Raw genomic sequence first — 57671 nt, forward strand, 5'->3', positions numbered from 1 at the left:
GCCGAGGCCGCGACGAAGAGCGAGTCGGTGGCGGTGACGACGGCCGGATCGTCGAGTCGCTTCACGAGCGCAGGCCAGCGGCGGACCGACTCGACCGACAGGGCGAGCGATGCCTCCTCGCCGGGGATCCCCTCGCCGAGCGAACCGAGCATGCCGCCCGCGACCCACGAGGCGCGCTCCTCGGTGCCGGCGTCGAGTACGCGAACCCGCCACCCGGCGTCGGCCGCGGCGAGCGCGCACGTCAACCCGATGACGCCGCCGCCCACGACCGTGAGCAGGCGGTGCGCAGGCTTCTGCTGAGGGGAATTCACGCTGGAATCACCTTCCTTCGCCGGAATGACCCGGATCAGGTTCGACGGTCAGCGGATGGGTCCGCACTCTCAGCCCGGCCGATCCGGACTCCCGTGTGTTCGTGCGGTCCACCCTACGCCCGGGCCTCGGGCGTCCGGTTAGCCTGGTCGGCGTGACGACCCCGAACCCCACCACGTCAGCGTCCGCGGACTCCGGCCGCGCGGCGGACCGTCGTCGTCGGCTCTCCGCGGCCCGCCTCTACCTGTGCACCGACGCCCGGCGCGAACGCGGCGACCTCCTCGACTTCGTCGATGCCGCGCTCGCGGGCGGCGTCGACATCGTGCAGCTCCGTGACAAGAACTCACCGGGCGAACGCGAGTTCGGGACCCTCGAGGCGCGGGAGGAACTCGAGATCCTCGCCGGCTTGCGGGCCGTCGCCGATGCGCACGGCGCATTGCTGGCGGTCAACGACCGCGCCGACATCGCGGCGCTCTCCGGCGCCGATGTCCTGCACGTGGGACAGGGCGACCTCGCGCCGTCGGCGGCCCGCCGGATCGTCGGCCCGGAGGTGATCATCGGCGCCTCGACCCACGACCCCGACCAAGCCGCCGCCGCGATCGCCGACGAGGACGTCGACTACTTCTGCGTCGGCCCGTGCTGGACCACGCCCACCAAACCCGGCCGCGCCGCCGCCGGCCTCGACCTCGTCTCCGCAACTTCGGAAATGCTGTCGGGGACAACACAATCGCCGAAGCCGTGGTTCGCCATCGGCGGGATCGACGCCGGCCGCGTCGGCGAGGTGACCGCGCTCGGGGCCCGGCGGATCGTCGTCGTCCGAGCCATCACCGCGGCCGCCGACCCGGCCGCCGCGGCCCGCGACCTCGCCGGGATGCTGTAGCGGCTCACCGCCGGCCGCGGGCAAACACGTTTGCCCGGTCGATACCTCGGGTCTATGGTGGACCGATCATGTTGTGCATCACGAGCGTTCTCGTAACCCGCCGCAGCGGGGTCTGACTCTGACCGACCCCCCGCTGCGGGTCGGTTGCGCTCTCCAGTCGGTCATCCGTTCTTCGACCGAAATCGGTTAATGAGATGCACCCTCTTCATCTGTCCCATCCATCCTGTTCGTGGCATGAGTGCGGCGACCGCCGCGGTGACGATCTGTTCACCGAGCGGTACGGACGTCCGCTTCCCCCTGGAATGCACGAGGAGGCGACCGGGATGACCTGGCAGGAATTCACCGACGAATACTCCCGCGGCGGCGCGATCCGGCTCGGATCATGGTCGGTCGTGTCGTGTCCGGGCGACCTGGTCGAGTGCCGGGCGACACTCGCGATCGCCGACCGCATCAGGTCGTGCAGCGCGGTCGCCGCCGGTCCGGTCGGCGCGATGACCTCGATCCTCCACGACGTCGGCGCCCCGGTTCAGATCGTCCGCCTGCATCAGCGGGTGGTCGACGGCGTGGTCACGACGTTCCTGCTGTGCGAGAACGACGGCCGCCAGGCGTGGGCCGCCGGCGAGGGTGCGAGCGGCGACGAGGCGAACGTCCACGCCCTGATCGCGGGCGCGAACCGTCTGCTGGACGCCGATCGTGTCGGGGTCTGACGGGTAGGGAGCGGGACTCAGCTCTGGGGGTCGAGCATCGCGATGCGCTCGCGAAGCGTGGGCCAGGCGAGCCCGAACGCCGGGTGCAGCGGCAGCTGGTCGACGCGCTTCTCGTCGACCCACCGCAGCTCGGTGGATTCGAAGTTGGCGACCGTGCGGACCGGCGAATCGGTCTCGGCGATCACGGTCGTGTAGGTCCATCCGCCGGGTGACTCGTGGGTGACGACGGCCGCGACGACGCGCAGATCGTCGCCGGTGATGCCGGCTTCTTCCTCGGCTTCGCGAATCGCCGTGTCGACGGCGCCTTCGTGCGAGTCGCGCGCGCCGCCGGGCAGCGCCCATGTCCCGCCCTGGTGCGACCAGGCGGCGCGATGCTGGAGGAGCACACCGGTCGATCCCTCCGGCAACGGCGCCCGCAGCAGCAGACCTGCCGCGCCGTGGACACCCCAATATCGTGAACCGTCGGGATCGATCACCCAGCCGTCGCCGTCGCCGCGCACCACGCCTCCTCGCAACCCGATCGCGTCGACCGGGTGCCTCCACCGTAAGTGAGACGCGCGCCACCTGCCAGGGAGTCCGCGCAGCGCTTGCGGATCCCGGGTGGCGAACCCTGAGGCGACCCGGTTGCACGCACTGCGAGCCGAACGGTCGAGGTCGGCGACGCGGGGCCGGTCGAGCCCGGAGGAACCCCGCCCGATGGCATAGGGTGAAACACGCACGACCCGGTGAACGATGACCCAGATGACACAACACCTGGCGTTGATCGCCCGGCCACGCGAATCCGGAACGGGGAACCGGTGACCGTACGACCGCACCGGAGACGATCCAGCGTTCGAGAAGGGATCAGGTAGGTGACCGGCGACGCGTCCTCCGTGCGGACGGCGCTGACGCGTGGCGGTCGCACGATCCGACCGGCGCAATCCTCACCCCCGATCCGACAGGTGCTCGCCGACCGGCGCGAACTCGTCGCCACGGCCCGGGAACGCGCCCAGTCGCCCTTCCAGACCCTCCGGCACTTCGCGGTCACCACCCCCGGCAAACTCATCATCATCTGCGGCATCCTGGCGCTCGGCTGTCTGAGCACCGGGCTGTACGCGTCGACGGTTCTCGAGGACCGCACCCAGACCCTGCAGCGCCTCATCGATCGGACCGAACCGCTCGCCGAGGCCGCACAGGTCCTCTACAGCTCGCTGTCGATCGCCGACGCCTCCGCGAACGCCGCCTTCATCTCGGGCGGTCTCGAGACCCCCGAGTTGCGGCAGCGCTACTCCGACGCGCTGGCGACGGCGTCGTCGTCGTTGATCCTGGCGACCGGTACGTCCAGCGAACCCGGTTCCGGCATGGCGTCGGACCGGGCGGAGCAGGCCGTCAGCGCCGACCTCGAGACCCTCTCCACCTCGATCCCGGTGTACAGCGGTCTCATCGAGACGGCGCGAACCAACAACCGACTCGGCAACCCGGTCGGCTCGGCGTACCTCGGCCAGGCGTCGTCGATGATGCAGGACGAGATCCTCCCGGCCGCACAGCGCCTGTACGAGCGGCGTTCGATGGCCATCGCCGATCCCCAACACACGCTCACCCGCCCGCCGTGGACCGTGTACGCGCCACTGTTGTTCCTGCTCGCCGCGCTGGTGCTGACCTCGCGCTACCTCGCACGCCGAACCCGCCGCCGGTTCAACCTCGGGATCGTCGCGGCCGTCTTCGCCCTCAGCATCGGGACGCTGTGGCTGCTCGCCTCCGGCCTGATGTCGGTGGCGGCGACCAGCGACGCCCGCACCGAGGGCGCCGACCCGCTCCGCGACCTGACCGCTGCCCGCATCCTCACCCAACAGGCCCGGTCGGCGGAGACGCTGTCGCTGATCCGCCGCGGCGACCAGGGCGGACTCGAACGCAGCTTCTCCGCGGCGACCAGCGAGATCGGCAACATCGTCGACGACGTGCGCGGCGGAACCGAGGACGGCGACAGTGCGGTCACCGCCGAGCAGCTGGACACGGTGACCGCGGCGCTGACGGAGTGGAAGCGCACCGACGCCGCCGTCCGCCGCTACATCCAGACCGGGAACTTCGGTCTCGCCCGCCTGCACACCGTCGGTGACGGACCGGACAGCTCCGCGCGCGCCTACACCGCGGTCGACACCGCGCTGGTCGATGCGATCACCACCGCCCGGAACTCGTTCCGCGACGACATCAACACCGCGCAGCGCGTCCTCGGGTTCACCGGCACCGGCATCCTGCTGCTCACCGTCTTCGCCGGTGTCGCGATCGTGGGCGGTCTCATCCCCCGGATCCGGGAGTACCGATGACGACCATGCCCGCACCTCATACCCCGTCACGTCATCGCCTGCTGACCTTCGTGGTCCTGCTCGCGCTCACCGGCCTCGTCGCCACGGGGTGCGTGCGGTTTCCCGCACCCGAATCGCCCCCGCCCACCGCCACCGCCGGACCACCGGTGCTGCCCGGCGTCCAGGTCGACGTGCCGGTCGAACCACTGCCGAGTTCCGAGGCCTGCAATGCGACCCTGACCCTTCGGCCGCCCGCCCAGATGCCGCTCCCGCGCCAGATGCCGCCGAACTCGACGATGGCCGGGATCCTGGAACGCGGCCGGCTCATCGTCGGCCTCGACATCGGCTCCAACCTGTTCAGCTTCCGCGACCCGATCACCGGCGACATCCAGGGCTTCGACGTCGACATCGCGCACGAGATCGCCGGCGCCATCTTCGGCGACGACCGTCGCGTCGAGTTCCAGGTCCTGAGCTCCGCCCAGCGGATCGACGCCCTGCGGGACATGACGGTCGACGTGGTGATCAAGACGATGAGCATCACGTGCGACCGGTTGCGCGACATCAGCTTCTCGGCTCCCTATTACGTTGCCTCGCAGCGCATTCTGTCGTTCCGGAATTCGAATGTCACCGGCCCGGCGCAACTGGCCGACAAGCGTGTCTGCGCGGCGCGCGGGACGACCTCGATCGGCCGCATCCAGGCCATCCAGCCCCGCGCCACCATCGTCAGCACGACGACCTGGGCCGACTGCCTGGTGCTGATGCAACAGGGGCAGATCGACGCGGCGACCACCGACGACGCCATCCTCGCGGGTCTGGCCGCACAGGACCCGTGGTTGCGGGTCGTCGGCCCCAGCCTCGGGGAGGAGTTCTACGGCGTCGGAATCCCGAAGGGCCAGGACGACATGATCCGGTTCGTCAACGGGGTCCTGGAGCGCATCCGCGTGACCGGTCGCTGGCAGGAGATCCGCGACCGGTGGTTGTCCATCCTCGACAGCGGGTACGGCGCGCCCCAGCCGTACTACCGGGACTGATGCCCATGGACGGCGCAGCGCGCAACGATCACGACACCGACGATGTCCGCCACGATCCGGCGGGCGACGATCGGGGCGGCGACGATCGAGGCGGCGACGATCAGGCGGGCGACGATCGGGGCGGGGACCTCGGCACCCAGCGCGTCTCGCTCGACGCGCTTCTCGGCGAGGACGAGGTCGGGCAGGACGAGGCCGGCGAAGTGGGGCAGGACGAGGTCGGGCAGGACGAGGTCGGCGAGGTCGGCACCCAGAAGGCCGACCTCGCGGCGCTGACCGCCGGCTCCGACGACACCACCGACCCGCGGCCCGGTCGGCGCACCGACCCCGATGTCGGAACACAGGCTGTCGCACCGGTGTTCACCGTCGGGGTGGACCCCGACGATCGGACCGACCGCGTCGTGCGGTCCCGTCCGGCCGTACCCCATCCGGAGCCCGACTCGGGTCCGCTCGGCCGGCGACTCGTGCCGCGCCGCCGTCCTCCGGTGCACGAACGCCGGCTCGGCAGCGGCCTGGTCGAGATGCCGAAGATCACCGACATCGAACCCGAGGACGCCGTCATCGACGACCCGGTGATCGCCGACAACAAGCGGTTCTGCTGGCGCTGCGGCAAACCGGTCGGCCGCGTCGAGGGCGAGGGCGCCGGACCGCCGACCGGTGATTGCGGGAACTGCGGCGCCCGATACTCGTTCGTTCCCGGTCTCGCTCCCGGCACACTGGTCGCCGACCAGTACGAGATCGCCGGTGCGATCGCCCACGGCGGCCTGGGCTGGATCTACCTGGCCATCGACCGCAATGTGAGCGATCGGCCCGTCGTCCTCAAAGGCCTGCTGAACTCCTCGGATTCGGAGGCACAACGCGTCGCGGTCGCCGAGCGACAGTTCCTGGCCTCGGTGAACCATCCCGGGATCGTCAAGATCTACAACTTCGTCGAGCACGTCGACGACGATGACCGCTTCGGCTACATCGTGATGGAGTACATCGGCGGTCAGACGCTCAAGCAGATCACCGCAGGCGACCCGGACAACTCGTTGCTCTCGGTCGAACAGGGTCTGGCCTACATCCTGGAAGTGCTTCTCGCCGTGGGCTACCTACACTCGGTCGGCCTGGTCTACAACGACGTCAAGCCCGAGAACATCATGGTCGGCAGTGACGAGGTGAAGCTGATCGATCTCGGTGCCGTCTCCCCGATCAACGGTTACGGGCACCTCTACGGCACGCCCGGGTTCCAGGCGCCGGAGATCGTCAAGACCGGACCGCAGATCGCGACCGACATCTACAGCATCGGACGTACCCTCGCTGTCCTCACCGTGCCGATGGAGATGCGTCACGGGCGCTACGTCGATGGCCTGCCCACCGCGTCGAAAACGCCGCTGTTCCGGAACAATCCGTCGTATTACCGCCTCTTGCAGCGCGCCACGGCGCCCGATCCGGCCGACCGCTTCGTCTCCGCGGAGGAGATGAGCACGCAGGTGCTGAACGTGTTGCGCGAGACCGTCGCCGTGCACACCGGCGTTCCGCGTCCAGCGCTGTCCACGGTGTTCACCCCGCAACGTTCGACCTTCGGCACCGACCTCATGCTCGCGCCCGTCGACGGCTTCTTCGACCCCGATCAGGCGGCGTTCTACGACCCGGTGGACATCGCCAACGCGCTGCCCGTCCCACTGGTCAACCCGCTCGACCCGGCCGCGAGCCTGCTCACCTCGGCGGCGCTGTCGGATCCGCGCCAGACCCTCGACTCCATCAACACCGCCCGCGCAGAGGGTTTCGCGTCGCTCTTCGGCGGCCGACCGGTCAAGAACGCCCACCCCTCTCGGGAGATCGATCTCGCCGAGGCACGCGCTCACCTGCAACTCGATGACGTCGACACCGCGCTCGCCCTTCTGCAGGAAGTCCGGGCCCACCACGGCGATTCGTGGCGGGTCGAGTGGTACATGGGCATCTGCGCGCTGATGAACGACGAGCCCGAACTCGCCTACGAGCGCTTCGACGAGGTCCTCGGCGCGATGCCCGGCGAGGTGGCACCCAAGCTCGCCGTCGCCGGAACGGCCGAGCTCATCGGCCGCTGGCTGGCCGACGAGAAGGGCCCCGCGAAGTCCGCGGACAAGATAGCCAAGCTGTATGACGTTGCGCAGCACCACTATCACGATCTGTGGCTCACGGACCACAGCATCGTCACCGCCGCCTTCGGACTGGCCCGGCTCGCGGTGGCCGCCGGTGACATCGACGCCGCCATCCAACCGCTCGACGAGGTGCCGGCCACCAGTCGCCACTTCAACACCGCACGCGCGACGGCGATCATCGCGCTCGTCCACGGCCGGCCCACCTCGCAGGTGACCCGTGAGCAGATCGTCGAGGCGGCCCGACGTCTCGAGCAGATCCCGGACACCGAACCACGCAAGGCCCGGATGCTGCTGATCGTGTTGGGTACCGCGCTGGGCTGGATCCACGACAACCCCGAGGATGCCGCACAGGACAAAGAACCCTCCACGTTGCTCGGATTCCCGTTCACCGAGTACGGGATTCGCACCGGCACCGAGCGCTCGCTACGTCAGCTGGCCCGTCTGACCCGCACCAACCGAGCACACCGGTTCATGCTGGTCGACCTCGCCAACTATGTCCGACCGAACACGTTGTTCTAGGGCGTTTCGAAAGGCGTCCCGGTTGCGTTGCACACGAGCGGTTCTTGCCTGAGGAGATCCTCGAGGTGCGCCTCGACCGACGTTGGACGTCGGCGACGCACGCGCCGTGGTGGTCGGACGTCGATGACGTGGCTGATCGTCAACCATGAGCGGCGCGCGTCTTGGCGGTGTGGCGTCTCCGGGCGTGCTTGATCGCCGGGCCGGGTGGTCGGTCCGTGGATCTCGGCGCGTATGTCGCGTAGAAGTTCTGCGAACCGCCGGGGTATGTCGGGTCGGCGGTTGAGGCGGTCGGGATTGGGTGGTGCGCCGGGTTCGGCGTTGAGTCGCCAGACGCAGCGGCCTTCGTCGGGTCCGGACCGTTCGATGTGGGTGGTGTACTGGCCGGGCTGGTCGCCGACCATCCGGTTGTGCCGCGGGCAGGCCGGGGCGAGGTCGTCGATGTCGGTGAGACCACCCTTGGCCCAATCCTTGTGGGCGTGATGGAGTTCGACCTGGGTGGCGGGTTGATCGCATCCGGGTGCCGAGCACACTTCACCGTCGGGGCGGGCGAAGGAAACGAGGCGTTGTTCGCGGGTGGCCAGACGCTTGCCCCTACCGAAGTACAGCGGCACCGCGGTGGCGTCTTTGAAGATCGCCAACCACGGTTGCACGTCGCCGGCCATCGCGAGCAGGTCGGGGATGGGCAGCAGGGTGCCGGTGGCGGTGGTCGCGAGCCCGGCTTCGCGGATCAGGTCGCCCAGATCGGCTTTGATGATCAGATGGGCGGGCAGGCCGCGGTGCGACGTTCCGAGAATCCCGTCTGAAAAGCCAGCGGTGAGTGCGGCGTCGAGCGCGTCGTGATTCGTCTGGGCGAGGGTGCGGCCGTCACGATCGGCTGCGAGCGCGAGGGCGTCGGGGTCGGCGGTGTCGGCGGGTCCGCTGGGTGAGGCGGGGTCGTCGGGGTTGTTGAGTCCGGGCTTGCCCCATACCGCGAACATCATCGTCAACCGGGCGGCGAGTGTGGGAGTCAGCGTGCCCGAGATCTTCGCGGTGCCATCGGCGCGTTGCCGACCGATCCACAGGCCTCGTCGTCGTTGCTGATCGGTGTCGTCCGTGAGGGTGCCGTCCGGATCGAGGTGGGCGATTAGGCGTGCGCCGAGTTGGGTGATGTCGGCCGGTGTGTGGTCGATGGCGATCTCGGCCATCTGCCGCTCGGCGGCGACTCTGATGTCGTGGTCGATAGTGCCTGGGATGCGGTCGAGGACGTCGAGTGCGGCGTGTACGTGTGCGGTGCCGACCGTTCCTTGGGCGAAAGCCTCGGCGAGGCACGGGTGTTCGGGCGGTAGGACCTCGCCGCTGAGGCTGGTGCGGGTGGCGGTGGCGTCCATCTGCTTACGACGCCGCACCGGGTTGGAGACCCGCAGCCGGTGGGTCATGAACTGCATGAGCGTGCGGCAGCCCGTCTTGCGGGGGAGGTCGCGGGCCTCGGCCTGATCGATTTGCCGGTCACCGGCAAAGGTCAGTCGCGCGATGGCGCGTTCGGTCGCCGATGCGACGTCGATCAGCTCGTCGTCGGTGCACGGAGACAGGTCGACCGTCTGCAGTTCGTCGAGGATCGCATGCAGCTCGGCCACCAACTCGACGGCACGCGGTTGCAGTGAAGCGGATTCGTCGGACATGGTCACCCTCCCCCCGGGGACGATTGCGCGAATGCATGTTCGAGTGTAGCGGCTATTTTGCTGGTGCGCAATGCTTTTGAGTGTCGTACCGCAGGAAGGAACCTGTCGGTGGTGCGTGGTAGGAGTGGGTCGGTGGCAAACCATCCTGCTCCGCGGTCGTTGACTGATCCTGCGCTCCCATCACAGAACCGTCGCCTGGGTGTCTATCGATGCGGGCGGCTGAAGCCAATGCCGTGGTGGACCGCACTGGCGGCGGCAGGGTAATTCCCGCCCTGAGCTTCACCCTTTGGCCTGCGTTCTCAACACAGCCGAGCGGCCTACTAAATCTCCAATCCACTTTTCGAAGGCGACGGGAGCGATGACGCCAAGTTGCCGGGATGGTTACACTACTCACATGACCAGCGAAGACGTGGCGGCCTTTGGGTATCTGCGACTCGCTGGCGGACGCTTTGACGTCGCGGAAGGGCTGCCGGTGGTCTCTGCTGCCGAGCTGGAGCGGTACGCCTTGCTCGTCAGCGCAGTAGCCCGTGAGCTCTACCTACGGGCACACCCCAAGCGCCAACGGGTTCCCCGAGGATTCGACGGCGCTTTCGATCTGCGGTTGACCCGCGTCGGCAGAGGCAGCCAAATTCCCGTGCTCGTGCGACCGACGATCAACGACGGCGCGCTGTTCCAGAACACGGACTGGCACGAGAACGCACGGCGCCTGATAAACAGTGCGCTGGGCGACATAGGCACTCGCGACCGAGTTCCCACATCCTTTCCGCCTGCGGCCATTAAGCCTTTGGCCCAGTTCGGCCGTAGCTTGCGTGCAAACGAGCGGATTGAACTGGCAGACAACGAGGATGATCCGATACGCGCTGTCCTCACAGTCGACACTCGTAGGCGTATCCAGCAACTCGCGAAGTTGGATGAGCTGGAGATTGAGACGGTTGTCGTCGGCCAGGTGACCGGGTTGTCCTCTACCCCACCGCATGTCGATGTAGCTGTTCCCGAGGAACTCTCACAACGGAAGATCGGCGCAACATTCTCCGATCCGTCCGTGTTCGATTCACTACACAGCTACCTAGGCTTCGGTGAAACCGCACCGCCGGTTGCGCTTAGCGTCATTGCGGTGCAGAACCGCGAGGGCCTCATTGTGAAGATCACCGATGTATTGCATGTCGAACCGGCCCTGCCACCCGCATGGTCCGAACGCTTGCGAGAGCTCGCCGGACTCTCAGACGACTGGCTACATCCGGGGTCGAAACCTCCGTCGATCGACACAATTGAGAGAGTTGAACGAATCCTCCTTGCAACACTCGACGCCGAGGTGGCAGCGCCGGCGATCTACCCGTCTGGCGACGGTGGTATCCAACTCGAATGGCGAACATCTTCTCGCGCGGTAGAGGTAGAGGTCGCCAATTCTGGTGGGATTGAGGCCTCTTGGTATGGGCGGGCCAATGATGACGACGGCGAGGACGTTACCTTCCTAGTCGACGATCCAGACGGTGTTGCCGACTTCGTGAAGGATGCGATCAGTGAGTGACGAAGACAAACTCGGCGCAGGCGAAGACATCCTCGGCGAGCAGGAAGAACTGTTGTGGCGCAACGCCCACCCGGCATGGATAGTGGACGGCGCGTTGACCTCGCAAGCTTTCCGACCTACGCCGAAGGACCAGCAAAAGCTGTCGACAGCACGCGAGGTGAAGGTTTCAGCAGAGGCGAACTTTAAAGAGTACACCCTAGAGTTCGAGTTCGACTCAGGCGGCGTGTGGGCGGTCTCAGTCGGTGAGGTGCACGAGCAGGGGATCCGAGCCATCTACGACGAGAACTCTCCGTCGACACCCAAGCCGTGCCTTAAAGGACACACGTCCATCGACTTCACAAGCATCTCGAATAATCAGGCGAAGCGGATAGGCGGAAGATTGCGTGATCGTGCTGAAGCGCGCGGAAGGCAGCACCCTCCGCTAGACAAGGATTGAGTCCGCGACGTGGCACAGAGACCTGAGTAAAACACTGGCCACATGCGTTCCGCCTGAGGAGATCTGAGGTAGATCTGACCTAGCGCTGGACTGAGCGACCAGGGTCAGACCCCAACCACCGCCGCCGATTGCCGCGCGATGGCGAGCTCTTCGTTGGTCGGCACGACGAGCACCTCCACAGCACTGTCATCCGCCGAGATCCGACGAGCAGCCCTGCCGCGCACGGCGTTCCGCTCCTCGTCGACGACGATCCCGAACCCTTCCAAGCCCGCCAGCGCACGAGAGCGAACGACTGCCGAGTTCTCCCCCACCCCCGCCGTGAAGGTGATGGCATCGACGCGGCCGAGGGCGAAGGCGTAGGCGCCGACATAGCGGCGCAGGCGGTGGATGTAGACGTCGAAGGCGCGTCGGGCGGCGTCGTCGCCGGAATCCATCAGCTCCGTGATGGCGCGGAAGTCGTTCTCCCCGCACAGGCCTCGAAGTCCCGACCGTTTGTTGAGCAGCGTGTCGATCTCGCCGACGGACAGGTTCGCCACCCGGTTCAGGTGCAGCACGAGCCCGGGATCGAGATCGCCGCTGCGGGTTCCCATCACCAGCCCCTCGAGCGGCGTCATACCCATGGAGGTGTCGATGGGCTGCCCGCCCGCGATGGCCGACGCCGACGCGCCGTTGCCGAGATGCAGCACGATCTGGTTCAGCGACGCCGGGTCGCGGTCCAGGAACTCGGCCACCCGCCCGGACACGTACTCATGGCTGGTGCCGTGAAACCCGTAGCGGCGGATCGCATGCTCGTCGGCGACCGCACGGTCGATCGCGTACGTCGCGGACGCATCCGGGAGTCCATGGAAGAAGGCGGTGTCGAAGACCGCGACCGACGGGACGTCCGGCAGCAACTCCTGCGCGGCCAGGATTCCGACCAGATTCGCGGGATTGTGCAACGGTGCCAGCGGAGAGATGCGCTCGATCTCCGAGATCACCTCGGGGGTGACGACAGTCGGCTCGTAGAACGACCTGCCGCCGTGGACAACCCGATGCCCGACCGCGCTCAGTCCCGCGTCCGCCAGATCGGTTCCGTTGTCGGCGAAGAACCGCTCCGCACGCCGGACCGCGGCGAGATGGTCGTCGAGTTCCAGCGTCTCGGTGACCGTCTCGCCGTTCTGTTCATGCGTCATCGACGAGCCGGTGTCGCCGATCCGCTCCGCGATGCCCTCCGCGAGCACCGTGCCGTCAGCCGGTTGCACCAGTTGATATTTCAACGACGACGAGCCGGCGTTGAACACCAGCACCGCACCGGACGCCGCGCTCATCGACGATCCTCCTCGTCGGCGGCGCCGGCGTTCTCGGCGATCGGGTCCACACCCTCCTGCTGGGCTTGGATCGCGGTGATCGCCACGGTGTTCACGATGTCGGAGACGAGAGCTCCGCGACTCAGATCGTTGATCGGCTTGTTCAGACCCTGCAGCACCGGTCCGATGGCGATCGCCCCCGCGCTGCGCTGGACCGCCTTGTACGTGTTGTTGCCGGTGTTCAGGTCGGGGAAGATCAGCACGGTCGCGCGACCGGCGACCGGCGAGTCGGGCATCTTGGTCTTCGCCACCGAGGGTTCCACCGCGGCGTCGTACTGGATCGGCCCCTCGACCAGCAGCTCGGGTTCCCGCTCCCGCACGAGTTCGGTTGCGGTCTTCACCTTCTCGACGTCGGCGCCCGATCCGGACGTTCCCGTGGAGTAGGACAGCATCGCGACCCGGGGGTCGATACCGAAGGCCGCCGAGGTCTGCGCAGACGAGATGGCGATGTCGGCGAGCTGCTCGTCGGACGGGTCGGGGACGATGGCGCAGTCCCCGTACGCGAGGACCTTGTCGGCCAGACACATGAAGAACACACTCGAGACGGTGGACACCCCGGGTTTGGTCTTGATGATCTCGAAGGCCGGTCGAATGGTGTGCGCGGTGGTGTGCGACGCCCCCGACACCATCCCGTCGGCGCGCCCGGTGTGCACCATCATCGTGCCGAAGTAGGACACGTCCCGCATCTTCTCCTGCGCCCGTTCGAAATCCATGCCCTTGTGCTTGCGCAGATCGGTGTAGATCCGGGCGAACTCGTCGAGGTACTCCGACTCGGCCGGGTCGATGACCGTCACGTCGGTCAGGTCGAGTCCGAGTTCGATGGAGCGCTCGCGCACCGCGTCGGGATCACCGAGCAGGGTGAGGTCGGCGACCCCGCGCCGGGCAAGCCGGTTGGCCGCGCGCAGGATCCGATCGTCATCCCCCTCCGGCAGCACGATGTGCTTCCGGTCGGCACGCGCGCGCGAGATCAGGCGGTACTCGAACATCTGCGGCGTCACCACGGTCGGCGTCGACACGTTGAGGTTGAGCATGACCTTCTCGGGGTCGACGTGGGTCTCCATGAGCGACAGCGCAGCCTCGATCTTGCGCGCCGAGCCCACCCCGAGCCGGCCGCGCGTGTGGGCGGCGGTGCGCGCGGTGTCGTAGGTGCCCTGTGGACAGCTGATGATCGGGAGGGTCGGCTTCAAGCCGCTCACCAGCGCCTCGATCATCGGATGCGGCTTGAGGCCGCCGTTGAGGATGATGCCCGCCAGGCGCGGAAACCCCTGTGCGGTGTTGGCGTTCACCAGGGCGAGAAGGACATCCGACCGATCGGCGGGCGTGATGACCACCGTGCCGTCGGTGAGTCGCTCGAGGATGTGCTCGACGGTCATGCCCCCGACCATCACCCGCAGCGCCTCACGATCGAGCAACTCCTCGTCGCCGCTGTACATGGTCGCGCCGAGCGCTTCTTTCAGCTCGCCCATCGTGGGAGCGAACAGCACCGGCTCCTCGGGCAGACACAGTGCGGGAACACCGGTGCTGCGCAACTGGTCCCGGATCTCGTCCAGACGGTCGGGATCGCACCGGTTCGCAACCAGCGCGATCGGGGTCGCATGTGCGGCCGTCACCTCGGCGATCAGACCCTCGGCCAGACCATGCAGTTCTGCCGGCGACCGGTCGATCGCCCTGATCGCCAACACCATCGGAGCAGCGAGGTTGGCGGCGATCCGGGCGTTGTAGCTCAGCTCCGACGGGGTTCCGACGTCGGTGTAGTCCGAGCCCACGATGACGACGCGGTCGCACCGGGACTGGATGGCGTGAAAGCGGGCGACGATCTCCGCGATCGCGCCCTCGGGATCGTCGTGGACCTGTTCGTAGGTGACGCCGAGACAGTCCTCATACGGGATGTCGGCCGAGTCGTAGTCCAGGAGAAGGTCGAGGATCGGATCACGGTCATCGGTGGCCGTCCGCGAGATCGGTCGGAACACGCCGACGCGTCCGCCGGTGGCCGACAGCAACGCCAGCAGTCCCAGCGCGACGATGGACTTGCCGGTCTCGCCCTCGGCCGAGGCGATGTAGATACTCGTCGTGGTGTCGGTGACGACCTGTTCCGCACTCGCGGGTCCGTCGGCGTTCGCGGTCTGGACTGCATCCGTGGCCATGCGCCCCAGCATAGTGGCGGTCGCGCCGGGCGCCGGGCCGCCGGATGGAGCGTCAGATCAGAATCCCGGGATTGCACACCCCGGTCGGGTCGAGCGACGCCTTCACCGCCCGCAACGCGTCGAGGGCCAGCGGTCCGATCTCGTCATGGTAGGCGTCCCGGTGATCCCGCCCGACCGCGTGATGGTGGGTGATACTCGCGCCGGACGCCCGGATCGCGGTATTGGCCGCGGATTTCGCCGCCGCCCATTGCGCCAGCGGGTCCTCGCCGAACGGCGCGACGACCGTGAAGTACAGCGACGCCCCCGACTCGTAGACGTGGCTGATGTGACACATCACCAGCGGTGGCGTGCCCGACGCCGTGAGCGAGTCCGTCACGGCGGCCGTCACCGCGGCGCGCACCTCGTGCAGCCGCGACCAGAAGGCGACGGTCTCGAGCGTCTCGACGAGCACCCCGGCGTCGAGCAATGGATCGCGCAGATACGGCCCCGCGAAACGGCCTGTACGCCAGGCCTCCCCGGGACCGTCACCCAGAGCGTTGCCCCCGACATCGGTCAGCACCGCCGACGCCGCGTCCCGCCGCCGCGCCACCTCGTCGGCCGCACCCTCGTACCCGGCGACGACCAGACACCCGGACCCGCCATCCGCTTCGCTCTCGGCGCCGGAATCATTCGGCCCGCTCGCTTCGCTCCCGGCGCCGGCGCCGGAATCATTCGGCCCGCTCGCTTCGCTCCCGGCGCCGGCCGGATCGGCGAGATTCAGCGCCGTCTCCACCTCATCCGACAGCCGGAGCACGGTGGGTAGCGGACCGTCCTGGGCGAGCCGACGGAGCGCGGTGGCGCCGTCGGCGAACGACGCGAACCGCCAGGCGTCGAAGACGCGGGTCGTCGGGACGGGCCGGATGCGCAGCTGGACGCTGGTGATGACGCCGAACACGCCCTCCGAGCCGAGGACCAGCTGACGTAGATCGGGTCCGGCCGCCGAGCGGGGCGCGGTACCGAGTTCGATCGTGCCGCGCGGAGTGGCCAGCACCAGCCCTTCAACCATCTCGTCGAACCGCCCGTAGCCCGCCGACGACTGACCGGCCGACCGGGTGGCCGCATACCCACCGATCCCCGCGCCCTCGTAGGACTGCGGGAAATGTCCGATGGTCCAGCCCTTCTCGCGGAGGAGCGCTTCGGCCGCCGGCCCCCGCAGGCCTGCCTCCAGCGTCGCCATGCGGGAGATCTCGTCGATCTCGACCACGCGGTCGAGGCGTCGCAGGTCGAGGCTGATCACACCGGCGACCCCGGCGCGGTCCGGCGTCAGACCGCCCACCACCGACGTCCCGCCGGTGAACGGCACCACCGCGATCCGCCGCTCCGAACACAGTCGCAGGATCGCGACCACCTCGTCGTGGTCGCCCGGGTACACCACCAGATCGGGTGCGTCGTCGGCGTCGCCCGCACGCAACCGCAGGATGTCCGGGGTGGAGTAACCGCGCGTGTGCTGAACCCGGGCGGCATCCGCATCGGAGACGTTGTCGGCACCGACGATCTCCGAGATCTGATCTCGCACAGCGGCATCGACGACCGGTCGGGCGAGCGTGATCGTCGCCGGGTCGACACCGGCATCGGCCGGGCGGTCGCCGGCGAGAGCAGCCGCCGCACCGGGCAGTTCGGCGGTGCGCGCCGGGTCTCCCCATCGCGGCCGGTGCATCTCGACGACGGGGATCGCGGTTTCGTCGGACATCGGATCGCCGCCGCTCATCGCGCCGTGCCCGGCCCGGTACCGCCGGTCGGCGCCGCGCCCCCGGCGTCGTCTCGGACGACCGCCCGGACGACCAGTTCGGCGATCTGCTCGTCGCTCAGGAAGCTGTCGGGGATGAGCATGAGGGAGTAGATGGTCCGCACGAGGAATTCCGCGGCCCCCCGCGGATTCGGGAACAACTGGTCCCCGATCTCGGGTTCGAGGTCGGGAAGGGTCTCCGCCACGATCTGGTGGATGAGCGTCGGCCCGGCCGGATCGCTGGTGGCGACCAGCGCGCGGACGACCTCCTCGGGCTCCTTGCGCAGCACGTACTGCAGCGCGTCGTGGTTGCGGATGTACGGCAGGACGTTCACCACCTGCGCGTGGATCTTGCCCGCCGCGTCGGGCGCACTGGCCGACCACTCGACCAGCTTCACCCGCAGCAGCGAGACCTCGCGCTCCACGATCGCCGTGACCAGCGCTTCGCGCCCGCCGAACATCCGGTAGGCGGTGGCGCGCGCGACCCCGGCGTGCCGTGCCACCGACGTCAGACTCAGCGTCTTGGCCCCGAATCGGGAGACGAGCCCGACTCCGACATCCACCATGCGGTCACGATCCATGCGAAAACCGTAGCGAATCAGCCTGAGGCGGGAACCGTCGTGGTGGTCGTCGTGACGGTCGGCGCCGTGGTCGTGGTCTCGTCCGGGACGGCATCTCGGGTGCTCGTCTGCGGTGCCGGGTCGTCGGCGGGCCGATCGGACTCCCGTGACTGCGACGGCGCGGACGGGGCCGGCGGAGGTGACGGTCGTCGGAACGACGGCGTCGTCCGCTCGGGCACCGGTGCCTCGGCCCGCGCGCTGATCGTGGTCTGACGCTCCACGCGGTCGGTACCCGAACCGCCGCCCCGGCACTCGACGACGAAGGTTCTCGACACGTTCGGGAACACCGTGGCCCCGAGAGAACCACGCGAACCGGGCCCCATCGCCGTCGAGTCGGTGGGCCGCAGCGCACCGCTCGGCGTGAGGGTGCACACCACGGCCGGGTTGCGCGTCGCGTTGTTGTACAGATCGATCTGGATGCGAGCCCCGTCGACGTGTACCGAACACCCGGGGACGGGCCCCGACCCGGCGAACGGCGGACAGCTCACATTCGGCGGCGCCGCAGGCGATTCCGAGTCGACGGTCAGAAGCGTCACCGCCGCGCCCAGGGTCAACGATCCGCCGATCGCGAGACCGGCGACGAGCTTGCGCATGACGGTGTCCCCTCGGTTGCGGTCGTGCCGGGACCCCGTTGTAGGTGTGGAGGCGCCATCGCCGGCGACGATGCGTCCAGGCTACGCGCAGGGCGGGCCATGCGCGGCCTTCTCGGCAGCAATCGGCGCGCGATGGCGACCCCGGCGAGGCAGAGCAGTCCACCGACGATGCCGACGCCGGTCGGCAACTCGTCGAGCAGCACCCACGACAGGACGATGACGATCGCGGGGACCACGAGCGTCGTGGCCGCCATCGCGCTCGCATCGGTGCGCGCCAACGCATACGCCCACGTGGAGAAGGCAATCGCGGTCGGCCCCACACCGAGGTAGATGACCGCCCAGATCGCCCCCGGCTCGGCGCCGGCCAACTCGCCGACGGCGACCGGGGCGAACGGCGCGGTCGCCACGAGACCCGCGACCGCACCCAGCCAGGTGGCGGTCAGCGCGTCGACGGTGCGCAGTGCGGACTTCTGGATCAACACGCCGGTCGCGTACAGGACTGCCGCGGCGACCCCGAGGACGATGCCCAGCCAGTCGGCGTGCGCGTCCGCGGTCGCGGATCCGCCGAGCGCTATCAGCACCACGCCGGCGAAGGCGATCGTCATGCCGATCACCAGATGGCGCGGAAATCCCTCTCCCAGAAACAGTCCCGCGGCAACGGCGACGAGGATCGGCGCCAGATTCACCAGCAGCGCCGCGGTCCCGGCGTCGAGGTGACGCTCGGCCCAGTTCAGCAGGATCGTGTAGCCCGCGAACCACGCGACGCCGTAGGCGATGACCATTCCCAGTGCGCGACCCCGCGGGAACAGCGGACGTGTCGGCGTTCCGGTGGTCCGCGCGCGCAGACGCACCACCGCCATGAGGACCGTCAGCGGGATGACCGCGGCGAGCAACCGCAGAAAAGCCATGGCGCCCGGCGAGAACGTGTCTCCCAGCGCACGGATCCCGACGAAGGCCGACGCCCACAACACGACGGTGACGATCGCTGCCAGCGCGGGCAGCGATGCGGAGGCGGACGCAGCAGATGCCGGCAGGCGCGGGGACATACGGTCCAGAGTCGCCCATCCGGCACTTCAGGACAAGTGGATACTTGAATCCAACACTTCAGTGACACTGAAATGACCGCGTTATACTCGCCGCATGGTCGACATCCACCGACTCCGCGTCCTGCGTTCGGTCATCGGCGAGCAGTCCATCGGCGGGGCCGCGGCCGCGCTCGGGTACACACCGTCGGCGGTCAGTCAGCACATCGCCACGCTCCAGCGCGAGACCGGACTGTCGCTGGTGGAGCGTGACGGTCGTGGCATCGTGCCGACCGAGGCCGGCACCATCCTGGCGCGCGAGTCCGACACGGTCTTCGAGCAGATCGCCCGCGTCGACGGCCTGATCTCGGAGCTGCGCGACGGACGACTCGGCCAGTTGCGGATCAACTATTTCGCCTCCGCCGGCGCCACCTGGATCCCGCCCATCGTCGCGGCGATCTCCCGCGAATTCCCCGGACTGCGACTCGATCTGCGCCTCATCGAACTGATGGGCCCCTCGTCGACGTCACCCGACATCGAGATCTACGTGGCGGACAGTCGACGCCCCTCTGCCGAGGTCGGCGGCTTCGACGATCGCCGACTGGCCACCGACCCCTATCACGCTGTCGTACCGGAGGATTCACCGTGGGCGGCGCTCGAGTCGGTGACCCTCCGTGAGCTGTCCCAGGTCCCGTGGGTCGACAACGACGTGGCGCGCGGCCCGTGCCGACAGGCACTGCTGGACGCGTGCACGTCGGTCGGATTCGTACCCGATTTCAGCGTGGAGACACAGGACTACCCGACCGCGATCCGGTTCGTCGCGGCCGGGGTCGGACTCACCGTCGTCCCCAGACTGGCCCTGACCGACCTGCCGCCGGGCGTCGTGGCGATCCCGATCGTCGATCCCACGCCCGCGCGCGAGGTGCGGGTCCGGGTGCGCCAGGCCGGACTCGACCTACCGCCGGTGCGAAAAGTCCTCGACATGCTCGACTCCGCTGTGGCGCACAGCTTTTCGTAGGAGCTTCGACAAGCTCAGCCTCACCGCTGGTTGGGCAGGGCCGGAGCGAAGCGACGCCCCGAGTCGAAGCCACTCCCGCGTCAGCCCAGCGGAACAAGCCTCACCGCTGGTTGAGCCGGGCCGGAGCGAAGCGACGCCCCGAGTCGAAGCCACTCCCGCGTCAGCCGAGCTTGCGCAACCGCGGGGCGAGGTCGCGTTCGAAGTTGTCGAGGAACCGCTGCTGGTCGTGTCCGGGGGCGTGGAAGACCAGGTGATTGAGCCCGGCGTCGGTGTAGAACTTGACCTTCTCGACGGCCTCGTCGGGGTCGGAGGACACGATCCACCGCTTGGCGACCTGCTCGATCGGCAGCTCGTCGGCCAGGCGCTCCATCTCGGTGGAGCTGTTGACGCTGTGCTTCTGTTCCGGGGTCAGCGACAGCGGGGCCCAGAACCGGGTGTTCTCCAGCGCCAGTTCGGGATCGGGATCGTAGGAGATCTTGATCTCGATCATCTTGTCGATGTCGTCGACGTTGCGTTCGGCCTTCTGCGCACCTTCGGCGACCGCGGGCAGCAGCTTCTCGGTGTAGAGCTCGGGCCCCTTGCCCGAGGTACAGATGAAACCGTCACCGGCGCGACCGGCATACCGGGCCACGACCGGGCCGCCGGCGGCGACATACACCGGGATCGGTTGCTCGGGAATGTCGTACATGTACGCGCCCTGCGTGTGGTAGTACTCGCCGTCGAAGTTGATCTCCTCGCCGGTCCACAGCTCGCGCATGAGCGCGATGGACTCGCGCAGTCGTGCGAAGCGTTCCTTGAACTCCGGCCACTCCCCCTGGAATCCGGTCGCGTACTCGTTGAGCGCTTCGCCGGTTCCGACGCCGAGCATGATGCGTCCGGGGTACAGGCAGCCCATCGTGGCGAAGGCCTGCGCGATGACCGCGGGGTTGTAGCGGAAGGTCGGGGTCATCACCGAGGTGCCGATCTGCACCCGCTTGGTGCGCTCACCGACCGCCGCCATCCAGGCCAACGAGAAGGGCGCGTGACCGCCGTTGTGCCGCCAGGGCTGGAAGTGATCGCTCACCGCAACCGAATCCATGCCGTGCTCTTCGGCCGCGACCGCGATCTCCACCAGCTCGCGCGGATCGAACTGCTCCGCCGATGCCTTGAAACCGAGCTTGAGTTCTGCCATGTCCATCGCTCCTCTGCCACCGGCCTCACCGCCGGCGCGGGCCGGTCTGCGGAGTCGGCCGAATCGTGTTGTGACCTCGCATACCAACGTAGAGCATGTGCGCAGACAGCGGCGTCGCCAGCCTGTCGCCCCGTCAGCCGGCCCTGCTGCCGGCCGCAGACGCCTCGCCGGACTCGCCAACGGTCAACGTCCGTGACGCTCCGGCCCGTGTGTCGGCGATGTGCCGCTCCAGCAGGTCGGCCGCACGCTCGGAGTCGCGGTCGCGCACGGCGTCGAGGATCGCCCGATGCTCGGCCACCGACACGTCGTGCCGCCGGCCCGCGGTCGGCAGATAGTAGAAACGCACCCGCTTGTTCACGTCGGCGACCATCGACTCGAGGACTCGGTTGTGCGCACAACTCGCCAGTCCGACGTGGAAGTCGCAATTGATCGCGGACAGCGCCGCGTCATCTGTCGTCGCATCCTGACGTTCGACGACCTGCACCAACTCGTCGAGTTGCGCGGCGGTGCGTCGTTGCGCCGCCAGCCACGCCGCTTTCCGCTCGACGATGAGCCGTGCCTCGAACAGGTCCGACAGTTCGGCGGCATCCCGGTCCCGGACGTAGGTGCCGCGATTGTGACGACGGACGACCCACCCCTCGGCTTCCAGGGAACGGAGGGCCTCGCGCACAGGGATGTGACTGACCCCCGACTCCCGGGCGAGCTCGTCGGCGTTGATGCGCGTACCGGGCGCGAGTCGTCCGGACAGGATGCCCTCCTCCACCTCGGCGCGAATCCGGTCCGCCGGGGCCGGGGTGACGCCCACGGCGCTCTCACTCATGGCGAGATCCTATATGAATTCTCGATTCTCGTTCTACGCGCTCGACGCCGGCCACCATCGTGACGAGAGTTCGCCGCGAATGACCTCCTGTCGTGGTTAATCGGTTGTTAACGACGCGGCAACGAGAGCGCGACGACTCGAGCGTTTCCTATAGGAACTTGCATCGAGGTTCGGGAGGAACCCATGAGCTCTACCTCAGACATACCCGTCGCCGGGACGGGACCCGGCAACACCGCCCCCGACGCGGCGGCGACCTTCGACGAGTACGAGGACCGGCCCGTCCCGGCGTCGGCGCGCAAGTCACTCTTCGCGGTGTCATCGGTGTGGCTCGGGTTCCCGATGATCCTCACCTGCGCGGTCTTCGGCGGCATGATCGTCTACTCGCTCGGCTTCTGGCCGGGCATGGCCGCGATTGCGGTCGGCAACCTGATCCTGATGGCCTACGTCGGCCTGCTCAGCTATCAGGCGGGACGCACCGGCGAGAACTTCGCGCTGATGGCGGCCCGGACGTTCGGCGCGACGGGTTATCGCATCCCCGCGGCCTTCCTCACCACTGTCGTGATCGGCTGGTTCGCCTTCCAGACCGGCCTCACCGGCTCGACGCTCGAGGCGAGCATGGGGTGGAACGCCACAGTGATCGCGCTGATCGCCGGCGTCGGGTACGTGGCGGCGACGCTGCTGGGTATCCGGGCGCTGACCGTGATCGGCGTCATCGCGGCACCGCTCTATCTCGTCCTCGGTGTCCTCGCCATCGTCGACGCCTCGTCCGCGCCCGGCGCCGGCGAATTCACCTCGTACGCCGGTGGCGCCGGCGCCACCGCGCTCACCTTTGGTGCCGCGGTCACACTCGTGGTCGCCCTGTTCGCCGATTCCGGAACCATGACAGCCGATTTCACCCGCTGGTCGGTCAACGGCAAGCAGGCGTTCCTCGCCGCCTTCAGCGCCTTCCCGGTCGGCAACACGATCGCGCTGACCATCGGCGGCATCATCGTCGCGATGGGCGCCGGCGACGATCCGGCGACCAACGGTGGCGGATTCCTCGGCATCCTGATCGACAACGGCGGCGTGCTGGTCCCGATCGCGATCGCCTTCGTGTTCATCAACCTCGGATCGGTGTGCACGCATTGCCTCTACAACGGCGCCGTCGGCTGGAGCGAACTGACCGGCATCAAGATGCGCGTCCTGACCGTCGCTCTCGGGGCCGTCGGTGTCGCGCTCGCCGTCGCCGGAATCTGGCAGCACTTCGAGGATTGGCTCAACCTGCTCGGCGTCGTCGTCCCGCCGCTCGGTGCGGTCCTCATCGTCGACCAGGTGCTCCCACGGACGAAGCGGGCCGCACCGGCCGATTCCCCGGTCGCCTGGCGCGCGACGTCGTTCGTCGCGTGGGGCGGCGGCGCGGTCGCAGCCCTCGTCACGCACTACATCGCCCCCGTTCTGTGCGTCGATCGCGGTGGGGATCCTCGTGTCGGGAGTCCTTGCCGCGCTCCTGAGTCGGCGGTCATCCGTTCCGGCGGCGACGGCACCCGCAGCCACCGAGGGTGTCGAATCGGCGACGGTCTGACGCCGGCCCTTCGAGGCTCGTCGCTAACGCTCCTCACACCTCAGGGAGCAGAAACGGCATCTCGTCGCTAACGCTCCTCACACCTCAGGGAGCAGAAACGGCATCTCGTTGCCAACGCTCCTCGCACCTCAGGGAGCATCCTGTGGCTCTCGGATCACGGAGCAGCAGCCCCCACCCACCGAAGCAGGAACCATCCATGACATCCTCTGCATCACATCGCTTTTCGACGATCGGTGAGGCCCGGCCGTACGCCTGGCCCTACGACGGCGGTTTCGACCCCACCGCCACCGCACTCCTCTGCATCGACTGGCAGACCGACTTCTGCGGCCCGGGCGGGTACGTCGACTCGATGGGCTACGACCTGTCGTTGACGCGGGCGCCACTCGGACCGACCGCCCGGGTCCTGGCCGCGGCGCGCGACGCCGGCCTCACGATCATCCACACCCGAGAGGGCCACCGCGCCGATCTGTCCGATCTCCCGGCCAACAAACGCTGGCGGTCGGGACGGATCGGAGCCGAGATCGGCTCCGCCGGTCCCTGCGGTCGCATCCTGATCCGCGACGAACCCGGATGGCAGATTGTGCCGGAGGTCGCTCCCCGCGACGGCGAGATCGTCATCGACAAGCCGGGTAAAGGCGCCTTCTATGCCACCGACCTCGACCTCGTGCTGCGCACCAACGGGATCACGCACCTCATCCTGACCGGGATCACGACCGATGTCTGTGTTCACACCACGATGCGCGAGGCCAACGACCGCGGTTACGAATGCCTCATCCTCTCCGACTGCACGGGCGCGACCGATCCCGCCAATCACGAGGCCGCCCTGAACATGGTCACGATGCAGGGTGGCGTGTTCGGCGCCGTCGCCGCGTCGTCGGATCTCCTCGCCGTGATCGCCCCGGGAGCGGGCGTCGATATCGCCGTGTAGCACCTGCACCCCTGGTGAGGGGCGTGTTCGCGGCGGGCGATTCCTCTGGTGGCGAACACACTGGACTTGAAGCTCGGTTGAAGTTCTACCGTGGTTGGCATGAGCATGCAGTCCGTGGCCTGGGACATGATGTACAAGTCCTCCACCCAGCCCAACAGCAAGCGGTTGCGGGGCGACCGCCGGGCGACCCTCCGCCGGATCGGCGCATTCGCCCGACCCCACCGGCGTCGTATCGCCCTGTTCCTCGTGCTGTCGATCTTCACCGCGGTGCTGACGGTGGTGACCCCGCTGCTGGCCGGCCGGGTCGTCAACCTGATCACCGAGAGCGGCTCGGAGACGATGATCGTCGGACTCGCGGTCGCCATCGCGCTGATCGCCGTCGCCGAGGCCGCCGCGGGGATCGGGGTCCGCTGGCTGTCGGCGAACATCGGCGAGGGTCTCATCCTGGACCTGCGTCGAGCCGTCTTCGACCACGTGCAACAGATGCCGGTCGCGTTCTTCACCCGCACCCGCACCGGAGCCCTGGTGAGCAGGCTCAACAACGACGTCATCGGCGCTCAGCGCGCATTCAGCGACACCCTGTCGGGCGTCGTCTCCAACATCGTCACGCTCACCCTGACCCTCGCCGTGATGATCGCGATCAGCTGGCAGATCACGCTGCTCGCGCTGATCCTGCTGCCGGTCTTCGTCGTACCGGCGCGGCGGATGGGCCGGCGGATGGCCGCGCTGTCCCGCGAGGCCGCCGAGCACAACGCCCGGATGTCGACACAGATGACCGAGCGGTTCTCCGCCCCCGGCGCCACGCTGGTGAAACTCTTCGGGCGGCCCGACCTCGAGTCGCGCGAGTTCGCCGAGCGCGCCGACCGCGTCCGCGACATCGGCGTGCGCCGGTCGATGCTGCAGGCGTATTTCATGACGACCCTGATGCTGGTCTCGGCGCTCGCCCTCGCGCTGGTCTATGGGCTCGGCGGATGGCTTGCGGTGCAGGATCATCTGTCCGCGGGCGCGGTCGTCTCACTGGCACTGCTGCTGACCCGGATGTACGCGCCACTGACCGCCCTGGCGAATGCCCGGGTCGAGATCATGAGTGCGCTGGTCAGTTTCGAGCGCGTCTTCGAGGTGCTCGATCTCCGGCCCCTCATCACCGACGCCCCGGACGCGATAGCGGTGCCCGGCACCGAGAGTGGGCGGCCCGTACCGGTGTCCGTCCGGTTCGACGACGTCTCGTTCGCCTATCCCGCGGCCGACAAGGTGTCGCTGGCCTCACTGGAAGAGGTTGCCCAGCTGGACAACCGAGCCGGGACGACGGTGCTGCACCACGTCGACCTGGATGTCCCGGCCGGCAGCATGGTTGCCCTGGTGGGCAGTTCGGGTGCCGGCAAGTCGACGATCGCGAGTCTCGCGACCCGCCTCTACGACGTCGATGAGGGGTCGATCGAGCTGGCCGGGGTGGACATCCGGAAGTTGCAGACCGCGTCGGTCCACCGGACAGTCGGCCTCGTCACCCAGGACGGCCACCTCTTCCACGACACCATCCGCGCCAACCTCGTTCTCGCGCAGCCGAACACCTCCGACGACCAGATCTGGGACGCACTCCGACGCGCTCGGCTGGACGACCTGGTCGGCTCGCTGCCCGAGGGGCTCGACACGGTTGTCGGCGAACGCGGCTATCGCCTGTCCGGCGGTGAGCGGCAACGGATGACGATCGCCCGTCTGCTCCTGGCCCAGCCGTCGGTCGTCATCCTGGACGAGGCGACCGCACATCTCGACTCGACGTCGGAGGCGGCGGTTCAGGAGGCGCTCGGCGAGGCTCTCGAGGGACGGACCTCGATCGTCATCGCCCACCGGCTCTCGACGATCCGGGCCGCCGACGAGATCGTCGTGCTCGAGGGTGGGCGCGTCGTCGAACGCGGTGATCACCCGACGCTCCTCGCCCGCAACGGGCGCTACGCCGAGCTCTACCGCACCCAGTTCGCCGACGACGACCCCGAGGACTCGGATTCGCTGACGGCGTGACCCTTCGAGACGCGGCCTCCGCAAGCTCCGGCCGCTCCTCAGGGAGCAGGGATGGTCGCCGACCCCGCAAGCTCCGGCCGCTCCTCAGGGAGCAGGGGTGGTCGCCCTCACGCTTCTTCGGGAGGCAGAGGTGAGATCAGTCGTCGAGGTCGTCGAAGTTGTCGATCAGCCCGCGGCGCCGGGGACGATCGTCGGTGTCCTTGACCCGCTCACCGAGGCGGCGCCGGAGCTGCATGGCGATCAGCACGATGTTGACGACCACCACGGCGATCCCGACGGCCACCCAGAACCAACGGCCTTCCCGCCACCAGCCGACGGTCAGCCAGCCGATGCAGAAGATGAGGATCGTCGCGCCGACGATGGTCAGTGTCATCGAGAACGTCTGCGCGCTCCGCGAGAAGTCGGGGCCGGTGGTCACGATGATCTCCTGCATTCGGGGACAACTGTTGGCACGGCCGCCCCGGCGGAAACGATGTCGTGGTGGGCGCAGGTCAGGACTGGATCACCATGACGACCGCGACGAGGACAGCCACCACCACTATCGCAGCGACCACGAGCATGACCTGCTGCGGCCCCGGCATCTCGCCGCCGGTGACCAGGGCCCGCGACGTCCGCCGCCACCGCCAGGCCCCGAGAACCGCCAGCGAGGCGCCCAGCGCGACCATGAGGACGCCCAGCACGATGTCGAGGAGCGGGGTGGCCTCGTCGGGCGACAGGTAGACGACGGCGATCCCGGCCGCGATGAAGCCGAGGGCGGTCCGGACCCACGCGAGCAGGGTGCGTTCGGCGGCGAGGGTGAACCGGGCGTCCACCGCGCCGGGCGGCCTGATCTCCAGGTCGTCGTCGTACGACGGGCCCGGCGCCGCCGGAGCACTCACACCGTCAGCCGGCCCGCTTACCCGTTCGTTCGTCAGTGCTCTTGCCCTCTCGAATCGCTTCGGTGGCGAAGGCCGCGGTCACCTCGACCGCGTCCAGGGTCTCGGGGTGGTGGGCGCTCAACACCGGAAAGGCGTGTACCTGCCATGCGTAAGTGTGCGCCACCGCGGTGACGCCCAGCTCGTCGAGTGACTCGACGAGGTCGATGACGTCCGGCTCGAGCATCTCACCCTCGGCCGCGACGAGCACGGTCGGCGGGAACGAGGTGAGGTCGGCGTCGGCGATGCGCCGGACCCCGGTGAGCTCGACGGGCCCCTTGTCGAACTGGGGCGCCAGCCGGGCCATCTTGGACTTGGGCAGGTAGGCGTCGGATCGGCTGGACCGGTCCGGGTGAACGCCGAGATCCATGTCGAGCAGCGGGGAGAACCCGATCAGCGCCGCCGGCGTCGGCAACCCGCGGGTGACGGCCGCCTCGACGACCTTCGCCGCCAAGAACCCCCCGGCCGAGTCGCCGGCGACGATGACACGGCGGAAGCCCCGCTCGTTGATCAGTTCGGCATATGCGTCGACGGCGTCGACGACGGAGGTCCCGACCCCCGCCTTCGGTAGTTGGCGGTACTCCAGCGAGAAGACCGGCACCTCACACGCTCGCGCCATCCGCGCCGCGATCGATCGGTGCGTACCGAGTCCGCAGACCACGAACGCACCACCGTGCAGATAGAGCATGGCCGTGTCGCTGTCCCGGCGTGAGGGACCGACCGGCATGATCAGCTCGGCCGGCCGACCGGCCAGGACAAGCTGTTCGCGGACCACGCCGCGGGGCTTGGGTCCGACCGCCATGATCCGGTCGATGAGGAACAGGCCCGCCAGCCCCGGCGTGTTGACCGGCCACAACGCCAGCGCCGGCTTCAGGAACACTCGTGCGCCGAACCACATGGGGAAAGACCGAAGGCTCGGGCGACGGTGGTGAACGATGGGCATCAGATCCTCCTGGCCCGAAGCTACACCCCGTGGCCGTCCGTTTCAGTACGTTCGTCGGGGTCGCCGTTCACTGTGTCGAGGTCGTTCGGTCACCTTGGTCGGCTATATTCTCGGACTCGTGACCAGATCGCGGATGTGCCCGGCAGGTGCCGTTTAGGTGCCGATCCCTCCCCAGTTCCTGTTGTCTGCGCAGGCAGACCCCCCTCGCACCCTCTGCGATGTACTCACCGCCACCGCGCGGGCGCACCCGGACGCGGCGGCCATCGACGACGGTGAGATGACCCTCACCTACGGCCAGTTGCTGGCCGTGGTCCGTCGTACCGTCACGCGCCTCGGCGAGGTCGGCGTCGGGCGGGGCAGCCGGGTCGGAATCCGGATGCCCTCGGGCTCGCGAGACCTCTATGTCGCGATCCTGGCGACCCTCTACGCGGGCGCCGCGTACGTGCCGGTCGACGCCGACGACCCGGACGAACGCGCCGAACTCGTCTTCGGCGAGGCCGGTGTCGACGCCATCGTCGACGCCGACGGACCGCGGTCGACCACGACGACGTCGACACCCGCGGAACCCCCCGCCCGCCCCACGCCCGACGACGACGCATGGATCATCTTCACGTCCGGGTCCACCGGAAAGCCCAAGGGCGTCGCGGTCACCCATCGCAACGCCGCGGCCTTCGTCGACGCCGAGGCGGCCATGTTCCTCCCGGACGCCCCCATCGGCCCACACGACCGGGTCCTGGCCGGGCTGTCGGTCGCGTTCGACGCGTCGTGTGAGGAGATGTGGCTCGCGTGGCGCAACGGCGCCTGCCTGGTGCCCGCGCCGCGCTCGCTGGTTCGCAGCGGCATGGACCTCGGACCGTGGCTGGTGGCACGGGACATCACCGTCGTGTCGACGGTGCCCACGCTGGCCTCTCTGTGGCCGCCGGAGGCCCTGGAAGCGGTGCGGCTGTTGATCTTCGGCGGCGAGGCCTGCCCGCCCGAGCTCGCCGACCGGCTGGCCGTCCCGGGCCGCGAGGTGTGGAACACCTACGGCCCCACCGAGGCGACGGTCGTGGCCTGCGCCGCACCACTGGGCGGGGACGGCCCGGTACGCATCGGATTGCCCTTGCGTGGTTGGGATCTCGCGGTCGTCGACGCCCAGGGACAACCGGTCGCCGAGGGCGAGGTCGGCGAGCTCGTGATCGGCGGCGTCGGTCTGGCCCGTTACCTCGACCCGGCCAAGGACGCGGAAAAGTACGCGCCGATGCCGACCCTCGGCTGGGAACGTGCTTATCGCAGTGGCGATCTGGTGCGCCTGGACACCGCAGGCCTGCTGTTCATGGGCCGCGCCGACGACCAGGTCAAGGTCGGCGGCCGGCGTATCGAGCTCGGCGAGATCGACAATGCACTGCAGAACCTGCCCGGGGTGAGCGGCGCCGCGGCCGCCGTTCGCAAGTCCGCGGCGGGCAACAGCCTGCTCGTCGGCTACCTCGTGTCGGCCGATCCCGGCTTCGACGTCGCCGACGCGCACGCCGAGTTGCGCCGCCAACTGCCCGCCGCGATGGTGCCCACCCTTGCCCTTGTCGACGAATTGCCCACGCGCACTTCGGGGAAGGTTGATCGTGATGCGCTGCCCTGGCCCCTGCCGGGCAGCAGCAGACCAGTGGATGACGACGTCGAACTGAGCGAGACCGAGCTCTGGCTGGCGCAACTGTGGACCGATGTCCTCGGGATGACCGTCTCCAGCCCGGACGTCGACTTCTTCGCCGAGGGCGGCGGCTCGCTGGCCGCGGCGCAGCTCGTCACCGCAGTGCGCGAACGATACCCCGACATCTCGGTCGCCGACCTCTACGACCATCCACGCCTGGGGTCGATGGCCGAGATGCTCGACGCCCGCCGCCCGACGACGAGCATCGACGAACGCCACATCGCACCGACCCCGCGCTCGGCCGGGCTGGCACAGCTCGCGCTGACCGTCCCGCTGACGACGCTCACCGGACTGCAGTGGGCCACCTGGCTCGGCGTGGTCAACAACCTCGCGGTGCTCGCCGCCGAGCGGATGGACCGCACCGTCGAGTGGCTGGTCGAGATCAACTGGTGGGTCCTGCTGGCGGCGTTCCTGATCTTCATCACCCCGCCCGGACGCATGTGCATCGCGGCTCTCGGCGCCCGGGTGCTCCTCGCCGGCGTCTCGCCGGGCGTGTACCCGCGCGGCGGCAGCGTCCACGTGCGGTTGTGGGTCGCCGAACGACTCCTCGACGCCAGCGGCGCCGCCAACCTGTCCGGGGCACCGTGGATGATCTATCTCGCGCGGGCTCTCGGAGCGACGATCGGGCGCGGCGTCGACCTGCACACCATCCCGCCGGTGACCGGATTGCTCACGGTCGGCGACGGCGCGTCCGTCGAACCCGAGGTCGACATATCCGGCTGGTGGATCGACGGCGACGACGTCCACATCGGGGAGATCGCCATCAAACGCGGCGCGTCGATCGGCGCTCGGTCGACGCTCACCCCGGGCGCGGTCGTCGGACGCGACGCCGTCGTCGCCCCCGGATCAGCGGTGTTCGGCCGGGTCAAGGCCCGCCAGCACTGGGCCGGTTCCCCCGCGGTCAAGATCGGGAAGGCCGAGCATCCGTGGCCCGACCACCGGCCCCCGCGGGCGACCTGGTGGGTACCGATCTACGGGCTGTCGTCGCTGGGGCTGGCCGCGATCCCGCTCATCTCCCTCGCGTCTGGCCTGGCGGTGATCGGGGCCTGGGCACTGACCGCGGACCGGTTGCGCGACGCCGGGATTCGCGCGCTGATCCTGCTGCCTGCGGCCACCATCACGAGCCTCTTCGTGTTCGCGGCCATCACCGCGGGCCTGGTCCGGCTCGCCTCGATCGGCCTGCACACCGGGTACCACCCGGTTCGTTCGCGTGTCGGCTGGCAGGTCTGGATCACCGAGCGCCTCCTCGACGCCGCGCGCACGTACCTGTTCCCGCTGTACGCGAGTCTGCTGACCCCGACCTGGTTCCGTGTCCTCGGCGCGAAGGTCGGTGTGGGGACCGAGATCTCCACCGCGCTCGTGCTCCCCCGGTTCACCACCATCGGTGACGGCGCGTTCCTCGCCGACGACACGATGGTCGCGTCGTACGAACTCGGCGGCGGCTGGCTGCACATCGACGAGGCGAAGATCGGCAAGAGGTCCTTCCTCGGCAACTCCGGAATGACCGGTCCCGGCCGCAAGGTCCCCAAGAACGGGCTGGTGGCGGTGTTGTCGGCAACGCCCGATCGGGCGAAGTCGGGGTCGAGCTGGCTCGGCAGCCCGCCGGTGCGCCTGCGCCGGACCGCGGCCCAGATCGACACCTCGCGCACCTTCGACCCGCCGGCCACCCTGAAGATCGCCCGCTCACTCATCGAGACGCTGCGCCTGGTGCCCGTCATGGTGTCGTTCGGGCTGGGCGTCGGGCTGCTGCTCGCGCTGCAGTACGTCGCGGTACACGTGCACTACGGGGTCGCGGCCCTGGTGAGCGGCCTGCTCCTGCTCGTCGTCGGCGCGATCGCCTGCATCACCGCCGCCGCGGCCAAATGGCTGGTCGTCGGCCGCATCACGGTGAGCGAGCACCCGCTGTGGAGCTCGTTCGTCTGGCGCAACGAACTGTCCGACGCGTTCGTCGAGACCGTTGCGGCACCCTGGTTCGCCAACGCCGCGACCGGCACGCCGATCCTCAACCTGTGGCTGCGGATGCTCGGCGCGAAGATCGGCCGGGGCGTCTGGTGTGAGACCTACTGGCTGCCCGAAGCCGACCTCGTCACGCTCGGCGACGGCGCGACCGTGCAACGCGGCTGCGTGGTCCAGACGCATCTGTTCCACGACCGTGTGATGGCCATCGACCGCGTCACGCTCGGGGCCGGGGCGACCCTCGGCCCGCACTGCGTCGCGCTGCCCGCATCCGGACTCGGCGACTCGGCGACCGTGGGGCCGGCGTCGCTGGTCATGCGCGGAGATGTGGTCCCGGCTCACACCCGCTGGCAGGGAAACCCCATCGCTCCCTGGCCTCGCTGATCCGAAGGGACCGCATAACCGCAGTTCACAGCCCCTGCTCCCTGAGGTGCGAGGAGCGAAAGCGACGAGCCACGAAGGGTTGGCGACACACCTCACCAAGACCCTTCGTGACGGCCTCCGCAAGCTCCGGCCTCCTCAGGGAGCAGTTAGAGGGCTCACTCCGGGCGCACCGGGCTCTTTCGTAGTTCCGGCTCAGACCGTCGACTCGCCGGCGACCGGCTGCTCGACCTTCTTCGGCAGCGTGAGCAGTGTGGCGATCGACAGTGCGACGAGCATGATGCCGCCGACCCAGGCGAGCACCTCGAGCGAGAAGGCGGGCAGCACCATCATCACGATGCCCGCGATGATCGCGATGATGCCCGAGACGATCGAGAACCAGATGGGGGCGTGACCGGACTTGGTGATCGCCGCGTACAGGTCGGCGACGCCCTGGAAGATCCAGCCGATGCCGATGAACACCGCGAGCAGCCAGACCGCGTCGCCCGGGCTGAACAGCGCGATCACCCCGGCCAGCAGCACGATTGCGCCCACGATGCCCAGCATCACCCGGACCCCGGTGCCGAGGAACGACGCCGCGAACGCCTGGTAGATACGGAAGATGCCGGCGATGATCAACGAGATCGCGAACAGGATCGCGAGAACGACGATGGTCGGTCCGGGCCACAGGATCGCGATGACCCCGATCACGATGCCGACGATCGACGTGATGATGAGTGCCGTGCGCACGGCACCGACCAGTTCGTCGGGGAAGTGTTTGGTGTAGACCGTGGCGAAAGTCATGGTCGGAGGTTATCGGGCAGTGGAGGATCCGGCGCGCTATTCGCGCAGGAGTGGCACAAACCCGACCGTCGTCGTCGGCCTCGGATGAACAGGGGGTAAAGAGTAACGATGACCAACATCGCGTTCTTCGAGCCGATCAGCGGAGACGGCCGGCCCGACGAGGGAATCCGGTACCGGCCGACCACCTTCGCCGCCAGCCTGTGGGCACCCGGGACCCTGAACGGCCCCGCGGTGTGCGGCCTCGCCGCGCGAGCAGTCGAGGCCGAGTTCGGCCGTCACGAGTCGGGCGGCGACGAGTTCGTACCGGCCCGATGCACGATCGATCTGTTCAAGGCCGCGCGGGACATCGTGACGTCGACGCGAGTCCGCGTCGTCCGATCCGGCGGCCGCATCCGAGTCCTCGACGTCGATGTGGTGCAGCATCCCGACGACGCCGACGAGGTGGTCGTCGCCCGCGCCACGACGGTGTTCCTGCGCACCTCGACCAATCCCCCCGGCCGGCGGTGGCATCGCCCCGCGGACGCAGTCACCTTCCATCCACCGGAGATCGCCTCCGACGACGATCTGTCGCCCCGGTTCGCCTCCGACGCCGCGGACGACACCGTCGGCGAGTGGGAGCGGGACATGGCGAACCACCAGAACGGCCATCGCAAACGGATGTGGTCTCGCGCCGCACCCATCGTGGCGGGTGAGAAACTCACCCCGTTCCAGCGTGCGGTCATCAGCGCCGAGTCCGCGAGCCTCGTGTCGAACTGGGGCACCACCGGCATCGGCTTCATCAACTGCGACCTCACCGTTGCCCTGAGCCGGCTGCCGTCGGGTGAGCGGATCGGCGTCGAGGCCGACGTCCACATCGAGGACGACGGCGTCTCGGTCAGCAACGCGGGCCTCTTCGACGCGGACGGGATGTTCGGGACCGCGCTGGTGACCGCGGTGAACAACGCCGCGGCGCAGATCGACTTCACCACCGTGGACACCTCGGAGCGCTATCGGGAAGCCTGAGGCCACACGACATTTAGCCGTGCAAAGCACCGTAGTGCACCTTACACATCTCTCTCAGGTCTTGATAAGGTCACGGCCATGACACGGCGCCTCTCACGGCTTTTCCTGGGTCTTGTCGTCTCTGTACTGGCTGTTGCCTTGACGACCACCCTGGCCGCCTCACCCGCTCACGCCGCCCGCTACGCCAACGGCCCGGCGACCATCGTCAACCGGCTGACCGGCCCGTTCGCCATGAACGACACGATCGGACGGTTCAACATCGTCGGCACCGATCTCGGTGTCATGTGGGACAACGGACGGGGCGAGATCCTCACGGCCTTCGGCGACACCCAGTCGTTCAACGGATGGTCCCTGCTGTACGGCGAGCTCTTCTACTGGCGGTCGAACGTCCTGCTCCGGAGCACCGACCGGCATCTCAACGACGGCATGACATTCACCTCACACGCGGGCCGCCCCGGACATGCCAAGCGGTTGCTGAAGCCGAACGTCCGGCGCGAGGTCACCATCATCCCGACCGCCGGCGTGGCCGCCAACGGCAAGCAGTACATGACCGTGATGTCGGTGAAACGCTGGGACTCGCCGGGCATCTGGACCACCAACTGGGCCGGCCTCGTCTCCTCCTCGGACAACGGCGAGAACTGGCGAGCGGTGAACGCCTTCCGCCCCAACGGCGGCGGCAACAAGAAGTTCCAGATGGGCGCCTTCCTCAAGGTCGGCAAGACCGTCTACTACTACGGCACTCCCGACGGACGCTGGGGCGGCGTCTATCTCGCGCGCGTGGACGAGAAGGACATCGAGAATCTCGGCAAGTGGCAGTACTTCTCCTATGGCCGGTGGGTTCCGGGCAACCCCGATGCCGCCACCCCGGTGATGGGCGCGCCGACCGGCGAACTGTCGGTGCAGTGGAACGACTACCTCGGCAAGTACATCTCACTGGCCAGCCAGGACGTCGGCGTCACTCTGCGGACCGCCGACAACCCCTGGGGCCCATGGACTTCCGGCGAGATCGTCGCACCGTCGGTGGACCCGTACACGGGTTACGCGCCCTACATCCATCCGTGGTCGAAGGGCAGCACGCTCTACTTCACCTACTCGATCTCGATCGGGTACCAGGTCTATCTGATGCGGCTCCCGCTCCGACGCGGCTGAGCTCGATCCCTGCCACCGACGAGTCGGGAGATGACATCACCATCCCGTGATCCGGTCGGTTCACGCGAATTCTCCAAGCCAGTCGTCGATGGCTTGTGCGACTTGCGCCGCGGATTCCACCGGGGCGAGATGACCGATCCCGTCGAGCGTGACCAGGTCGGGACGGCCGGGTAGTAGTTGTTGTAACCGGGTGGCTTGCTCGATGGGAATCCATGGATCGTCGGCGCCCCAACCGATGCGGGTGGGACACCGTACCTGTGACAGTCGTTCCACGACAGGCCTGGTGTGCTCTGGTCGCAGGGCCGCGATCTGCCGATAGAAGCCGGCTTGGCCGTTCCCGCCGAGCCAAGGCTGGACGAGCGCATCGAGCTGCTCTGCGGGCAGTCCATGGGGTATGGCTCCGGCGATGTACTCGCGTACCAGGGCGGCGTGCAGCGCGTCGGGAAGTTGAGCAAACACCTCTGGATGGTCAGCGACCAGGCGGAAGAACGGTGATCCCCATGGATCGAGGGTCACGATGTCCCAGAGAAACAACGATGCATACGCGCAATCGCGGAGTAGATGGGCACCCAACGCGACCGCACCGCCGATGTCATGAGCAACGACATGCGGCCGGGTAACGCCCCACAACGACTGCACCTGGGCGAATCTCGACATCTGGGTTGCCAGGTCGAGTGGCGCATCGGGGGTGATCGATTGGCCGTACCCCGGCATGTCCCACAGGAACACGCGGCGGTCGCGACCGACATGGCGGGCTACCTCAGCCCATACACGCGCAGACCAGGGGGTGCCGTGACACATCACAACCTCTCCAACGGCCTGGTGCGTTGGCTCGAAAACGTACGTCGCAACACGTATTCCGTCGACGGTGAGGTAGTGCGGCCGCGGCAGTTCGGTGTCCATGAGTGAGAACTCGCTCAACCCCCCACCGTGTAACACATGTTCCAGCGGACGCCATGGAGACTGTTCAGCTCGTCGTTCGATCATCGGACGCGGTAACACCCAGCGAGGCGGGGGCGACCATCATCTCAGAGGTTCGATGTAGCAAAGTCTTGCTGCACTTCCTTCCATCTTTGCTTCTTCAACAGTGAGGACCCACCCATGCTCCACCGCATCCGAGCAACCGTTGCCGGGATCGCCCTAGTCGGCGCCGCAGCAGTATCGATCGCCATCGCTCCGACTGCATCAGCGACCCCAGACCCTGCAACCCCGGTCGCCGCACCGGAATTGACGTTCGCCCTCCCGGCGATCAGCGGCCCGAATGTCGGCCCGGGCTATGTAGGAGGCGGATTGTTTCGCCAGACCCTCGTGACCGCCCGACCCGCGGCCGGATCGTCAGTGTCGTTCGCGGTCGCCAACCTGGCGCACTACAACACCTTCTACGCCTACCAGTACGTGCAAGTGGCGTGGCGCAACCTCACCACCGGTGCCACCGGCACGGTGAACCTGAGGCACTGGCAGCGACCGAACTTCGCCCCCGGCACCATCCCCCTCACGGGATACCCCTCCACCCTGCCCACCACAGCATCAGCACCGACCGGAGCAGGACCCGTCGTAGCGACCGTGACCGTGCTGCGCGAGCAGTACAGCGGCACCGTGGCCAACAACATCATTCCCGGCCTCAACGCACTCCTCGTGCCCTAACCCCTACGACCCACCACACAGACAGACAAGGGGCACAACCGATGAGGCATATCCGCACACTCACCGCCGTCGCGGCCGCCGCCACGGCACTCGCACTGGCCGGCTGTACCAGCGACCCCACCGACACCCCAACCCAGTCACCGTCAGCGCCGAGCAGCGCAGCCACGGGCACCACCAACACATCGGCGACCGGTGAACCCACCGCAGCTCCCGGCGGTGCCCCGAGCGCCGAAACCGGCATCGACCCCGGCGTCGACGCCCCGGATCAACCGCAGCCCACCGAGGCGACCGGTCCCGCACCCGACCAGGCAGCACCCCCGGCCGCCGAACGCCCGACCGATCCCAACGAACCCTCCGCCGGAGGCACCTACTGCGGGGCCGGGTACAACGGACTGGCCGTATGGGCCTTCGGCCCCGACTGCGCCACCGCCCAATCGGTGTCATCGGCCCTGGGCGCTCAACGCGCCGCCGGCGCCCAATTCCCCATCACAGTCACCGTCGCCGGACAGAATTGGGGCTGCTACCAAGGCGGCACCACCGTGCCCTACATGGAATGCTCCGGCCTCGGCGCCGTCCGACTCACCTCCTGAGACACCTCCCTCGGCGTCCGAACCGTCGTGGCTGTGGTCGACCCAAGCGCGCCAGATCCGATTGCCACGTGCACACGGCGAACTCTCCGCGCTCAGGTCACGTGGCCAGCGCTCAGCCCTCGCCGGCGATGGTGAGCACGACCAATGGGATGGGGCGGTCGACCTTGGACTGGAAGTCCGCCAGCAGTGGGTTGTTGGCCAGCACCCAGGCCGCGAACTCGTCATACTCCACGCCTTCGAGCACCTTGCCGGTCCCCTGGCGGGTTTTGTCCCTCAACTCGATCCCGACCTGTGGATTCGCCTTGATGTTGTACCACCATGCCGGGTACTTGTCCTCGATGAACGAGCTCACGTACATGGTGTCGTCGCGGTAACAGGGCCCCAGTGGAGTCGTGTGTGGTCTTCCGCTCTTTGCCCCGATGGTGGTGAGCAGGATGAGGTCGGTGCCCGCGTAAGCGCCGGCCACCTTGCCCGCGTTCTCCCGAAACTCCTTGATCACATCGTCGTTCCAGTTGCCGATGCCGCCCTCTTGGTCCCACGCCTGGTTCCACGGCGCGTTCGGATCGTCGTAGTCGGTGATGATGGTCTGATCGGGCTGTCCTGCAGTCGATTCGGTCTCACTCATGATCCGAGTGTGTCGTCGAGTTAGGACAGTCACGGTCCTAACTGAAACTCGTCCTGCCGCCTGTCGGGAGGTGACCCACCGACACGTCGGGGCGGTTGACGTCCGATTCCGGACACAACCGCCCCGACGCCGTCTCCCGGGACGATCAGCTCTGGCCGAGCATGCCCTTCATCTGATCGATCTCGGCCTGCTGAGTCCTCTTGACCTCCTGGGCAAGAGCTTTCGTCGCCGGGTCGACGCCGTCGGCGGATACCGCATCGGCCATCGCGATGGCGCCCTCGTGGTGTCGGATCATGCCCTCGAGCCACAACCGGTCGAACTCCGTGCCGCGCGCGTCCCGCAGGGCGGTTATCTGGTCCGGGCTGAGCATGCCGGGCATCGCGGAGTGACCGCCATGCCCCATGTTCTCGTGGCTGTCGTCGGGATCGTCTTTACCGACGCCCCAACTCTCGAGCCGGTCCTCCATCTGCTCGATCTCGGCATCCTGCGCCTTCTCGATCGTCGATGCGAGGGCGATCAGCTCCGCATTGTCGGTACGGCCCTCGACGAGTTCGGCCATCGCGACGGCCTGCCGGTGATGTCCGATCATCGTGGAGGTGAATTCGACGTCGGCCTCGTTGTGGGCAGCCGACGCCGACGCGGACGCCGTGGCCGACTCCGACACCGAGGTGGACGCGGACGGAGTGCCACTCGGCGATTCGTCGGGCGAACAACCGGCGATCGCGATGAGTCCCGCCGCGGTCAGGCCGATTGCTGCTGCCGCGCGGATTCGGCGTCGAGAGGTGTTGTGTGCGTGCATGAGTGAGTTCCTTGCTGCTTGTTGAACACCCGGCGGGCGCGACGGCCGGCCAGGGCGAGAAGAGATGACGGCATGACGGACCGAGCGGTCCGCGGGGGTCACCTCAGCAGCGGATCACCTGTAGTTGCAGATGGGAATACACGGCCCACGGCGGCGGTCGGCCCAGGACCGTCGTACGTCGTCGCGCGGTGTCGGAGATTCGTGGCAGAACGGCGAGCGACCAGACGAGCAACACGAGCACCACGGCCGGGAGGTCGACACCCGAGGCGCGGATGAAGACGCAGTCATGGGAGTGTTCGCCGCAGTCGTCGGTCCCGGTCATCTCGGGTGCGGCGGTCATCGTCGACGACGAGGTGAACGCCGAATGGTCCGCGTGGTGCGACATACCGCGGTCAGATCGTCCCGGCTCGCTCGCTTCGCTCCCGGCGCCGGCGCCGGGATGGCCCGACACCACCGTGTGCATCAGCATCACGGCGACTGCGAGCGCGAGGATGAACCCGCGGCGCCGGACCTCGGCGCCGCGACCGGTTTCTCGGCGGCGACTCACGGTGGCCAGGTTACGAGGTCACGATGCCGACGTCGACGCCCTGGCGTCATCGGGAACGGGATCGTCCCCCGATTCGGCCGCCTCCTCGGCGGCTCGCCGGCGTTGACGTGGGATCAGTATCTTGCGGTCGATGATCTGATAGGTCGCCACCACCGCCGCGGCCAGCGCCCATCCGAGCACGATGTCGAAGATGTAGTGCTCGGCCGTGTACACCAGGGCGAACGCCATCGCGAGCGCGTAGCCCATGAACAGTGTTTTGCCCAATGCCTTCACGCGTGGCCACATGAAGAGCGCGAGGAGCATCGTCAGACCGGCGTGCAGCGACGGGATCGCGGCCACCAGGTTGGACTTGCCCTGCCCGACCTCCACCAGGTTTGACGCCGCGTGGATGTTGAGGAAGCCCCAACCGCGCGCGGAGATCCGTTCGACGTACGGATTGGCGTCGGGGTACTCGTTGTCGAGCGGGCCGAGCAGCCCGCCCGGTTCCTTCGCCTCCGGCGAGTACATGCAGATGGGGTCGCGTGGGAAGTCCTGGACCTCGGCGGCGGTGCAGCGCGCGGCGGCCCACGGCGGCGCGCCCGGGACGAGCGTGTACCCGACGAGGGCGAGGAACGTCGTCGCCACGAAGCACGCCGCGTAGCGACGCCACGCGGCCCGATCCTTCAGCCACAACACCGCCGCGACGGCGTACGGAATGATGAAGTACGACATGTAGACGACGCTGACGATGACCTCCCACCAGGGCGGGCTCGCCTGCTTGAGGTGCTCCTGCAGCCACGCGGTGGGATTGACCCCACCGGTCAGCCAGGCGTCGAAATCGATCGCCAGATGCCAGTGGGTGGGCATGTCGACGATGCGCGCGACGTCGCGCGTCCAGTCGTAGAGGATCAGGATCAGCGCGAACGGCGCCCAGTCGATGAGGATCGTGATGAACTTGCGCCGGCCGATGCAGGCGGCCGCGAGTCCCAGGCACATCAGGACGATCAGGCGCGTGCGGTCGAAGGCCAGGCCGTAGAGCGCGACGTGCACCGCCATCAGCACGATCCAGGCGCCGATCGCGATGCGTCGGACCATCGTCAGATCACGACGGCTCTCCGGGTCGGCCTCCATCTCGGCCGCGGCGGCCAGATCGTCGAGGACCGGGAACACTCCCGCCGGGCCGGCGTCGTCGCCGTCGGCGTCGTCGCGTTCGGTGTCCACGGAGGAATCCGATGTGGCGGTGGTCGTCTCGGCACTCTCGCGCTCATCGCGCTTGGAAGATCTGCCCGGCTGCGGGACGCCCACCGACTCGTCGACACTCACCCGACACAACCCCGCCTGTCACACCCCGCAGGGCAACCACCCACTTAACCTGCCGTCAGTGTAATGGCCATCTCCCGTTGGCGAGCCACCCCGACGGCGAGGCATGTCGGATTCGAGCGCTTTCGGCGAGGCGGCACGCACCCGACCCGCGCCTTCAGCGGTTTTCTCGGACGCCTCGCCCGGCGGGGTGTTGTGGATCACACTGGAGGCGTCGATCCCCTGAAGGAGGTCTCGGTGCCCAATCGCTACCTGCGCTACGGCGACCAGCGCTACATCATCAACAAGGAGGCGGAGGCCCGACTGAACCGCACCCTCGACGCGGTCTACGCCGACGGAACCCGCGGACACGAGTGGCTGAACCTCTATCACGACAGCGCGGCACCCTGTCGGCTCCTCATCGCCCCCGGGGTGCCGATTACCATCGAGACCGAGCCGTGCCTGGGTGAGTGACGCGCGGGTCCGGGGTCGAGACGCGGCCGGACGAACGTCGCCCCTCTTCGGGCGTGTCCGCGTATCGGCGTCGACGGGGGCGTCGGCCCGTCGGTGAGGGCAACTATCGTTGTCGCATGCGCATCGGAGCACATCTTCGCGAGGACGCCGACCCACTGGCCACGGCCGCCGAACTCGGGATCGACGTCTTCCAGATGTTCGTCACAGACCCTCAGAGCTGGAAGAAGCCGCAGCCCAACCCTCGGGCGGCGGAGTTCCGTGAGTCCGACATCGACGTCGTCGTGCACTCCAGCTACCAGATCAACGTCGCGAGCCTGAACAACCGGTTGCGGATGCCGTCGCGCAAGGCCGTCGAACAGCAGGCGGCCGCTGCCGCCGAGCTGGGCGCCTTCGGACTCGTCGTCCACGGCGGCCATCTGCGCGACGGCGAGGACAGCGCCGAGGGTTTCGCCAACTGGCGCAAGCTCTTCGACCGTCAGGTCGACAAAGGCGGCTTCGGCGTCCCGATTCTCATCGAGAACACCGCGGGCGGCGACCACGCGATGGCGCGCACGCTGGAGTCCATCGACCGGCTGTGGGAGGCCGTCGGCGACTTCGATCAGGCGGGCTTCTGTCTCGACACGTGCCACGCCTGGGCCGGCGGCGAAGACCTCGTCGGGCTCGTCGAGCGGGTCCGCCAGATCACCGGCCGGATAGATCTGGTGCATCTCAACAACTCTCGCGACGAGTTCGACTCCGGCCGCGACCGGCACGCCAACCTCGCGTCGGGCCACATCGACCCGGAGGTCCTCGTCGCGGTCGCCGAGGCGGCGGGCGCGCCGGTCATCCTGGAGACGCCGGGCGACGGCATCCCCGACGACCTCGCCTATCTGCGCGAGTCGCTGTAGTTCGTCGCGTCACCGGACCGGGTAGGCGGCGACGTTCATGACGACCGTCCCCCGGCAGGGCCCGCCGTAGATCGTGGTCCGCCACACGCCCTTCAGGGATCCGTCGCTCTGCGGCTTGTAGGTGGCGACCGACCGCGCCGGACGCCACACCTTGGGCACGCCGACCCCCTGCCAGCAATCCCACTGCCAGCTGTAGCGATGCACCCAGGAACCGTTCTGCCAGGTGTATCGCGGCGGTTGCGGCAGCGTCGGATTGGCCGGCTTGGGTCCGCCGACGACGGTCGCGACGCATCGGGTGCGCACACAATCGGTGTCGAAGGTGTAGTCGTCGGAGAAGTCGGGTTCGCGTTGCCGTGCCGCCAGGCTGGTCCCGGTCTTGGAAGCCGCGAACCGCTTCAGCGAGTACACGCCGTCCCAGGTCGGCTTGGGCGCCGCGTCGGCGGGAGCGACGCTCACCAGCAACCCGGCGGCCAGGGCGAGGATCACGGTCACGATGCTCGCCGGAACGACCACCATATTTCGGCGTCCGGCGATGGGAGATCTGCGCATTCACCCATTGCAGCGCAGATCCGGGCGGCGCGTCGGCGTTGGGCGATTCTCGTCGTCGTACCCGCGGGCGCAGATCACACATCTTCCGATTGATCCGGCGAGAAGATGGGGCTATTCTATGGTTACCGGCGAGTAACATAGCTCGGACCGACCAGGCCCCTCACCCGGCCGGTACGCGCACATCCGTGAGCGATCGGACCGGGTCGAGGATGCCAACGCAGACGGCCACACCAGACAAGGAACCACCATGGGCCATTACAAGAGCAACATGCGCGACCTGCAGTTCAACCTCTTCGAACTGTTCGAGCTCGACAAGGTACTGGAGTCCGGCGACTTCGGTGACCTCGACCGCGAGACCGCCGTCGACATGCTGCGCGAGGTCCGCGCGCTGGCCGAGGGTCCGATCGCCGAGTCCTTCGTCGACGCCGATCGCAATCCCCCGGTCTTCGATCCCGACGAGCACAGCGTCACGATCCCCGAGTCCTTCAAGAAGTCCTACAACGCCCTGGTCGAAGGCGGCTGGGACAAGATCGGCATCGCCGAGGAACTGGGCGGACTCCCCGCTCCCCGGTCGCTGTACTGGGCGATCGGCGAGATGATCCTCGGCGCGAACCCGCCCGTGTTCATGTACGCCGCCGGCGCCGGCTTCGCCAACATCTTCTACAACAACGGCACCGATGAGCAGAAGAAGTGGGCCGCCATCTGTTCCGAGCGCGGCTGGGGCGCCACCATGGTGCTGACCGAGCCCGACGCCGGCTCCGACGTGGGCGCCGGACGCACCAAGGCCGTGGAGCAGGAGGACGGCTCCTGGCACATCGACGGCGTGAAGCGGTTCATCACCTCGGCCGATCAGGACATGACCGAGAACATCTTCCACCTCGTGCTCGCCCGCCCCGAGGGCGCCGGGCCGGGCACCAAGGGCCTGTCGCTGTTCTTCGTGCCCAAGTTCCACTTCGACTTCGAGACCGGCGAACTCGGCGAGCGCAACGGCGTCTACGTCACCAACGTCGAGCACAAGATGGGAATCAAGGCGTCGGCCACCTGTGAGGTCACCTTCGGTCAGCACGGCACCCCCGCCAAGGGCTGGCTCGTCGGCGACGTGCACAAGGGCATCGCGCAGATGTTCGAGGTCATCGAGCACGCGCGAATGATGGTGGGCACCAAGGCCATCTCGACGCTGTCGACCGGTTACCTGAACGCGCTCGAGTACGCCAAGGAGCGCATCCAGGGTGCGGACATGACGCAGATGACCGACAAGGCCGCACCGCGCGTGTCGATCACCCATCATCCCGACGTGCGTCGTTCGCTGATGACCCAGAAGGCCTACGCCGAGGGTCTGCGCGCGATCTACCTCTACACCGCGTCGCATCAGGACACCGCCGCCGCGAAGATCGTCTCCGGCGCCGATCCCGAGATGGCCCACCGCGTCAACGATCTGCTGCTCCCGATCGTCAAGGGCGTCGGCTCCGAGCGCGCCTACGGCACCCTCGGTCACGAGTCGCTGCAGACACTGGGCGGTTCGGGCTTCCTTCAGGACTACCCGATCGAGCAGTACATCCGTGACTCGAAGATCGACTCGCTCTACGAGGGCACCACGGCCATCCAGGCCCAGGACTTCTTCTTCCGCAAGATCATCCGCGACAAGGGCCAGGCCCTCGCACACGTCGCCGGACAGATCCAGACCTTCATCGACTCCGAGGCGGGCAACGGCCGGCTGAAGACCGAGCGGGCACTGCTGAAGACCGCACTCGACGACGTGCAGGCGATGGCCGCCTCGCTGACCAACGATCTGATGGCGGCACAGGAGAACTCGGCCGAGCTGTACAAGGTCGGACTCGGTTCGGTCCGCTTCCTGATGGCGGTCGGCGACCTGCTCATCGGCTGGCTGCTCCTCCGACAGTCCGAGGTGGCTCTCGCGGCCCTCGACAACGGGGCCTCCGACGCCGACAAGTCCTTCTACGAGGGCAAGGTCGCCGTGGCGAGCTTCTTCGCGAAGAACATGCTGCCGCTGCTCACCGCGGTCCGCGTCACCGTCGAGAACATCGACAACGACATCATGGAGCTCGACGAAGCGGCCTTCTGAGGCAAAAGGAGTCAGACGGAAGGCCGCCCGCCGAGGGACATCATGGAGCTCGACGAAGCGGCCTTCTGAGCTGCTGACGCCTTAACCAAGAACTCCCACCGGCGAATCCGCCGGTGGGAGTTCTTCTTTGCGTCGAAACGCAGATCACTCGATGACGCTGAAGCAATATCCGACCGGCCGCGGCTTGTCCGCGAAATAGCTGCCATCTGCGTCGGGGCACTCGGTCTCACCCGAAGCCTTGGTGTCGACGCGGATGTTTGTTCCGCCGGAAACCGGTGCACCGCATTCGATCTCACGGATCTCGGCGAGGGCAGTGCCGGTGGTCGCGGCCGGCAGGTAGTAGCAACGCCCCTCCTGGTACACCGGCGCAAGGCACAGGGCACCATCCTGGCCCGCCACCCAGTAGCGCGAGTAGTTGGCGCCGCACAGTCCCTGCGTGATGGACTTCTCCGCGACGACATAGTGGAAGTCGGTGTCGCCGCACGACACTTCCTTGGCCTTGAGCGTGTCCGGTTCCGCGGTCACGACGATGCACTCGCCCGCCTCGACGTCACTGACGTCCGAGATCCCACCACCCTGCGACGCGGACAACAACACCCTCGCCACGCCGCCGGCGATCACGATGAGCAGCAGTACGCCCACGACGCCCAGCACGACCCACAATCCGGTGCGCTTCTTCTTCGGCGGCGGCGGGAACGGCGGGCCGGGCGGGTACATCCCACCCGGCATCGGGCCACCCTGATAGGGCGGCGGCGTGCCATAGGGCACCTGGTTCGGTGGCGGAGCACCGTAGTGCTGATTCGGTGGCGGGTACCCGCCCTGTGGTGGATAGTGCCCGGGCTGTGGTTGTGGCCCGTATCGCGGGTCCCCCGGTTGATATGGCGAGTTCGTCACGCCGCGAAGACTACCGGCCCCCACCGGTACGTCCGGCACACCGGCGAACCTCGACTCGACTCATGCACTTCGATCGAAGTCCAGTAGTCGAAGTGAGGTTCTTTGGTCGGCGAGGTGTTACTCGAGGAAGGTGAGGCAGTAACCGGTGGGGGTCGGTCTTGGGATGAAGTACTCGGACTGACCTTCGGGGCAGGTCGGTTTGCCCGCCGTTTTCGAATTGACCCGAATATTGGTTGCGCCAGGTATCACAACTGGTTTCGCACAGTCGATCTCGCGAGTCTCGGCTATGGCGAGACCTTCGGTGGCGGCCGAAATGTAGTAGCAGCTGCCAGGGTGCAAGACCTCCGCGAGACACAGCGCACCGTTGGCAGACGGGTACTTGCTCGAAAACCAGAACTTCGCGTACTCGGGACCGCAGGTATCTTTGCCGACGGACACCGACGCAACGACATACCGGAACCCGGAGCCGGAGCACGAGGCTCGTTTGACGACAAGCGATGCCTGCCGTGCTTCTACCTGGACGCACTCGCCGACGGAGACGTCATCGCTGCTGACCACCACTGTGCTGGGCGGAATGGAGTCACCAAGTCGGTGGAGGCCGAGTCCCCCGACTGCGAACACGACCAATCCCACGACAGCGCCGAGCAGGAGCCATAGCCCTGTGCGCTTCTTTTTCCGCGGCGGCGGGAACGGCGGTCCTAGCGGGTACATGCCTCCGGGAATCGGAACTCCGTATGGAGGCGGAGCCCCGTACGGCTGAGTCGGCGGTTGAAAACCCGGGTGCGGAGGGTACTGCCCTGGCGGGGGTTGTGGTCCGAATCGCGGTTCCCCCGACTGATATGGCGAATTGGTCACGCCGCGAAGACTATCCCGAACCTCGCGATCGCGGATCGCCGCATCCACTGTTGGATTTGCTGGCCCGACGGGATTCCTGCGGGTCCGGTAGATCAGCTCCGCTGTTCAGACGTCGCGTCCAGACCGGACGCGCTCCACCACGTCCGCATAGAACGCGGTGGCCAGAAGGACCATGGCGGTCACGAATCCGCCCTCGCTTCCGGAGCGCTTCGAGCCCATCGACGACTCCATGGTCACTGTGAACTCGCGGATGTCGCGACCGTCGGACGGCATGACAGTGGAGGGGTCGGTGCGAATGTCCTTCAGCAACGCAGCAGTCGACTCAACCCGACTCCCCGAATGATGGGCGGTGATACGCAGATCGTCTGATGCGTCGGCAAGTTGACGAACCAGCCAATTGATCTTGGTCTGCGTTCGCCCTGTCCGCGGTGCGGCGGTCTTCAACGAGCAGCCGATACGCCCACGGCCGAGATCGGCGTGCATTGCCACCGGACCAGCTGCTCCAGACACGCGCAACAACGCGAAAAGTTCTCCCGAGTCTGCCAATTGCCGTGCACGACTGACTGTGTCCACCCGGCTTGCCGGCGGCTGCGCGGTCACCCGCTGACCGGTCAGTGCACTCAGCCGGAGTGCCACATGCCGAGCCAGACGATCAAATCGATCGCACACGTCTGAAGTCGAGTCGTCCGAAGCGCCGACGGTCTTGTTCTTCACTGCTTCCCGGATCTTGACCCACTGCTTACCCATGTCGTCGAAGGTCCGCATGCCGGACTGGTTGTCGGCGGCGTACCAGAGCATCTCTTCCAGCAGGCGAGCGCGCACCCTGTCGTCGACGCCGACATGCTCATGCACGATCATCGCCTCGGCAAGGATCTCCTCCCACGAAAGATGTTTCAAGACGATGTTCTTCGACGGCCGTGCCTCGACGACGAAAGGATGCAGGTCGGGAGACGCCATCAGATCGCCGCTGATCGTGATCACCGCGTCCAGCGACTTGGTCTTCGCCAGTTTCAGGTAGGTCCCGATCTGATCGCCGGTCAGCTCCGCACGACCGGTCTTCACTTCGACCAACGCTCGCCACACCTTGCTGCCTCGGCTGACCCTGATCAACCCGTCCGGCCGGACTTCCTCGCCCGCCACCGTGAACCGAACCTCGGTGAAGGTCTCGATACGCCCTCGCGGTGCTCCGGTCTGACCGAGAACCGCACGCCCGAACTCTGGGACCGTCTCCATCGTCGCCAACAAGATCGAGGTCGTCCGAATCTCCTGTTCGACGGCCGACTTGATGCCCGCAGATGGAAACAGCCGCGCCCGTTTCCACTCCGATTCATCTTCGCGCGGCGGCAGATATGCCAAGGATCGCGACGCCCAGTCCTTCGGCAGAGCTGCCGGTCGTCGTTTACGTGCGATCGTGACTTTGGCGCCCGGGTCACCGAGTGCGGGTCCGATGTCTTGCTTGACGTCGTCAGCACGCGCCACCGCTGCGTCGGCGGTCAGAGCGGCCTCGGCCGAGCTCACGTCAGCTGGTAAGTCGGCTACTTCCGTGTCTGACTTTTCGGTGTGATCAGACGCATCAGGTAGATCATCGACTGTCGCTGCGTCGTCGACTTCGATACCGTGATCGGACACCAGAGCTTCGAGTCCTCCGTCGTATCCCTGACCGACGGCTCGTACTTTCCAGGCATCGTTCCGGCGGTATATCTCGCCGAAGATCAGCGCGCGTTCGGATGACAACCCCTCCATCGCATGCACGACGAAGGGAGCGTCGGGCTGGTCGGCGTGCGCAACGGACATGGTGACGAGTCCTGCGTCTCCGAAGCTCAGTTCCGTCCGAGGGTCTGTGCTGGCCGTGACGACAATTCGTGCAACCGAGTCGGGGATCCGTGCGAGATCGACCTCCACGGCATCACGCTGCCTGAACGACTCATCGTCAGCGTCCTGTGCGTGTGCGTCGGCCGAGACCAATCGCACGGCACCGCCCACTCCGCTGGGTTGGTTGTAGAAGATCAGATCATCGTTGGAACGCACTCGCCCGTCCTCGCCGAGGATGAGGATTCCGGCATCGAGTCCGATCTCCCTACCCGCGACGGTTTCCGTCTGGATGACGAACACCAGTCGTGGTGAGGCCTCGCCGGCCACCTCGTCGACGGATACATTTCCACCCTTGGACAGCTCTCGAGGCTCCACCTCGACAAACATATTGGCTTACCCGTTATCGGCGTGCGGTGAATCGAGAAGTAGGGACAGCAAACGGGAGCTCATTCGACCGATCGGGGGATTTGGTCCCGTAGATGCAAACCGGTCAGACCGCCTTCCTGCGCTTCCGCTGTCCTGCGCGGGCCGAGACCGCGGCGCCGAGGAGGATCATCCGCATCGTGCGCTCGGCGGCGTCGGCGAGAAGTTGTTCGCCGTTGGCGACGGCCTCCGACAGCGGCATGGGTACCGCGATGATCGATGCGATCGCCCCGATCCCGACATCGTGGACCGACGGCGCGCCGTGACCGAGAGACCCGGCCAGCGCGACCACCGGAACGCCTCGAAGCTGCGCGCGGCGGGCCACCTCGGCGGGCACCTTCCCGTGCGGGGTCTGGAAGTCGATGGAACCCTCGGCCGTGATCACGAGGTCGGCCTTGCCGATCCGATGATCGAGATCGATACCCGACAGGCCGGAATCGAGCAGGGCGTCGAACCGTGATCGCAGGATTCCGCCGATCGCGGCGAGTCCCGCGCCGAGGCCGCCCGAGGCGCCGGAACCGGCCCCGTGGCGATAGTCGATGTCGGGCAGCCCGTCCCGCTGCAGGACGTCCGCCCAGACGTCGAGCGCAGCTGCCAGCGAGTCGACCTGCGCCGGCGTCGCCCCCTTCTGCGGTCCGAAGACTCGCGCGACACCGTTCGGCCCCGTGAGGACGTTGTGCGGATTGCCCGCGATCACCATCTCGGTCTCACGGAGGCGGGGATGCAGACCGGTCAGATCCAGCGACGCCGCGCGTGCGAGTTCACCACCACCGCGGCCGATCTCGTGCCCGGCATCATCCAGAACGCGCGCGCCGAGGGCCTGGAGCGCGCCGGCACCGCCGTCGCAGGTGCCCGAATCGCCGCACCCGACGAGGATCGCCGACACCCCGGCGTCGAGCGCCGCAGCGATCAGCTGGCCGACACCGTAGGTGGTGGTGGCGCCCGGGTCGCGCTGTCCGGCCGGAACGAGCGCCAGTCCCGCGGCGGCGGCCATCTCGACGACACCGATGCGATTCCGGCCGACGCCCACCTCGGCCCAGTGCGACTGCACGGGATCGCCGGTGGGGCCGCAGACGGTCAGCTCGTGGAGCCGCCCGTTGCCCGCGGCGGCCAGGATGCGCGCCGTTCCCTCGCCGCCGTCGGCGATGGGCGCGATGTCGACCCGCACCCCGGGGAGCGTGCGCCGGACCCCCGCGGCGATGGCACCGGCCACCGACACGGCGTCGAGGCTCTCCTTGAAACCACTCGGGGCGACCAGGATTCGTTGCGGAACTCGGACGGACATCGGCACTCCTGTTGATCGATCGGACGAGGTCTTGACGATGGGGCGGGACAGGTGCCCCAGGCACTGTCGGGACAGTCGCGGCGCGACGGTCAGGACGAGAGCAGGGGCAGGCCGAGGTAGGGCCAGACCCAGCACGCGAAGATGAGGAGCACCACCAGCGACACCGGTGCGAGCAATGCCGACATCGTGAGCAGATGGCGCGGTTGATAACCCGGTACGTCGGCGCTCGCGGCGAACATGGCGACCGGTTTCGCCGAACTCGTGAGGGTGATGCAGAATCCGGCGGCCGCGGTGGACAGGAAGGCTGCGGCAACCGGGTCCACCCCGACGACCGGCGCGGTCACCACGATGATCGGGACCAGCACCGCGGAACGGGCAGAACGGGATTGGATCACGAGGTGTGCGAGCAGCGAGACAACAGCCGATACGACGACGAACACCATCGCAGCAGCCGGGCCGGTCTCGGCGATGGAACCGAATGCCCGATCCGCCAGCCATTGCGCGGCGCCACTGGAGTTGAGAGCCATCCCGAGGGCGAGCGTGGCGGCCATGAACAGCAGGAGCGTCCACGGAATGGTCTTCAGCGCCGCACCGAGCGTAGTCGCGCCGACCGCCGGGGCGGACGCGGCCAGCGCGCCGAGCACCGCGACGATCGCCGGGTCGACGCCGTGCAGCGGTTCCGAACACCAGAGCACCATCACGAGTCCGAGGATGACCGACACGCGGCGTTGCGCGGGCGTGAACGGACCGGAGGTCGCCATCCCGGCCGTCTCGAATGCGTTCGGCGGCACGGACAGCGGACGGGACCGCTCGCCGTGATCGGTCATCAGCCACAGCGCCGCCTCCGCCGCGAGGTGCGACCACACGACGGCCAGCGGCACGCCCAGTACCGCCCACTGTAGGAATCCGATGCCCGTTCCTGTTGCCGCCGAGACGATCTCAGCAGTGATGAGGTGCGCGCCGGCACCCAGGAGTGATCCGACCGCCGAGAACAGGATGACGAACGGGAAGACCAGTGCAAGACACAGCACGAGTCGCGGCCGATCACGCAGGACCGCGGCCAGAGCGAGGAAGATCGGGAGTGCCAGTGCCGCACGCCCGGACGTCGCCGGGACTGCGAAGGTGGTCAGCAGGAGCGCAGCGGTGATGAGGTGCACCAGCTGACGTGGTGTCCGGGCCCGGCGAACGACCCGCGCCGACACCCGGGCCGACAGTCCCGACGCCGTGACCGCAGCCGCGATCACGAAGGCCCCGATCAGAAGCCAGATCACTCCCGAGCCAAGAGTTCCCGCAAAGGTGTCGGCGTCGATGATCCCGAAGACCACCAATGCGATGCCACCGCCCAGGGCGACGTAGGTGTCATCGAGGGGCGAGAAGATCCACGCCCACACCGCGATCAGGAAGACGAGCAGCGTCACGACGGCGTCGAACGACAGCTCCCCCGACCAGCCGGCGCGGCCGACGAACGCGCCGGCGGCCACCACCACGGCGAGACCTGCTGCCGCCCAGGGCCTCAGCACCCCGCCGACGACGTCCCGGACACCGCGTCGGGGTGGCGGGGACACGACAGGATGCGCAGGCGGTCGCGTCGCGTACATCGTCACCGGGTGTCCCGGGTGTCGGTCGATCGCGTGCGGAACGTTCATGGCGACAACAATGGAGCGTGGGTGTGACGCCTCCATGAGACGCGCATGAAAGTTCTTTCACGTGAACAGGTCACGAACAACGAGAAACGCACCGCCGGATGATCGACGGTGCGTGTGCTCGACGAGGGTCGTCCTCGCGAATGTCGGTCAGCTGCCCTGCAAGAGCAGGTTGTCCTTGAGAAGCGTGTCGGGATCACCCACGCAGAAGGCGCGGACCAGCAGGTAGCTGTTGGGATTGCTCTTGACCAGCTCCTTGCCATGGCGGTCCGCGAACTCGTTGACGGTGGCGATCTGCTCGGAGTCGGTGAGCGACAGATAAGTACCGCAGGTCATCTCGTCCGGATCGGTTGCTGCGCCCGACTGCGGCGGAACCGCGACCCGAGACCGGGGCGACGCGCTCGCCGTGGAGGGAGCCGTCGTCCTTCCCGTAGTCGTAGTCGTAGTCGTCGTCGGGGTTTCGCTGGTCGTGACCGCGATCGGCGAGACCTCGGGAACGGCGGTCCCCGAGGTCTCGGTGGCACATGCGGACATGATCGACACGGCCGCAACGGCTCCGATCAGAGCCACGCCCGCGCTCCGGCGGGCGTCGATCATCTCGCGGTCTACTTCGGTGGCATCCGGATGCCGCCGTCGACGCGGATGACCTCGGCGTTCATGTAGCTGTTGGTGACGAGTTCGACGACCATCGAGGCGAGCTCGTCCGGTGCACCCAGGCGGTGCGGGAACAGGACCGACTCGCCGAGCTTGGCCTTGAACGCCTCGGCAGATTCGCCCTCACCGTAGATCGGGGTGTCGATCAGACCGGGGGCGATGGTGTTGACGCGGATGCCGACCGCCGCCAGGTCGCGCGCGACCGGGAGGGTCATGCCGACGACGCCACCCTTGGACGACGAGTACGAGGCCTGGCCGATCTGGCCGTCGAAGGCAGCAACACTGGCCATGTTGACGATCGCACCGCGCTCACCGTGGGCGTCGAGCGGCTCGTTGCGGCTCATCGCGGTGGCGGCGAGACGGATGCAGTCGAAGGTGCCGATCAGGTTGATCGCGATGACCTTCTTGTACGCGTCCAGGTTGTGCGCCGAGCCGAACTCGCCGTCGCGGCCGATGGTGCGCTGGGCCCAGCCGATGCCGGCCGAGTTGACCAGCGCGCGCAGCGGGCCGAGTTCGGTGGCCGCATTGACGGCGGCTTCGATCTGTTCGGTCGAGGTCACGTCGACGGCGACGAACTGCCCGCCGATCTCCTTGGCGAGTTCCTCGCCCTTGTCCGCGTTGAGGTCGGCGACGATGACCTTCGCACCCTTGGCCGCCAGCTGGCGAGCCGCAGCTGCGCCGATACCCGACGCGCCACCTGTGACGATTGCACTAGCTCCATTGATATCCACGACCCGGAGCCTATCGAGCGTTCTATCGCTCGGTAAAGCCCCTCCGCGAAACACCCCGCATCGAGATCACGCCGTCGGGTCAGACGCACTTCACGATCGGCTCGGGCGCATAGCGGACGGTGCGGGTCGATCGGTCGATCTCCCGGCCGGTCCGTGCGTCCTTGATGATGCGCGTGTCCGACGTCGTGAAACCCTTGCTCCCACTACTGGGGATGCAGTCGTCCCCGCGGGGGACGCGAACCCGCTGCGGATCGGTGGTCGCGAACCGTTCGCCGGTCACCGACTCCACCTCGAATGCCTTGGTGCCCCACAGCCGCACGGTCACCGACGACGGCGACCAGCTCGTCTCGATCAGGACACCGTGCCGCGTGTTGTTCCGGAACTTCAGATCGATGGCGCCCTCGAAGACCGTCGCCTCCCGCGCCTCGGGGTACCGCGAGATGTAGTACGCGTGCTCGGTGTGGTCGACATCTTCGAGCCCGGCGAAGTACGCCGCGTTGTACAGCGTCGTCGCGAACTGGGAGATGCCGCCGCCGACCGCGTTCGACGCCCGTCCGTGGTCGATGATCGTCGACTCGACGTAGCCCTGTTCCGAACCGCGCGGGCCGGTGTGTCCGTTGAGCGAGAACACCTTTCCGGGCAGCACGAGCGCTCCGTCGACCTCCGCGGCGACGAGCCGGATGTTCTCGCCGGACGCACTCGAGAACCCGCCCGTGGTGTACTCGCTGATCAGTTCCGTGACCCCGAGCTTGCGGGCGGCGTCGGTCGTGAGCTTCGGCTCCACCTCGTCGTAGACGACCTCGACCGTGCGATTGCCACCGTCGGCCGCCGCACTCCTCGCGACGGCGGCGAGGGTCTTCGGCCAGTTGATCGAGGCGCCGTCGACCCCGGGCACCACCACCGGACGGCCGGACGCGAGGCTGAACCTCGCATTGACCGGGGCCCGTTGGGAGGCGTCGAGGTCGGGGGCGAGGATCTCGCGGCCCACCTTCTCGTCGGCCCGGGGACTGAGCCCGCCGCGCCCGTCGGGGCCGAAGGTCAGCATCGACGCCAGGTCGCCCGCGGGGACCTCGACCGTCCGTTTCCGCCGGTCGACAAGCCGCACGGGAGCCGACGTCACGCGCTCGGCCGGCCCGGCGACGGTGGCGGCGACGACCTCGGCGGTGACGGTCGGCGAGAAAGGCTCCATCGGCAGGTCGACGGGCGCACCGTCGAGCCAGCGGTCGATGAGGGTGGCGGCCGCCGCGTCCCGGGCGATGCGTTCGCCCGCGGCGGGTTGATCCCCGACCGGTTCGGTGCCGTCGTAGTGCACGCCGCCTTCGACGGCGGCCTTCTCGAGAGATGTGCGCCGGCCATCGAGCGCGGCGTTCATCGCGGTTCGATCCAGGGTGACGACCGGTTCGATGTCGGCGTCACGGCCGAACAGCGCAGCCAGACGCACGAGCGGGTTGCGCGGCTGCTCGAGCAGGCGGGCACGCGTGGCGTCGGCGTCGAAGGCGAGTCCGAGGTCGGCGGGTGCGACCTCGGCCGAACCCTCCGGCGTCCGAAGCACGACGGGCCGCTCTGACCGGGCCGTCAGCTCGTCGAGGACGGGGTCCAGTTCGGCGGAGTCGCGGCCGCCCGCGTCGATCCCGCCGACGACGGCGTTGCGCGCGGAGTCGGAGTGGGTCGCCACGAGGTCGAGGGCGAGGACGAGGGTGATCACGGCGACGACGGCGAGCACAGCGCGTAGCGCGGATCGTGCTCGGCGAGAGCCTGGGGTCACAACTCCATCCATCGTGGCTGGCACCTGGGCCGGACTGACGACTGGGCCGATCAGGCGGTGGCCGCAGAACTACGGTCGGAAAAAGTGGGCGCTCCGGCCGAGCTGTCGGGTCGGGGGTCTGACAGCGCAGCCGGAGCTATAGACATATTTACGCTACTTTTCGGCCGGAGGCATCCCCGGAAGGCCGATTCTGTCGAATATGTGACGAAGTACCCCCATTCGTCCCACGAAAGTGAGACGGATCGGCCGATCAGTCGCCGATCCGTCCCACCTGTCGGGATTCCGGGCTCATCGCGTTCGATGCGACCCCGTCCCGATCAGCCCTCGATGATCGCGGTGACGCCCTGCCCGCCGGCGGCACAGATGGAGATCAACGCACGACCGCCGCCGTTCTCCTTGATCTGCTTGGCCGCCTGCGCGACGATCCGGCCGCCGGTGGCGGCGAACGGGTGGCCCGCGGCCAGCGACGAACCATGGACGTTGAGCTTGCTGCGATCGATCGACCCCAGCGCGGAGTCCAGGCCGAGGCGCTCCTTGCAGTACTCCTCGGACTCCCAGGCCTGCAGGGTGGCGAGGACCACCGACGCGAAGGCCTCGTGGATCTCGTAGAAATCGAAGTCCTGCAGCGTGAGCCCGTTGCGGGCGAGCAGGCGCGGCACCGCGTAGGTCGGGGCCATCAGCAACCCGTCCGGACCGTTGACGTAATCGACCGCGGCGGTCTCGCTGTCCACGAAGTACGCGAGGACCGGCAGTCCGCGATCGGCGGCCCACTCGTCGCTGGCCAGCAGCACGGTCGACGCGCCGTCGGTCAGCGGCGTCGAGTTGCCCGCGGTCATCGTCGCGTCGCCCAGGGAGACACCGAAGACCGGCTTCAGCTTGGCGAGCTTCGCCGCGGTGGAGTCGCCGCGCAGGTTCTGATCGCGGGTCAGGCCCAGGAACGGGGTGATCAGGTCGTCGAAGAAGCCGGAGTCGTACGCGGCGGCCATGTTCTGGTGGCTGCGCGCGGCGAGCTCGTCCTGATCGGCGCGCTTGATGCCGAACTCCTTGGCCGTGACGGCGGCGTGCTCGCCCATCGACATGCCGGTGCGGGGCTCGCCGTTGCGCGGGATCTCGATACCGAGCTTGGTCAGCAACTTCGCCGCACCGAGGAGCTGATCTTTGGTGCTGCGGGCCCGGTTGACCTCGAGCAGCTGACGACGCAGGCCCTCACCGACAGCGATCGGCGCGTCCGAGGTGGTGTCGACGCCGCCCCCGATCGCGGCGTCGTACCGGCCACGGGCGATGCCGTCGGCGACCGTCGTGATGGCCTGCAGTCCGGTGCCGCACGCCTGCTGGATGTCGAAGGCGGGCGTGTACGGCGACAGGGCCGAACCGAGCACCGACTCCCGGATGAGATTGAAATCACGCGCGTGCTTGAGGACCGCGCCACCGGCCACCATGCCGAGCTGCTCGCCCTGCAGGCTGAAGCGGCTCACGAGACCGTCGAGTGCGGCGGTGAACATCTCCTGGTTGCTGACCTTCGCGTACGCCTTGTCCTGACGCGCAAACGGGATGCGGTTGCCGCCGAGGATCGCGACGGGGCGATCGCTGCGGGTCTTCGGCTTACTTGCGGGGTTGGACTGTTCGGCCACGTCGATCTCCCAAGGGTCGGGTGCGATATCTATAGCGTATTCTTACTCATCAGTAAGTTCGTTGTCGAACGACAGTCAGAGGAGATCAACGTGGCCGCCAACGGAAACACTGGCCTGTACTCGAGCTTCGTCCATTCCGCGCCCGGCGCTTTCATCGCCAAACAGGCCGGCCTGCCCGTCCCGCCGCCGCTGCGCCGCTACAGGGCCTCCGAGCCCCCGCTGCCCGGTCCGGTGCTGCTCGGCGGGTCCGGCCGCCTCGTCGAACCGCTTCGCGAGATGCTCTCGACCGAGGACTACGACCTCATCCAGAACGCCACGACCGGCCGCAGCGCCGACAAGTTCGGTGGTCTGGTCTTCGACGCGACGGGCATCACCTCCCCCGCTGAGCTGCGCCAGCTGTTCGAGTTCTTCCAGCCCGCGATGCGGTCGACCGCCCCGTGCGCACGTTTCCTGGTCATCGGCACCACGCCGGAACTGGTCACCGACCCGTCCGAGCGCGTCGCGCAGCGCGCTCTCGAGGGCTTCACCCGCTCGCTCGGCAAGGAGCTCCTGAAGGGTTCGACCGTTCAGCTCGTCTACGTGTCGCCCGACGCCAAGACCGGTCTGACCGGTCTCGAATCGACCGTGCGCTTCGTACTGTCGGCGAAGTCGGCCTTCGTCGATGCCCAGGTCATCCGGGTCGGCGGCGCCGACGCGACCGCACCGAAGAACTGGGACCGCCCGCTCGAGGGCAAGGTCGCCGTCGTCACCGGCGCCGCACGCGGCATCGGCGCGACGATCGCCGAGGTCCTGTCCCGCGACGGCGCCCACGTGATCGCCGCCGACGTCCCGCAGGCCGGCGACGCGCTGTCGGAGACCGCGAACAAGGTCGGCGGCACGGCGTTCCCGCTCGATGTCACCGCGGCCGACGCCGGGGCCAAGCTCGCCGAGCACGCACTCGAGCGTCACGGCGGCATCGACATCATCGTCAACAACGCCGGCATCACCCGTGACAAGCTGCTCGCCAACATGGACGACTCCCGCTGGGACGCGGTCATCGCGGTCAACCTCATCGCCCCGCAGACCCTCGTCGAGACGCTGCTGGAGAAGGGCGCGCTGCGCGAAGGCGGCGCCGTCGTCGACGTGTCGTCGATCGCCGGCATCGCGGGCAACCGCGGCCAGACCAACTACGGCGCGTCGAAGGCCGGTGTCATCGGTCTCGTCGACGCCTACGCGC

The 57671-nt window shown here is 67.9% G+C and carries 49 protein-coding genes, 1 pseudogene and 1 riboswitch (2 of these 51 cut by a window edge); of the genes and pseudogenes, 20 read left to right on the plus strand and 30 right to left on the minus strand.

From position 1 onward, the window contains the following. Positions 1-311: the 5' end (the start) of a glycine oxidase ThiO gene (thiO, locus tag ABIC25_RS13055; RefSeq protein ID WP_354561774.1), read on the minus strand. The gene continues 754 nt to the left of window position 1, outside the view; 311 of the gene's 1065 nt are visible here — the first part of the coding sequence; the start codon lies at positions 309-311; its stop codon lies beyond the left edge, outside the window. Continuing rightward, a riboswitch (TPP riboswitch) is annotated at positions 306-416 on the minus strand. It overlaps the preceding gene by 6 nt. 47 nt (positions 417-463) lie before the next feature. Here thiO and thiE point away from each other — a divergent pair. Next, positions 464-1189 (plus strand): thiamine phosphate synthase, encoded by a 726-nt coding sequence (gene thiE, locus ABIC25_RS13060; RefSeq protein WP_354561776.1) that lies wholly within the window; start codon positions 464-466, stop codon positions 1187-1189. 323 nt (positions 1190-1512) lie between these two features. Next, the gene (locus tag ABIC25_RS13065; RefSeq protein ID WP_239403975.1) at positions 1513-1896 is read left to right on the plus strand and encodes a hypothetical protein; all 384 of its coding nucleotides are present in this window, start codon (positions 1513-1515) and stop codon (positions 1894-1896) included. A 17-nt stretch (positions 1897-1913) separates the two neighbouring features. On the opposite strand, the gene ABIC25_RS13070 is transcribed toward ABIC25_RS13065, so the two are convergent. Beyond that, complete coding sequence (locus ABIC25_RS13070) at positions 1914-2396, minus strand: NUDIX hydrolase (RefSeq protein ID WP_101820842.1); 483 nt, start codon at positions 2394-2396, stop codon at positions 1914-1916. A gap of 351 nt (positions 2397-2747) precedes the next feature. On the opposite strand from ABIC25_RS13070, the gene ABIC25_RS13075 reads away from it, so the two are divergent. Genes ABIC25_RS13075 through ABIC25_RS13085 form a run of 3 tightly spaced genes read left to right on the plus strand, consistent with a single transcriptional unit; the run spans position 2748 to position 7848 of the window. Beyond that, on the plus strand, positions 2748-4199 hold the full coding sequence (locus ABIC25_RS13075; RefSeq protein WP_354561777.1) for a GlnX family signal transduction membrane protein: 1452 nt from the start codon (positions 2748-2750) through the stop codon (positions 4197-4199). 5 nt (positions 4200-4204) lie between these two features. Next, positions 4205-5209: a glutamate ABC transporter substrate-binding protein gene (locus ABIC25_RS13080; RefSeq protein WP_435529085.1), complete on the plus strand. Its 1005-nt coding sequence runs from the start codon at positions 4205-4207 to the stop codon at positions 5207-5209. Positions 5210-5214: 5 nt separating this feature from the next. Continuing rightward, a complete protein-coding gene (locus tag ABIC25_RS13085; protein ID WP_354562030.1) occupies positions 5215-7848 on the plus strand; it encodes a serine/threonine-protein kinase in 2634 nt (877 codons plus the stop codon). On the opposite strand, the gene ABIC25_RS13090 is transcribed toward ABIC25_RS13085, so the two are convergent. Next, positions 7845-9506: an HNH endonuclease signature motif containing protein gene (locus ABIC25_RS13090; RefSeq protein ID WP_354561780.1), complete on the minus strand. Its 1662-nt coding sequence runs from the start codon at positions 9504-9506 to the stop codon at positions 7845-7847. The genes ABIC25_RS13085 and ABIC25_RS13090 overlap by 4 nt on opposite strands. Before the next feature lie 394 nt (positions 9507-9900). On the opposite strand from ABIC25_RS13090, the gene ABIC25_RS13095 reads away from it, so the two are divergent. Further along, positions 9901-11034 carry a hypothetical protein gene (locus tag ABIC25_RS13095; RefSeq protein ID WP_248643862.1) on the plus strand — a complete coding sequence of 378 codons (1134 nt, stop codon included), beginning with the start codon at positions 9901-9903 and terminating at the stop codon, positions 11032-11034. Next, complete coding sequence (locus ABIC25_RS13100) at positions 11027-11470, plus strand: hypothetical protein (protein WP_248643863.1); 444 nt, start codon at positions 11027-11029, stop codon at positions 11468-11470. Before ABIC25_RS13095 ends, ABIC25_RS13100 begins: the two co-directional genes overlap by 8 nt. A 104-nt stretch (positions 11471-11574) precedes the next feature. Here the strand turns inward: ABIC25_RS13100 and ABIC25_RS13105 are convergent, their stop codons facing one another. The 6 genes from ABIC25_RS13105 to ABIC25_RS13130 are packed head-to-tail and all read right to left on the minus strand — an operon-like array spanning position 11575 to position 18984. Beyond that, a complete protein-coding gene (locus tag ABIC25_RS13105) occupies positions 11575-12777 on the minus strand; it encodes an acetate/propionate family kinase (protein ID WP_248643864.1) in 1203 nt (400 codons plus the stop codon). Next, the gene (gene pta / locus ABIC25_RS13110; RefSeq protein ID WP_239403972.1) at positions 12774-14972 is read right to left on the minus strand and encodes a phosphate acetyltransferase; all 2199 of its coding nucleotides are present in this window, start codon (positions 14970-14972) and stop codon (positions 12774-12776) included. Before pta ends, ABIC25_RS13105 begins: the two co-directional genes overlap by 4 nt. Before the next feature lie 40 nt (positions 14973-15012). Beyond that, entirely contained in the window at positions 15013-16689 is a 1677-nt protein-coding gene (locus ABIC25_RS13115) for an FAD-binding oxidoreductase (protein WP_248643865.1), read from the minus strand. A gap of 14 nt (positions 16690-16703) precedes the next feature. Then, positions 16704-17306, minus strand: a complete 603-nt coding sequence (locus ABIC25_RS13120) for a TetR/AcrR family transcriptional regulator (protein WP_101820798.1) — start codon at positions 17304-17306, stop codon at positions 16704-16706. Positions 17307-17323: 17 nt separating this feature from the next. Continuing rightward, a complete protein-coding gene (locus tag ABIC25_RS13125) occupies positions 17324-17938 on the minus strand; it encodes a hypothetical protein (RefSeq protein ID WP_101820797.1) in 615 nt (204 codons plus the stop codon). Continuing rightward, the gene (locus ABIC25_RS13130) at positions 17896-18984 is read right to left on the minus strand and encodes a DMT family transporter (protein WP_354561783.1); all 1089 of its coding nucleotides are present in this window, start codon (positions 18982-18984) and stop codon (positions 17896-17898) included. The genes ABIC25_RS13125 and ABIC25_RS13130 overlap by 43 nt, the downstream gene beginning before the upstream one ends. A 94-nt stretch (positions 18985-19078) precedes the next feature. Between ABIC25_RS13130 and ABIC25_RS13135 the strand changes: the two genes are divergently transcribed. After that, complete coding sequence (locus ABIC25_RS13135) at positions 19079-19978, plus strand: LysR family transcriptional regulator (RefSeq protein ID WP_354561784.1); 900 nt, start codon at positions 19079-19081, stop codon at positions 19976-19978. Positions 19979-20138: 160 nt separating this feature from the next. Here ABIC25_RS13135 and fgd read toward each other — a convergent pair whose 3' ends face one another. After that, positions 20139-21149, minus strand: a complete 1011-nt coding sequence (gene fgd, locus ABIC25_RS13140; protein ID WP_248643868.1) for a glucose-6-phosphate dehydrogenase (coenzyme-F420) — start codon at positions 21147-21149, stop codon at positions 20139-20141. 133 nt (positions 21150-21282) lie between these two features. After that, positions 21283-21969: a GntR family transcriptional regulator gene (locus ABIC25_RS13145; protein WP_004019778.1), complete on the minus strand. Its 687-nt coding sequence runs from the start codon at positions 21967-21969 to the stop codon at positions 21283-21285. Between the two features lie 183 nt (positions 21970-22152). Between ABIC25_RS13145 and ABIC25_RS13150 the strand changes: the two are divergent. The 3 genes and pseudogenes from ABIC25_RS13150 to ABIC25_RS13160 all read left to right on the plus strand — a co-directional run bounded on the left by ABIC25_RS13150 (position 22153) and on the right by ABIC25_RS13160 (position 26474). Further along, a pseudogene (locus tag ABIC25_RS13150) lies at positions 22153-23530 on the plus strand (cytosine permease). A gap of 196 nt (positions 23531-23726) precedes the next feature. Continuing rightward, positions 23727-24458, plus strand: a complete 732-nt coding sequence (biuH, locus tag ABIC25_RS13155) for a biuret amidohydrolase (RefSeq protein ID WP_354561786.1) — start codon at positions 23727-23729, stop codon at positions 24456-24458. A gap of 99 nt (positions 24459-24557) precedes the next feature. Beyond that, positions 24558-26474 (plus strand): ABC transporter ATP-binding protein, encoded by a 1917-nt coding sequence (locus ABIC25_RS13160; protein ID WP_239403965.1) that lies wholly within the window; start codon positions 24558-24560, stop codon positions 26472-26474. A 136-nt stretch (positions 26475-26610) separates the two neighbouring features. Here the strand turns inward: ABIC25_RS13160 and ABIC25_RS13165 are convergent, their stop codons facing one another. The 3 genes from ABIC25_RS13165 to ABIC25_RS13175 all read right to left on the minus strand — a co-directional run bounded on the left by ABIC25_RS13165 (position 26611) and on the right by ABIC25_RS13175 (position 28331). Further along, the gene (locus ABIC25_RS13165) at positions 26611-26892 is read right to left on the minus strand and encodes a hypothetical protein (RefSeq protein WP_354561787.1); all 282 of its coding nucleotides are present in this window, start codon (positions 26890-26892) and stop codon (positions 26611-26613) included. Between the two features lie 73 nt (positions 26893-26965). Then, a complete protein-coding gene (locus ABIC25_RS13170) occupies positions 26966-27352 on the minus strand; it encodes a YidH family protein (protein WP_004019784.1) in 387 nt (128 codons plus the stop codon). 4 nt (positions 27353-27356) lie between these two features. After that, positions 27357-28331 (minus strand): alpha/beta hydrolase, encoded by a 975-nt coding sequence (locus ABIC25_RS13175; RefSeq protein ID WP_004019785.1) that lies wholly within the window; start codon positions 28329-28331, stop codon positions 27357-27359. Positions 28332-28488: 157 nt separating this feature from the next. On the opposite strand from ABIC25_RS13175, the gene ABIC25_RS13180 reads away from it, so the two are divergent. Beyond that, the gene (locus tag ABIC25_RS13180; RefSeq protein WP_354561788.1) at positions 28489-32355 is read left to right on the plus strand and encodes a Pls/PosA family non-ribosomal peptide synthetase; all 3867 of its coding nucleotides are present in this window, start codon (positions 28489-28491) and stop codon (positions 32353-32355) included. 192 nt (positions 32356-32547) lie between these two features. Here the strand turns inward: ABIC25_RS13180 and ABIC25_RS13185 are convergent, their stop codons facing one another. After that, entirely contained in the window at positions 32548-33135 is a 588-nt protein-coding gene (locus ABIC25_RS13185; protein ID WP_354561790.1) for an HdeD family acid-resistance protein, read from the minus strand. Positions 33136-33243: 108 nt separating this feature from the next. Here ABIC25_RS13185 and ABIC25_RS13190 point away from each other — a divergent pair, with 108 nt between their 5' ends. Further along, positions 33244-34137 (plus strand): acyl-CoA thioesterase domain-containing protein, encoded by an 894-nt coding sequence (locus ABIC25_RS13190; RefSeq protein ID WP_354561791.1) that lies wholly within the window; start codon positions 33244-33246, stop codon positions 34135-34137. A 78-nt stretch (positions 34138-34215) separates the two neighbouring features. Next, positions 34216-35286 (plus strand): glycoside hydrolase family 183 protein, encoded by a 1071-nt coding sequence (locus ABIC25_RS13195; protein WP_004023720.1) that lies wholly within the window; start codon positions 34216-34218, stop codon positions 35284-35286. Between the two features lie 60 nt (positions 35287-35346). Here ABIC25_RS13195 and ABIC25_RS13200 read toward each other — a convergent pair whose 3' ends face one another. Next, positions 35347-36189, minus strand: a complete 843-nt coding sequence (locus tag ABIC25_RS13200) for an alpha/beta fold hydrolase (protein ID WP_354561793.1) — start codon at positions 36187-36189, stop codon at positions 35347-35349. A 198-nt stretch (positions 36190-36387) separates the two neighbouring features. On the opposite strand from ABIC25_RS13200, the gene ABIC25_RS13205 reads away from it, so the two are divergent. Further along, on the plus strand, positions 36388-36930 hold the full coding sequence (locus tag ABIC25_RS13205; RefSeq protein WP_354561795.1) for a hypothetical protein: 543 nt from the start codon (positions 36388-36390) through the stop codon (positions 36928-36930). Positions 36931-36971: 41 nt separating this feature from the next. Then, positions 36972-37520 carry a hypothetical protein gene (locus tag ABIC25_RS13210; RefSeq protein WP_354561796.1) on the plus strand — a complete coding sequence of 183 codons (549 nt, stop codon included), beginning with the start codon at positions 36972-36974 and terminating at the stop codon, positions 37518-37520. A 112-nt stretch (positions 37521-37632) separates the two neighbouring features. Here the strand turns inward: ABIC25_RS13210 and ABIC25_RS13215 are convergent, their stop codons facing one another. From ABIC25_RS13215 to ABIC25_RS13230, 4 genes are all read right to left on the minus strand, one after another. Continuing rightward, entirely contained in the window at positions 37633-38145 is a 513-nt protein-coding gene (locus ABIC25_RS13215) for a nitroreductase/quinone reductase family protein (protein WP_354561798.1), read from the minus strand. Positions 38146-38290: 145 nt separating this feature from the next. Beyond that, the gene (locus tag ABIC25_RS13220; RefSeq protein WP_354561799.1) at positions 38291-38944 is read right to left on the minus strand and encodes a DUF305 domain-containing protein; all 654 of its coding nucleotides are present in this window, start codon (positions 38942-38944) and stop codon (positions 38291-38293) included. Positions 38945-39047: 103 nt separating this feature from the next. Then, positions 39048-39491, minus strand: coding sequence for a hypothetical protein (locus ABIC25_RS13225; protein WP_064569404.1), 444 nt, complete (start codon positions 39489-39491; stop codon positions 39048-39050). Between the two features lie 18 nt (positions 39492-39509). Further along, a complete protein-coding gene (locus ABIC25_RS13230; protein WP_354561801.1) occupies positions 39510-40793 on the minus strand; it encodes a phosphatase PAP2 family protein in 1284 nt (427 codons plus the stop codon). Positions 40794-41027: 234 nt separating this feature from the next. Here ABIC25_RS13230 and ABIC25_RS13235 point away from each other — a divergent pair, with 234 nt between their 5' ends. Both ABIC25_RS13235 and ABIC25_RS13240 read left to right on the plus strand, forming a co-directional pair. Further along, positions 41028-41243 (plus strand): hypothetical protein, encoded by a 216-nt coding sequence (locus tag ABIC25_RS13235; protein ID WP_004023724.1) that lies wholly within the window; start codon positions 41028-41030, stop codon positions 41241-41243. Positions 41244-41359: 116 nt separating this feature from the next. Then, positions 41360-42130 carry a deoxyribonuclease IV gene (locus ABIC25_RS13240; RefSeq protein ID WP_086534264.1) on the plus strand — a complete coding sequence of 257 codons (771 nt, stop codon included), beginning with the start codon at positions 41360-41362 and terminating at the stop codon, positions 42128-42130. 9 nt (positions 42131-42139) lie between these two features. Here ABIC25_RS13240 and ABIC25_RS13245 read toward each other — a convergent pair whose 3' ends face one another. Then, positions 42140-42679, minus strand: a complete 540-nt coding sequence (locus ABIC25_RS13245) for an Rv2253 family sensor-like surface protein (RefSeq protein ID WP_494337977.1) — start codon at positions 42677-42679, stop codon at positions 42140-42142. A gap of 247 nt (positions 42680-42926) precedes the next feature. Between ABIC25_RS13245 and ABIC25_RS13250 the strand changes: the two genes are divergently transcribed. Beyond that, positions 42927-44762, plus strand: a complete 1836-nt coding sequence (locus tag ABIC25_RS13250) for an acyl-CoA dehydrogenase (RefSeq protein WP_004023727.1) — start codon at positions 42927-42929, stop codon at positions 44760-44762. A gap of 144 nt (positions 44763-44906) precedes the next feature. Here the strand turns inward: ABIC25_RS13250 and ABIC25_RS13255 are convergent, their stop codons facing one another. From ABIC25_RS13255 to ABIC25_RS13290, 9 genes are all read right to left on the minus strand, one after another. Beyond that, positions 44907-45656 (minus strand): LppU/SCO3897 family protein, encoded by a 750-nt coding sequence (locus ABIC25_RS13255; protein WP_354561803.1) that lies wholly within the window; start codon positions 45654-45656, stop codon positions 44907-44909. A 117-nt stretch (positions 45657-45773) separates the two neighbouring features. Further along, positions 45774-46367, minus strand: a complete 594-nt coding sequence (locus tag ABIC25_RS24940; protein WP_435529081.1) for an LppU/SCO3897 family protein — start codon at positions 46365-46367, stop codon at positions 45774-45776. A gap of 249 nt (positions 46368-46616) precedes the next feature. Further along, positions 46617-48710: a TerD family protein gene (locus ABIC25_RS13260; RefSeq protein WP_354561805.1), complete on the minus strand. Its 2094-nt coding sequence runs from the start codon at positions 48708-48710 to the stop codon at positions 46617-46619. Between the two features lie 103 nt (positions 48711-48813). Further along, a complete protein-coding gene (locus tag ABIC25_RS13265; RefSeq protein ID WP_354561806.1) occupies positions 48814-50031 on the minus strand; it encodes a glycerate kinase family protein in 1218 nt (405 codons plus the stop codon). An 89-nt stretch (positions 50032-50120) separates the two neighbouring features. Beyond that, a complete protein-coding gene (locus ABIC25_RS13270) occupies positions 50121-51677 on the minus strand; it encodes an SLC13 family permease (RefSeq protein WP_354561807.1) in 1557 nt (518 codons plus the stop codon). A gap of 147 nt (positions 51678-51824) precedes the next feature. Then, positions 51825-52010, minus strand: a complete 186-nt coding sequence (locus tag ABIC25_RS13275) for a hypothetical protein (protein WP_354561809.1) — start codon at positions 52008-52010, stop codon at positions 51825-51827. A 269-nt stretch (positions 52011-52279) separates the two neighbouring features. After that, positions 52280-53059 carry an SDR family NAD(P)-dependent oxidoreductase gene (locus ABIC25_RS13280; protein ID WP_004023734.1) on the minus strand — a complete coding sequence of 260 codons (780 nt, stop codon included), beginning with the start codon at positions 53057-53059 and terminating at the stop codon, positions 52280-52282. A 79-nt stretch (positions 53060-53138) separates the two neighbouring features. Continuing rightward, positions 53139-54836, minus strand: coding sequence for a VanW family protein (locus ABIC25_RS13285; protein WP_354561811.1), 1698 nt, complete (start codon positions 54834-54836; stop codon positions 53139-53141). 305 nt (positions 54837-55141) lie between these two features. Continuing rightward, entirely contained in the window at positions 55142-56455 is a 1314-nt protein-coding gene (locus ABIC25_RS13290; protein ID WP_354561812.1) for an acetyl-CoA C-acetyltransferase, read from the minus strand. A 90-nt stretch (positions 56456-56545) separates the two neighbouring features. Between ABIC25_RS13290 and ABIC25_RS13295 the strand changes: the two genes are divergently transcribed. Next, positions 56546-57671: the 5' portion of a 3-oxoacyl-ACP reductase gene (locus ABIC25_RS13295; RefSeq protein WP_354561814.1), read on the plus strand. It continues 239 nt past the right edge of the window; only the first 1126 of its 1365 coding nucleotides appear in the window; the start codon lies at positions 56546-56548; its stop codon lies off the right edge, out of view.

The sequence above is a fragment of the Gordonia sp. PvP123 genome, from assembly GCF_040547295.1.
In the GTDB taxonomy this organism is placed as follows: Bacteria; Actinomycetota; Actinomycetes; order Mycobacteriales; family Mycobacteriaceae; genus Gordonia; species Gordonia terrae.

Excerpts from the sequence above, each read along its gene's own strand:
- ABIC25_RS13065 (WP_239403975.1), top strand. The coding sequence starts at position 1,513 with ATGACCTGGCAGGAATTCACCGACGAATACTCCCGCGGCGGCGCGATC.
- ABIC25_RS13080 (WP_435529085.1), top strand. The coding sequence starts at position 4,205 with ATGCCCGCACCTCATACCCCGTCACGTCATCGCCTGCTGACCTTCGTG.
- ABIC25_RS13085 (WP_354562030.1), top strand. The coding sequence starts at position 5,215 with ATGGACGGCGCAGCGCGCAACGATCACGACACCGACGATGTCCGCCAC.
- ABIC25_RS13090 (WP_354561780.1), bottom strand. The coding sequence starts at position 9,506 with ATGTCCGACGAATCCGCTTCACTGCAACCGCGTGCCGTCGAGTTGGTG.
- ABIC25_RS13095 (WP_248643862.1), top strand. The coding sequence starts at position 9,901 with ATGACCAGCGAAGACGTGGCGGCCTTTGGGTATCTGCGACTCGCTGGC.
- ABIC25_RS13105 (WP_248643864.1), bottom strand. The coding sequence starts at position 12,777 with ATGAGCGCGGCGTCCGGTGCGGTGCTGGTGTTCAACGCCGGCTCGTCG.
- pta (WP_239403972.1), bottom strand. The coding sequence starts at position 14,972 with ATGCTGGGGCGCATGGCCACGGATGCAGTCCAGACCGCGAACGCCGAC.
- ABIC25_RS13115 (WP_248643865.1), bottom strand. The coding sequence starts at position 16,689 with ATGTCCGACGAAACCGCGATCCCCGTCGTCGAGATGCACCGGCCGCGA.
- ABIC25_RS13120 (WP_101820798.1), bottom strand. The coding sequence starts at position 17,306 with ATGGATCGTGACCGCATGGTGGATGTCGGAGTCGGGCTCGTCTCCCGA.
- ABIC25_RS13125 (WP_101820797.1), bottom strand. The coding sequence starts at position 17,938 with ATGCGCAAGCTCGTCGCCGGTCTCGCGATCGGCGGATCGTTGACCCTG.
- ABIC25_RS13130 (WP_354561783.1), bottom strand. The coding sequence starts at position 18,984 with ATGTCCCCGCGCCTGCCGGCATCTGCTGCGTCCGCCTCCGCATCGCTG.
- ABIC25_RS13135 (WP_354561784.1), top strand. The coding sequence starts at position 19,079 with ATGGTCGACATCCACCGACTCCGCGTCCTGCGTTCGGTCATCGGCGAG.
- fgd (WP_248643868.1), bottom strand. The coding sequence starts at position 21,149 with ATGGCAGAACTCAAGCTCGGTTTCAAGGCATCGGCGGAGCAGTTCGAT.
- ABIC25_RS13145 (WP_004019778.1), bottom strand. The coding sequence starts at position 21,969 with ATGAGTGAGAGCGCCGTGGGCGTCACCCCGGCCCCGGCGGACCGGATT.
- biuH (WP_354561786.1), top strand. The coding sequence starts at position 23,727 with ATGACATCCTCTGCATCACATCGCTTTTCGACGATCGGTGAGGCCCGG.
- ABIC25_RS13160 (WP_239403965.1), top strand. The coding sequence starts at position 24,558 with ATGAGCATGCAGTCCGTGGCCTGGGACATGATGTACAAGTCCTCCACC.
- ABIC25_RS13175 (WP_004019785.1), bottom strand. The coding sequence starts at position 28,331 with ATGCCCATCGTTCACCACCGTCGCCCGAGCCTTCGGTCTTTCCCCATG.
- ABIC25_RS13185 (WP_354561790.1), bottom strand. The coding sequence starts at position 33,135 with ATGACTTTCGCCACGGTCTACACCAAACACTTCCCCGACGAACTGGTC.
- ABIC25_RS13190 (WP_354561791.1), top strand. The coding sequence starts at position 33,244 with ATGACCAACATCGCGTTCTTCGAGCCGATCAGCGGAGACGGCCGGCCC.
- ABIC25_RS13195 (WP_004023720.1), top strand. The coding sequence starts at position 34,216 with ATGACACGGCGCCTCTCACGGCTTTTCCTGGGTCTTGTCGTCTCTGTA.
- ABIC25_RS13200 (WP_354561793.1), bottom strand. The coding sequence starts at position 36,189 with ATGGACACCGAACTGCCGCGGCCGCACTACCTCACCGTCGACGGAATA.
- ABIC25_RS13205 (WP_354561795.1), top strand. The coding sequence starts at position 36,388 with ATGCTCCACCGCATCCGAGCAACCGTTGCCGGGATCGCCCTAGTCGGC.
- ABIC25_RS13210 (WP_354561796.1), top strand. The coding sequence starts at position 36,972 with ATGAGGCATATCCGCACACTCACCGCCGTCGCGGCCGCCGCCACGGCA.
- ABIC25_RS13215 (WP_354561798.1), bottom strand. The coding sequence starts at position 38,145 with ATGAGTGAGACCGAATCGACTGCAGGACAGCCCGATCAGACCATCATC.
- ABIC25_RS13220 (WP_354561799.1), bottom strand. The coding sequence starts at position 38,944 with ATGCACGCACACAACACCTCTCGACGCCGAATCCGCGCGGCAGCAGCA.
- ABIC25_RS13240 (WP_086534264.1), top strand. The coding sequence starts at position 41,360 with ATGCGCATCGGAGCACATCTTCGCGAGGACGCCGACCCACTGGCCACG.
- ABIC25_RS13245 (WP_494337977.1), bottom strand. The coding sequence starts at position 42,679 with ATGCGCAGATCTCCCATCGCCGGACGCCGAAATATGGTGGTCGTTCCG.
- ABIC25_RS13250 (WP_004023727.1), top strand. The coding sequence starts at position 42,927 with ATGGGCCATTACAAGAGCAACATGCGCGACCTGCAGTTCAACCTCTTC.
- ABIC25_RS24940 (WP_435529081.1), bottom strand. The coding sequence starts at position 46,367 with ATGTACCCGCTAGGACCGCCGTTCCCGCCGCCGCGGAAAAAGAAGCGC.
- ABIC25_RS13260 (WP_354561805.1), bottom strand. The coding sequence starts at position 48,710 with ATGTTTGTCGAGGTGGAGCCTCGAGAGCTGTCCAAGGGTGGAAATGTA.
- ABIC25_RS13265 (WP_354561806.1), bottom strand. The coding sequence starts at position 50,031 with ATGTCCGTCCGAGTTCCGCAACGAATCCTGGTCGCCCCGAGTGGTTTC.
- ABIC25_RS13270 (WP_354561807.1), bottom strand. The coding sequence starts at position 51,677 with ATGAACGTTCCGCACGCGATCGACCGACACCCGGGACACCCGGTGACG.
- ABIC25_RS13275 (WP_354561809.1), bottom strand. The coding sequence starts at position 52,010 with ATGACCTGCGGTACTTATCTGTCGCTCACCGACTCCGAGCAGATCGCC.
- ABIC25_RS13285 (WP_354561811.1), bottom strand. The coding sequence starts at position 54,836 with ATGGATGGAGTTGTGACCCCAGGCTCTCGCCGAGCACGATCCGCGCTA.